Source organism: Enterococcus sp. CWB-B31, from assembly GCF_020567645.1.
Taxonomy (GTDB): Bacteria; Bacillota; Bacilli; order Lactobacillales; family Enterococcaceae; genus Enterococcus_L.
Map to the genome: position 1 here is coordinate 115,344 of NZ_JAJDJW010000008.1, position 45,744 is coordinate 161,087.

44 protein-coding genes and 2 pseudogenes are annotated in these 45,744 nt (G+C 38.4%); 38 read left to right on the forward strand and 8 right to left on the reverse strand.

What is annotated here, in order from left to right; all coding sequences use genetic code 11:
* Nucleotides 1-55 precede the first annotated feature (55 nt).
* The 6 genes and pseudogenes from LI954_RS09240 to LI954_RS09265 form a co-directional block, all read left to right on the forward strand.
* Nucleotides 56-394 (forward strand): annotated as a pseudogene (locus LI954_RS09240) (NADAR family protein); the annotation flags it as partial.
* Nucleotides 395-532: 138 nt separating this feature from the next.
* Nucleotides 533-982, forward strand: a complete 450-nt coding sequence (locus tag LI954_RS09245; protein WP_229444322.1) for a hypothetical protein — start codon at nucleotides 533-535, stop codon at nucleotides 980-982.
* 37 nt (nucleotides 983-1,019) lie between these two features.
* The gene (locus LI954_RS09250) at nucleotides 1,020-1,295 is read left to right on the forward strand and encodes a hypothetical protein (protein ID WP_229444323.1); all 276 of its coding nucleotides are present in this window, start codon (nucleotides 1,020-1,022) and stop codon (nucleotides 1,293-1,295) included.
* 23 nt (nucleotides 1,296-1,318) lie between these two features.
* Nucleotides 1,319-1,609: an immunity 53 family protein gene (locus tag LI954_RS09255; RefSeq protein WP_202068361.1), complete on the forward strand. Its 291-nt coding sequence runs from the start codon at nucleotides 1,319-1,321 to the stop codon at nucleotides 1,607-1,609.
* Between the two features lie 239 nt (nucleotides 1,610-1,848).
* The gene (locus tag LI954_RS09260; protein WP_229444324.1) at nucleotides 1,849-2,322 is read left to right on the forward strand and encodes a hypothetical protein; all 474 of its coding nucleotides are present in this window, start codon (nucleotides 1,849-1,851) and stop codon (nucleotides 2,320-2,322) included.
* A 2-nt stretch (nucleotides 2,323-2,324) separates the two neighbouring features.
* Nucleotides 2,325-2,723: a hypothetical protein gene (locus LI954_RS09265; RefSeq protein WP_229444325.1), complete on the forward strand. Its 399-nt coding sequence runs from the start codon at nucleotides 2,325-2,327 to the stop codon at nucleotides 2,721-2,723.
* A 189-nt stretch (nucleotides 2,724-2,912) separates the two neighbouring features.
* Here LI954_RS09265 and LI954_RS09270 read toward each other — a convergent pair whose 3' ends face one another.
* A complete protein-coding gene (locus LI954_RS09270) occupies nucleotides 2,913-3,731 on the reverse strand; it encodes a TIGR03915 family putative DNA repair protein (RefSeq protein WP_229444326.1) in 819 nt (272 codons plus the stop codon).
* Nucleotides 3,721-5,034, reverse strand: coding sequence for a putative DNA modification/repair radical SAM protein (locus LI954_RS09275; protein ID WP_229444327.1), 1,314 nt, complete (start codon nucleotides 5,032-5,034; stop codon nucleotides 3,721-3,723). Before LI954_RS09275 ends, LI954_RS09270 begins: the two co-directional genes overlap by 11 nt.
* Nucleotides 5,035-5,201: 167 nt before the next feature.
* On the opposite strand from LI954_RS09275, the gene LI954_RS09280 reads away from it, so the two are divergent.
* The 6 genes from LI954_RS09280 (at nucleotide 5,202) to LI954_RS09305 (ending at nucleotide 12,129) form a co-directional block, all read left to right on the forward strand.
* Complete coding sequence (locus LI954_RS09280) at nucleotides 5,202-5,798, forward strand: alpha/beta hydrolase (protein WP_229444328.1); 597 nt, start codon at nucleotides 5,202-5,204, stop codon at nucleotides 5,796-5,798.
* An 80-nt stretch (nucleotides 5,799-5,878) separates the two neighbouring features.
* Nucleotides 5,879-6,097 (forward strand): hypothetical protein, encoded by a 219-nt coding sequence (locus tag LI954_RS09285; protein ID WP_202068010.1) that lies wholly within the window; start codon nucleotides 5,879-5,881, stop codon nucleotides 6,095-6,097.
* Between the two features lie 249 nt (nucleotides 6,098-6,346).
* Entirely contained in the window at nucleotides 6,347-7,165 is an 819-nt protein-coding gene (locus LI954_RS09290) for a ZIP family metal transporter (RefSeq protein ID WP_202068011.1), read from the forward strand.
* A gap of 228 nt (nucleotides 7,166-7,393) precedes the next feature.
* Nucleotides 7,394-8,446, forward strand: coding sequence for an aspartate-semialdehyde dehydrogenase (locus LI954_RS09295; protein WP_202068012.1), 1,053 nt, complete (start codon nucleotides 7,394-7,396; stop codon nucleotides 8,444-8,446).
* Nucleotides 8,447-9,546: 1,100 nt separating this feature from the next.
* On the forward strand, nucleotides 9,547-10,419 hold the full coding sequence (gene dapA / locus LI954_RS09300; protein ID WP_229444329.1) for a 4-hydroxy-tetrahydrodipicolinate synthase: 873 nt from the start codon (nucleotides 9,547-9,549) through the stop codon (nucleotides 10,417-10,419).
* A gap of 27 nt (nucleotides 10,420-10,446) precedes the next feature.
* On the forward strand, nucleotides 10,447-12,129 hold the full coding sequence (locus tag LI954_RS09305) for a ribonuclease J (protein ID WP_202068014.1): 1,683 nt from the start codon (nucleotides 10,447-10,449) through the stop codon (nucleotides 12,127-12,129).
* Between the two features lie 208 nt (nucleotides 12,130-12,337).
* Here LI954_RS09305 and LI954_RS09310 read toward each other — a convergent pair whose 3' ends face one another.
* Complete coding sequence (locus LI954_RS09310) at nucleotides 12,338-13,009, reverse strand: GntR family transcriptional regulator (RefSeq protein ID WP_202068015.1); 672 nt, start codon at nucleotides 13,007-13,009, stop codon at nucleotides 12,338-12,340.
* Nucleotides 13,010-13,313: 304 nt separating this feature from the next.
* Here LI954_RS09310 and LI954_RS09315 point away from each other — a divergent pair, with 304 nt between their 5' ends.
* The 4 genes from LI954_RS09315 (at nucleotide 13,314) to LI954_RS09330 (ending at nucleotide 20,623) form a co-directional block, all read left to right on the forward strand.
* Nucleotides 13,314-14,912: a mannitol dehydrogenase family protein gene (locus LI954_RS09315; RefSeq protein ID WP_229444330.1), complete on the forward strand. Its 1,599-nt coding sequence runs from the start codon at nucleotides 13,314-13,316 to the stop codon at nucleotides 14,910-14,912.
* Nucleotides 14,913-14,927: 15 nt separating this feature from the next.
* A complete protein-coding gene (uxuA, locus tag LI954_RS09320; RefSeq protein ID WP_229444331.1) occupies nucleotides 14,928-16,004 on the forward strand; it encodes a mannonate dehydratase in 1,077 nt (358 codons plus the stop codon).
* Nucleotides 16,005-17,289: 1,285 nt separating this feature from the next.
* Nucleotides 17,290-19,674: a phosphoketolase gene (locus LI954_RS09325; RefSeq protein WP_229444332.1), complete on the forward strand. Its 2,385-nt coding sequence runs from the start codon at nucleotides 17,290-17,292 to the stop codon at nucleotides 19,672-19,674.
* Between the two features lie 304 nt (nucleotides 19,675-19,978).
* On the forward strand, nucleotides 19,979-20,623 hold the full coding sequence (locus tag LI954_RS09330; RefSeq protein ID WP_229444333.1) for a class I SAM-dependent methyltransferase: 645 nt from the start codon (nucleotides 19,979-19,981) through the stop codon (nucleotides 20,621-20,623).
* A 460-nt stretch (nucleotides 20,624-21,083) separates the two neighbouring features.
* Here LI954_RS09330 and LI954_RS09335 read toward each other — a convergent pair whose 3' ends face one another.
* Complete coding sequence (locus LI954_RS09335; protein WP_229444334.1) at nucleotides 21,084-21,539, reverse strand: methylated-DNA--[protein]-cysteine S-methyltransferase; 456 nt, start codon at nucleotides 21,537-21,539, stop codon at nucleotides 21,084-21,086.
* A 1,109-nt stretch (nucleotides 21,540-22,648) separates the two neighbouring features.
* Here LI954_RS09335 and LI954_RS09340 point away from each other — a divergent pair.
* The 22 genes from LI954_RS09340 to LI954_RS09445 all read left to right on the forward strand — a co-directional run bounded on the left by LI954_RS09340 (nucleotide 22,649) and on the right by LI954_RS09445 (nucleotide 43,529).
* Nucleotides 22,649-24,058 carry a bifunctional metallophosphatase/5'-nucleotidase gene (locus LI954_RS09340; RefSeq protein ID WP_202068022.1) on the forward strand — a complete coding sequence of 470 codons (1,410 nt, stop codon included), beginning with the start codon at nucleotides 22,649-22,651 and terminating at the stop codon, nucleotides 24,056-24,058.
* Between the two features lies 1 nt (nucleotide 24,059).
* Entirely contained in the window at nucleotides 24,060-24,710 is a 651-nt protein-coding gene (locus LI954_RS09345; protein ID WP_202068070.1) for a YutD family protein, read from the forward strand.
* Nucleotides 24,711-24,715: 5 nt separating this feature from the next.
* On the forward strand, nucleotides 24,716-25,483 hold the full coding sequence (locus LI954_RS09350) for a TIGR01457 family HAD-type hydrolase (RefSeq protein ID WP_202068023.1): 768 nt from the start codon (nucleotides 24,716-24,718) through the stop codon (nucleotides 25,481-25,483).
* Between the two features lies 1 nt (nucleotide 25,484).
* Nucleotides 25,485-26,126 (forward strand): TIGR01906 family membrane protein, encoded by a 642-nt coding sequence (locus LI954_RS09355; protein WP_202068024.1) that lies wholly within the window; start codon nucleotides 25,485-25,487, stop codon nucleotides 26,124-26,126.
* A 577-nt stretch (nucleotides 26,127-26,703) separates the two neighbouring features.
* Nucleotides 26,704-27,270 carry a DUF1836 domain-containing protein gene (locus LI954_RS09360; RefSeq protein WP_202068025.1) on the forward strand — a complete coding sequence of 189 codons (567 nt, stop codon included), beginning with the start codon at nucleotides 26,704-26,706 and terminating at the stop codon, nucleotides 27,268-27,270.
* The gene (locus LI954_RS09365) at nucleotides 27,263-28,120 is read left to right on the forward strand and encodes a DegV family protein (protein ID WP_202068026.1); all 858 of its coding nucleotides are present in this window, start codon (nucleotides 27,263-27,265) and stop codon (nucleotides 28,118-28,120) included. The genes LI954_RS09360 and LI954_RS09365 overlap by 8 nt, the downstream gene beginning before the upstream one ends.
* 182 nt (nucleotides 28,121-28,302) lie before the next feature.
* Nucleotides 28,303-28,971: an MIP family channel protein gene (locus tag LI954_RS09370; protein WP_202068027.1), complete on the forward strand. Its 669-nt coding sequence runs from the start codon at nucleotides 28,303-28,305 to the stop codon at nucleotides 28,969-28,971.
* A gap of 191 nt (nucleotides 28,972-29,162) precedes the next feature.
* Nucleotides 29,163-29,867 (forward strand): response regulator YycF, encoded by a 705-nt coding sequence (gene yycF, locus LI954_RS09375; protein ID WP_202068028.1) that lies wholly within the window; start codon nucleotides 29,163-29,165, stop codon nucleotides 29,865-29,867.
* Nucleotides 29,868-29,873: 6 nt separating this feature from the next.
* Entirely contained in the window at nucleotides 29,874-31,706 is a 1,833-nt protein-coding gene (walK, locus tag LI954_RS09380) for a cell wall metabolism sensor histidine kinase WalK (protein ID WP_202068029.1), read from the forward strand.
* On the forward strand, nucleotides 31,703-33,016 hold the full coding sequence (locus LI954_RS09385) for a YycH family regulatory protein (protein WP_229444335.1): 1,314 nt from the start codon (nucleotides 31,703-31,705) through the stop codon (nucleotides 33,014-33,016). The genes walK and LI954_RS09385 overlap by 4 nt, the downstream gene beginning before the upstream one ends.
* Nucleotides 33,016-33,879: a two-component system regulatory protein YycI gene (locus tag LI954_RS09390; protein ID WP_202068030.1), complete on the forward strand. Its 864-nt coding sequence runs from the start codon at nucleotides 33,016-33,018 to the stop codon at nucleotides 33,877-33,879. Before LI954_RS09385 ends, LI954_RS09390 begins: the two co-directional genes overlap by 1 nt.
* A gap of 58 nt (nucleotides 33,880-33,937) precedes the next feature.
* On the forward strand, nucleotides 33,938-34,744 hold the full coding sequence (locus LI954_RS09395) for an MBL fold metallo-hydrolase (protein ID WP_202068031.1): 807 nt from the start codon (nucleotides 33,938-33,940) through the stop codon (nucleotides 34,742-34,744).
* Between the two features lie 223 nt (nucleotides 34,745-34,967).
* Complete coding sequence (locus tag LI954_RS09400) at nucleotides 34,968-35,981, forward strand: lipid II:glycine glycyltransferase FemX (protein WP_229441182.1); 1,014 nt, start codon at nucleotides 34,968-34,970, stop codon at nucleotides 35,979-35,981.
* 133 nt (nucleotides 35,982-36,114) lie between these two features.
* Entirely contained in the window at nucleotides 36,115-36,813 is a 699-nt protein-coding gene (locus tag LI954_RS09405) for a DUF554 domain-containing protein (RefSeq protein WP_202068033.1), read from the forward strand.
* A 229-nt stretch (nucleotides 36,814-37,042) separates the two neighbouring features.
* Nucleotides 37,043-38,071: an N-acetyl-gamma-glutamyl-phosphate reductase gene (argC, locus tag LI954_RS09410; RefSeq protein ID WP_229444336.1), complete on the forward strand. Its 1,029-nt coding sequence runs from the start codon at nucleotides 37,043-37,045 to the stop codon at nucleotides 38,069-38,071.
* Between the two features lie 13 nt (nucleotides 38,072-38,084).
* Nucleotides 38,085-39,278 carry a bifunctional glutamate N-acetyltransferase/amino-acid acetyltransferase ArgJ gene (gene argJ, locus LI954_RS09415; RefSeq protein ID WP_229444337.1) on the forward strand — a complete coding sequence of 398 codons (1,194 nt, stop codon included), beginning with the start codon at nucleotides 38,085-38,087 and terminating at the stop codon, nucleotides 39,276-39,278.
* Nucleotides 39,279-39,300: 22 nt separating this feature from the next.
* A complete protein-coding gene (argB, locus tag LI954_RS09420; RefSeq protein ID WP_229444338.1) occupies nucleotides 39,301-40,053 on the forward strand; it encodes an acetylglutamate kinase in 753 nt (250 codons plus the stop codon).
* On the forward strand, nucleotides 40,050-41,204 hold the full coding sequence (locus tag LI954_RS09425) for an acetylornithine transaminase (RefSeq protein ID WP_229441178.1): 1,155 nt from the start codon (nucleotides 40,050-40,052) through the stop codon (nucleotides 41,202-41,204). Before argB ends, LI954_RS09425 begins: the two co-directional genes overlap by 4 nt.
* Entirely contained in the window at nucleotides 41,197-42,135 is a 939-nt protein-coding gene (argF, locus tag LI954_RS09430; RefSeq protein WP_229444339.1) for an ornithine carbamoyltransferase, read from the forward strand. The genes LI954_RS09425 and argF overlap by 8 nt, the downstream gene beginning before the upstream one ends.
* Before the next feature lie 361 nt (nucleotides 42,136-42,496).
* Complete coding sequence (locus tag LI954_RS09435; protein WP_202068039.1) at nucleotides 42,497-42,766, forward strand: IreB family regulatory phosphoprotein; 270 nt, start codon at nucleotides 42,497-42,499, stop codon at nucleotides 42,764-42,766.
* The gene (gene ruvX, locus LI954_RS09440; RefSeq protein WP_202068040.1) at nucleotides 42,763-43,191 is read left to right on the forward strand and encodes a Holliday junction resolvase RuvX; all 429 of its coding nucleotides are present in this window, start codon (nucleotides 42,763-42,765) and stop codon (nucleotides 43,189-43,191) included. Before LI954_RS09435 ends, ruvX begins: the two co-directional genes overlap by 4 nt.
* A 41-nt stretch (nucleotides 43,192-43,232) precedes the next feature.
* Nucleotides 43,233-43,529 (forward strand): DUF1292 domain-containing protein, encoded by a 297-nt coding sequence (locus LI954_RS09445; RefSeq protein ID WP_202068041.1) that lies wholly within the window; start codon nucleotides 43,233-43,235, stop codon nucleotides 43,527-43,529.
* Between the two features lie 166 nt (nucleotides 43,530-43,695).
* On the opposite strand, the pseudogene LI954_RS09450 reads toward LI954_RS09445, so the two are convergent.
* The 4 genes and pseudogenes from LI954_RS09450 to LI954_RS09465 form a co-directional block, all read right to left on the reverse strand.
* A pseudogene (locus tag LI954_RS09450) lies at nucleotides 43,696-43,920 on the reverse strand (transposase); the annotation flags it as partial.
* A 173-nt stretch (nucleotides 43,921-44,093) separates the two neighbouring features.
* On the reverse strand, nucleotides 44,094-44,552 hold the full coding sequence (locus LI954_RS09455; RefSeq protein WP_202068043.1) for a type II toxin-antitoxin system HicB family antitoxin: 459 nt from the start codon (nucleotides 44,550-44,552) through the stop codon (nucleotides 44,094-44,096).
* A gap of 35 nt (nucleotides 44,553-44,587) precedes the next feature.
* A complete protein-coding gene (locus LI954_RS09460; protein ID WP_202068044.1) occupies nucleotides 44,588-44,770 on the reverse strand; it encodes a type II toxin-antitoxin system HicA family toxin in 183 nt (60 codons plus the stop codon).
* A 370-nt stretch (nucleotides 44,771-45,140) separates the two neighbouring features.
* Nucleotides 45,141-45,473, reverse strand: coding sequence for a hypothetical protein (locus tag LI954_RS09465; protein ID WP_229444340.1), 333 nt, complete (start codon nucleotides 45,471-45,473; stop codon nucleotides 45,141-45,143).
* Nucleotides 45,474-45,744 lie beyond the last annotated feature (271 nt).

Below are 45,744 nucleotides of genomic sequence, written 5' to 3' on the forward strand. Positions count from 1 at the left end.
CTTTGCTCATTATGAGTTTGAGTTAGATGGAGAGCACTGACTTACAAGTGAGCATTATTTTCAAGCTGCAAAGTTTGCGGATGAGGAGTACCGAAAGAAGATACAGCAGGAAAAGAATCCCATGAAAGCAGCTGAGTTAGGTAGAAGCAGAGCATATCCTATACGTGAAGATTGGGAAGAAGTAAAAGATGAGATTATGAAACAGGCTTTGCTGGCAAAGTTTCAGCAAAACGCCGAAATCCGCCAACAGCTCTTGGATACGGGTGAAGAAGAGCTTGTAGAAAAAACAAGCAATGATTATTACTGGGGTTGTGGAACGGATGGCACGGGTAAAAATATGTTGGGTAAATTACTGATGGAAATTCGGGATTTTCTAGCAGAGGAAAAGAAATAGTCGTGTGAAAAATCAAGAAGCTCAGCTAGGAGTAATAATTATACTTTTAGTTGAGTTTCTTGAAATACATATAGTGTATTGAAGCCCCTTCGATAAAAACAGGAACACAACAACCAAAAGAGAACTTAGAGTAATATTTTGGGAAACCAAATAGTCAAGGTCAGTATTATATCCCATCACCGACAGGCACGTGAGTATGCGATTCAAGTTGCCCAAGAAACACATGTGAAAGTAGAAGCACGCATTCGTAAAATGTGTGAAGGCACGAGTACGTTGTGGAAAGGTGCAACCAAAGCCGTTGGCGATTTCGTGAAAGAAAATGAAGGTAAGATTAAAGTTGCTTTATCTGTTACAGCGGGTATTCTAACTATCATTCCTGCAACTTCTGTTATTGGTGTAGGGATGAATTTAGCACTGGGAGTAGGGAGTGCACCCAATGCTATAACAGGCGAAGACTGGCTGACAGGAAGAGAATTGAGTACCACTGAAAAAGTAGTAGAGGAAGCCGGCTCTCTTTTAACTTTAATACCTGGTGCATCTAGCGCTTTGAAGGGGGGCTGCAGAAGCTGGGAAAAGCACATTAGTTAATAGCATCAAACAAGGGGGACAAAACGTTACTAATAATATGAATGGTGGCAATCTGGCCATAGCTGGAGGTGGGATACTTGATGATGCAGTGACAGTTATTGCTAATGGAGCCAATTCTCAAGCTGGTGCTATTACATCTACAGGAGCCCAAACTGGTACGCAAATTGTTATGGCAGTGCGAGGAGAGGATGGCATTGGAAAGCCTCATACAGATAAAACTACTGGTGAGAAATTAATGGCACATGTACATGATAAAACAGTACAAGGAGGGGGGCGTGTCCCTAGACCGGATGAAATTCCAAAAACCTCATAAACTATTTAAAAGGAATGGTGATAATGGATATACTTCTATGGCTTCAAAAATGGTATCAAGATCAATGCGATGGTGACTGGGAACACCTATATGGTGTTAAAATTGATAATATAGACAATCCAGGATGGTCAGTGTCAATTGATTTAGTAGATACTTCTCTAATCAATAAAGAATTTGATAAAATCCGATATGACTATGGAGATGATAATTGGTTAATATGTCAGATTAAAAATAATAAATTTGAAGGGGCTGGAGATCCATCTAAACTAGTAGAAATTTTAACTATTTTCAAACAATGGGTTGAGAATAGCTGAAAACAGTTATTTAATGGGTGAATTTTTCAAGAACTTCGGATTGTCAATAATTATCCGAAGTTCTTGAAAGTATATATTATCGGTAAACATAGTTGGTAGTGTGAGTAATGCAGTGACAGGTGAAGACTGGTTGACGGGCGGGAACTAAGTACGACTGAACGAGTAGTAGAAGGTGTGTTTGATACGATTGGCGTTGCTTCAGGCTTAGGGTCAGTGCGAAACAAGCAGTAGGAACTGGCTTGGTAGACGATGTAGTGAAGCTAGTCACTCCAAGTGCTTCTGTAGCAGATGATGTTGTGAAAGCAGTTGTCGATAGTGGAAAAACCACTACAGGTACGAAACCGCCATTGAAGGTGGATCTGCAATTTTTTGCGGATAAGGGTGATGATGCTGCGAAAAGTATCAATACGAGTGATATACGATACACACAAGATAGTACTTCCAAGAATTTTAGTAATGGAGGAAATGCTGTGGATGATTTGGTTTCTGGATTGAAATCAGGAGATATAGATCCGAAGTCAATACAAGAAATACGAATATTTGAAAAAGATGGCATCATACACTCTTTGGATAATCGACAGCTATATGCTTTTAAAGAAGCAGGTATAGAAAATATTAATTATAGATGGGCAACTGAAAAAGAAATTCTTGAAGAGAGTTGGAAAATGACTACAAAAGATGGCGGATTAAGCATAATAGTACGGGGGAAATAGAAATGGAATTTGAAATTCTGAATAAAGACCTAATTATAAATACAATACCATTAGAAAAAATAGTGATAGAAGACAACTGTATTGCAATCTATTTTGATGATAATAATGGTGTCAGGTTTGTTTTTGAGTCTTTTTCTTATCAGGAGATTAAGGTAACTACTAGAGACTACATGAATGCAAGTGACTATATAAATGAACTAAATTTTTATGATGGAAGGTACCATAATTATATACTTGAAATACTAAATTCATCTTGGATAAATGAATTAAAGCAAATAAATGAAGGGAAACAGGTTGAATTTCTAAATGAATCTCATCACTATTTCTTACTGTTAGGAGACAATGTTGTTGAAATAATCGCATACGATAATTTTAACTTGAAACAGTTAGATAATAGTTGAATAAATGTTTATTCTAATATTATTATTTAGGAATAAACATTTGAGTTAGTTCAAGAGTGTGGGACAATAGTCAGAAAAAAATCTGATTATTGTCCCACACTCACTAAAAAGTTTTATTATATTTCACTGTCCTCTTGACGGGGAGCGCACCACCGTGTAAGTAACCCCTATCCTAGGAATGAGGTTGCTTTACAGTTTTTCTTTCGCATCCTTCCAAAAGAGAGCACTGCTATTTTTGGAAGATAGTTTATCAGTTTGATAAAATTCAACCATATTTTCCCGAAAGCGCAGAGGAAGGTGACTCATCTGCGTATTCTTATTTGCTCTTTCCTGAATGGTTACTGAGTTCAGAAATGCCGTCCATTGTTTCTGAATTGTGCCTTCTTTCGTTTGTGCATTGTTAAATTCAGGACAATCTGTATTTTCAATAAATGAAATAGTCCCCTTATCAATTAAAGCCAGCAGTCGGTGCGTTGTGTCATAGATCATGATACTTTCCAACGGGTATCGCTTCGCAAAATGTGGACAGATGTACGGAAGTGAAAAATGTTTGGGTGTTATTTTACTGAAAAGCAGCTCACCTGCGTATTCAAAACGAACAAATCCTGTGTAAAGATGTGCTTCACCAAACAGTGATTTTAACCCCTTGTCTATTGCCAGTACAGAAGGATGTCCAATGAAATTTTTTAATGAATCTCTTGTATCCAAAGCAATTGCCAAAGCTTCTAAAAGATGGAGTTCTTTATTATCCATCGTTGCGTAAAAACCATCGTGAATAAAACGAAAATTTTCAGAGGTTAAACGCTGCTGCAGTCTGTTGACTATTTTTTCAGCGAGTGTGACATTCGTATCGATCCAATCACTGATAAAAAGACTTTCCATAGCAGTTTCCGGCGTCAAGATGATTCCTGGAAACTGTTTTTTCCTGAATGCTCGATCTACAATTGTCAGAAATCCTGCGAAGCTGCCATCATATTCCCATGTCGCTGTTGTTCTTTCAATGGACATACAGAAGCTCCTTTTCTTTGGTATGATGAAACTTTTCAGCATCGAATAGAGAAAGCTGTTCATGGTCACTTTGCGTATTTGCCTGTTTCAATGCTTTGTACTGACGAGTAGAAACGAGCGAAGCAATGATCCATTCGGGTTCTTTGATTAATCCATCCATAATGGTACCGTTACAGCTTACAAAATACTTGGCGCGTTTGACAACTACCCCTAATTTCTTTAAGTCGGTTAAATGAAGGCGATAGTATTTTCTTGCTTTTACGATATTTTGTGCACTTTTAGGACCAATGCCCGGAATTCGCAGTAATACGTCATAACTGGCAGACTGCACATCCACTGGAAAACGATCATAATTTTGAACTGCCCAGTTGGCTTTTGGATCTAAATATAAATTGAAATTTGGCTTTTCAGGAGACAGAATTTCATCTGCAGTAAAGCTGTAAAAACGCATCAGCCAGTCAGCCTGATAGAGCCTGTGCTCTCTTAATAAGGGCGGATCAGTAGTTATTGCCGGCAAAAGACTATCCTGATTTACCGGGATATACGCTGAATAATACACACGCTTCAGTTCGTATTTATGATATAAATTTTCTGCAATTTTAACAATGGTACGGTCTGTCTCAGGTGAGGCGCCAATAATCATCTGGGTTGACTGCCCGCCAGGAACAAATGCAGGGCTGTGTCTCACAGCTGGTAACGCTGCCAGTTCCTTCTTTTTCTGAGTAATCTGCTTCATAGGCTTGTATAGCGCATAGGGATCTTTGTCCGGTGCGAGAAGCTTCAAGCTTTCTCTTGAGGGCAGTTCCACATTCACACTCATTCGATCTGCCAGATAACCTAATTCTTCGATTAATGCCTCATCTGCACCTGGAATTGCTTTTACGTGAATATATCCTTTAAAACCTTTTTCATGGCGAAGAATTTTCAATGTCTTTATTAAAAGTTCGGAAGTGTAATCAACGTTTTTAATAATTGCCGAGCTTAAAAAAAGTCCTTCAATATAATTTCTCATGTAAAAATCCATCGTTAAATCTGCTACTTCCTGAGGTGTGAACGTTGCCCGCGGAATTTGATTGGACTTGCGGTTAATGCAGTAATGGCAGTCAAAAATACAGGCATTTGTAAATAGAAGCTTCAATAAGGAGACACAACGGCCATCACTGGTAAAAGAATGGCAGATTCCGGCAGCTGCTGTGCTTCCCACTGTTCCTGTTCGTGTATTTTCAGTGACACCGCTGCTGGCACAAGATACATCGTATTTCGCGGATTCTGCTAAAATTTCTATTTTTCTGGTGAGATCCATAATAATGCCTCCTTTATCGAACGTACGTTCTTATTTTAACAAGAAGTGTATTCAATGTCAAAGAGTAAATCAGACAAATCATTTGTTGACTTGACGAAGCAGTGATAAAATAAGGTTGCTTACCAAAAGTAAGTCTGCGTGTTTTAAATTAAAGGAGGCTGATATAAATGAAGTATCTTTTTGAAAAAGGAACCGGTCGAAAGTTTATTTTGCTCCATGGAACAGGCGGAGATGAGTATTCAATGGTGGATATTGCACAGCACCTTGATCCACAGAGCACAATATTGTCTTTTCGTGGTGAAATTAATGAAAATGGAATGAATCGTTTTTTTAAGAGAAATGGGCTGAATCAGTTTGATATTCCAAGCTTAGAAAAGGAAACAGATCATCTGTTGGAACAGATTACAACAATCAGCGATGAGCAGGGAATTAACATGGATGAGTGGATTGTTTTGGGCTATTCTAATGGAGCAAATATAGCTGGGCATCTTTTTTTAGAAAGACAGACAGAGCTAAATAAGGCGATTCTGCTCCATCCAATGTCCCTGGGAGTGGATTCCAGAACAGAACCATTAAAAGATAAAAAAGTTTTTCTTTCCTATGGAGAGGAAGATCCAATTGTGTCTTTAGATGCTTTTAAAACACTGGAAAATCAGCTCGGAACGAGAGGGACTCAAATAACTGAAGCCCATACAGAAGCCGGGCACCAGATTACTGTAAAGGAATTGGAACAAGTAAAAAAATGGCTTTCAGATCTTGAATGAGCGGATTATTTGTGGCAAATTTTTAGGGATGTTATGCTGTTAATGTAAATAAAATTATATTTTATGGGAGGTTTTCAATTATGGCAGATTTAAATGGACGTATAAACGATGCAAAGGACAAAGTTGAAGGGAAAGGAAAAGAAGCAGAAGGGAAACTCCAAAGCGGTTTGGCCGATGTAAAAAGTAAAGTCCGTGATGCTGCGGATGATGTCAAAGAAGGTGCCGAATCATTTGGCGACAAAATCAAAGAAGGTTTTGAGGATATTAAGGAAAAATTCTCTAAACATGATGACAAATAGTTAAATAGTAAATAGCGAGTATCAGTTGTATAAAACTGTAACTTCTCATTATATTTTGAAAGAACTGCGGCAAATGAAAGCTGGGGTTCTTTTTTGTATGTTCAAAAAGTGGATAATGTATTCTTGAAAAATTAAAAAAATGAACTTTACTTTTATATTAAGGTTGTCCTAAAAATTAAATAAGCTAGACTGTAAAATAGGCCTATGGTAGAATGTAGGCAACAGTAACTGTAAAAAAGAGGGATGAAAATGATTGATTGGTTAGTGTCACTTGAACCATGGCAGCAGGCTTTGGGTGGAACTGGATTTACTTACTTTATGACTGCTTTGGGATCAGCGCTGGTATTTTTTTTCAAGGACATAAAAAAAGAGGTTTTAAACTTAATGCTGGGGTTCGCTTCAGGAGTGATGATTGCAGCCAGTTTCTGGTCCTTGTTGGCTCCGGCAATTGAGCGGGCTGAGGAAAACGGCAGTATTGCCTGGCTGGTGGTAAGCTTTGGCTTTGGTATGGGCGGAGTATTTTTATATATTGCAGACAAAACATTACCCCATATGCATTTTGGGCCAAATCACGAGAAAGAAGGACTTCCCAGTCACCTGAAACGGACCATTCTACTCGTTTTTTCAATTACACTTCATAATATTCCAGAGGGTCTGGCTGTAGGCGTTGCTTTTGGTGCCGCATCATCAGCTGATAATCCAAGAGCAGTAGTCTTAGCAGCCGTATCTGTTGCCTTGGGAATCGGCATTCAAAATTTTCCGGAAGGAGCTGCGGTTTCCATTCCGTTAAGGCAGGAAGGGCTTAGCCGTTCAAAAGCGTTTCTTTACGGACAGGCATCAGGAATCGTTGAACCCATCGCCGGAGTAGTTGGAGCTGTTCTTGTTACAAAAATGAGCTTGCTTCTCCCTTATGCACTTGCTTTTGCTGCGGGGGCAATGATCTATGTTGTCGTTGAGGAATTGATTCCCGAAGCACAGCAAACACTTAGCAGCAAGCGGCATTTCGCTGTATTTGGTGTAATGCTCGGTTTTATTATTATGATGATTCTTGATGTGGCACTGGGCTGACTATACCTAGACAAATAGATAGTGAGCAGTGACTGAATAGAAAACGGCAGTAGGTGAATTGTTTCGGGTAATCCCCGTGAGCCAGCTGTTGTTTTTCTTTAAATTCAGAAGAAACTAACCGAAAATATTATGAGAAATAGAATTACTTCCTATGTAGTAATTCGTTATCCTGTGGTAAAATAGAAAAAGCAACTTTCTTCAGTAAGATTGAGAGGGGATTAAGTAAGTATGGAAAAATCATATGTTGTTGCAGTGGTAGGTGCAACGGGAGCAGTTGGAACAAAAATGATTGAAATGCTGGAACAGACAAAATTACCGATTAAACGAGTTAAATTATTAGCTTCAAAGCGTTCTGCGGGTAAAGAACTGACTTTTAATAACAAAACGCTGGTCGTTGAGGAATTGGTTCCGGAATCATTTGAAGATGTTGATATTGCATTGTTTAGTGCAGGCGGGGGTATTTCTAAAGTATTTGCCCCAGAAGCGGTGAAACGAGGGGCAGTTGTTATCGATAATACCAGTCATTTTAGAATGGCTCAGGATGTTCCACTCGTTGTTCCGGAAGTGAATAAAGCTGCGTTGAAAAATCACAAAGGAATTATTGCTAATCCAAACTGTTCAACGATTCAGCTGATGGTGGCTCTTGAACCAATCAGACAGGCAGTGGGTCTAAATCGTGTTCTTGTTTCTACTTACCAGGCAGTCAGCGGTGCTGGAATCAGTGCAATGGAAGAACTGAAAAGTCAGGCGGTTGAGTATATTAACGGAGTTCCGGCTGATCAGCTGAAGGCTGATATTTTACCTTGCGGCGGAGATAAGAAACATTATCCGATTGCCTTTAATGCGTTGCCGCAGATTGATGTTTTTTCAGAGGATGACTACACGTATGAAGAGTGGAAAATGATCAACGAAACGAAAAAAATTATGGAAGATGATACGTTGAAAGTAACTGCTACGTGTGTGCGGATTCCTGTTTTATCAGGACATTCTGAGTCTGTTTATATAGAAGTAGATAAAGCTGCTTCTGTTAAAGAAATTAGAGATCTGCTGATTGATGCGCCGGGAGTTGTATTACAGGATGATCCGAGTCAACAGCTTTATCCTCAGGCATTGACAAGTATTGATAAAAAGGAAACGTTTGTCGGAAGAATTCGTAAAGATGTAGATGTAGAGAACGGCTTCCATTTATGGGTAGTTTCTGATAATCTCTTGAAGGGTGCAGCATGGAACTCCGTTCAGATTGCAGAAACACTGCATGATATGGATTTGGTTCGGGTATAAATTATGCTGTAGCTTGTTTTGAAGGTGAGGGCTGTGACATTAATATGTCTCAGAGTCAAAAAATGAATAAACAGTATTCCAAAAGCAGCTTATTTGACAATATGCCGAAATTATCGAGAGTCACTATTTTATATAAAATAGATGTTTCCTCGTGAGACACTCGTCACAGTTTAGGTTATATAAGTGATAAACAATACCTGCTTGGTTACCTCAAATTTGTGGAGCACCAAGTAGGAAGGTGTATAAGAACATGTTGCCTTTAACTGAGAGAGTAAATTGCAGGAGCATACGTATGCCCTTAACTGCGACGAGTAATCGCAGGAGCACTCGCACGTCCTTAACTGCGACGAGTAATCGCAGGAGCACTGAATTAGTTTTATTGTATCTACGGCTCCCATTGCGTTGAGATCCTCAATACAAAGCTTTTAGTGCTTAACAGCTTTCTTGTCATTTTCGTGAATTCCTTCTTATTGTTATAAATCACTGCGAATGACTTGTCAGAATAGATGATGCATGATATCTACCCTGTCTCTGCGATTAGTCAGCTCCTATTTAAGGATGAATGTTTACACATTCATCAGATGGTTGTTTCGCATACAGCTATCTCTTTGTACATGGAATAAATTCTGATAAATTTATCTTCATCAGAGCTGTGTATACCATTCTGCTAGCTGTTCCTGCAATAATGGGAAATCCTTGTATCTACGAGTCTCACTACACTTCGTTTCGATCTCATCAATTTCTAAATGGCAAAGCCACTAAGAATTGAAGGACTTCGTTTCGATCTCATCAATTTCTAAGTGGCAAAGCCATTAAGAAGTGAAGGAGCTTGTTCGATTCTCGATACAAATACGCCTGCTTGAGAAAGCATTGGTAACTGGAGATACGCAAAGAGCTGTCACAACCTTAACGCTTCAAACAGGAAATTTAAAGTGTAGAGTGATAAACTGAAAGATAGAGGGGATCGTGTCTGTTTGAAAGGACACCATTTTAAATTCTTGACGGCAGTTTTCTTTATTGTTTTAAATAATGAAGGAAGACGGATTTTTCTGAGATGCAATGTATATAAATACTTAAAAGAATGGTTGGAGGTTAAGTGTATGGAATTAACAAATGCGTCAATAATTACTGCAATGGTTACTCCCTTTAATGAGGCGGGAGAGATTGATTTTGGTAAGCTGCCTGCTTTGGTGGAGCATTTGCTGGGAACACATACAGAAGGATTGATATTGGCGGGGACAACGGGAGAGTCGCCAACATTGACACATGATGAAGAAATTGAATTGTTTAACGAAGTCATCCGATTGGTAAACGGTCGAGTACCGATTATTTGCGGTGTAGGTACAAATGATACACGGGATTCTGTTGAATTTGTAAAAGAGATTGCAGAAATGGATGGAATCGATGCTGGTTTGGCGGTAGTGCCGTATTATAATAAGCCTAATCAAGAAGGACTTTACCAACATTTTAAAATGATTGCTGAGGCCAGTGATTTACCGATTATTTTATATAATGTGCCGGGTAGAACTGTCGCCAGCTTGGATGTGGAAACGACATTGAGATTGGCAGAAATTGATAATATTATTGCGGTAAAAGAGTGCGCTGGTTTGGATGCGCTGACCGAACTGATTGAACGGGCACCAGAGGATTTTCTTGTATACACAGGAGAAGATTCACTGGCGTTTTCAACAAAAGCTTTGGGTGGCCAGGGAGTCATTTCTGTTGCCAGTCATATATTCGGAAATAAAATATATGAAATGTTTCATTCTCTGGAAAGCGGAGATATTAAGAATGCAGCAAGCATTCAGAGAAAACTGCTCCCGAAGATGGATGCATTGTTCTCTGTGCCTTCTCCGGCACCTGTAAAAATGATATTAAATCACTTGGGTGTTTCCGTTGGTGATTTGAGATTGCCTCTTGTATCATGTACTTCTGAAGAGAAAGAAAAAATTTTGAAAATACTTGATGTTTAATCAAGCAGAAATAGAGAGGTGAAAAGAGTGAGTACAATAAGAATCATTCCGCTGGGCGGCGTACGCGAAAATGGAAAAAACATGTATATCGCTGAAGTGGAAGATGAAATTTTTGTGCTGGATTGTGGATTGAAATATCCAGAAAATGAACTTTTGGGAATTGATGTGGTTATTCCGGATTTTACTTATTTGGAAGAAAACATTGAGCGAGTTTCAGGTGTGTTCCTGACTCATGGACATGCAGATGCAATCGGTGCATTGCCATACCTTTTATCAAAAGTTCAGGTACCAGTATTCGGTACAGAATTGACTGTTGAATTAGCAAAATTAAGTGTGGGAGATCATCCTTCATCAAAAGATTTCAAGGATTTTCATATTGTTGATCCTGATACTGAAATTGATTTTGCTCATGCGACAATCAGCTTCTTCAAAACGACGCATACGATTCCCGATTCTATCGGAATCAATGTGAAAACGTCTGAAGGAAATATTGTTTACACGGGAGATTTTAAATTTGATCAGACAGCTGAACCGATGTATCAATCTGATTTCAGCAGATTGGCGGAAATTGGTAAGGAGGGTGTTTTAGCATTGCTGAGTGATTCATCTAATGCTGAAAATGCCAGTCCGGTTGCTTCTGAGCTGCAGGTTGCAGAAGAAGTGTACGATACGATTCGTTACTGGGAAGGTCGAATTATCGTTGCTTCAGTTGCCAGTAACTTGAAACGTGTACAACAGGTTTTGGATGCTGCTTATCGTTCTAACCGAAAAGTGGTTTTAACTGGGATCGATTTAGAAAAGATCATTCGAACTGCAATGCGTTTGAATAAAGTGAAGCTGCCAAGTGATGAGCTGATTATCACATTGAAAGAAATGAAAAAGTACTCTGACGATGAGCTGCTGATTTTGGAAACCGGTCGTATGGGCGAGCCCATAAAATCACTTCAAAAGATGGCAAATGGCACACATCGTTCAATTAACATTAAAGAAGGAGATCTTGTTTATATTACAACAACTCCTACTACAGCGATGGAAACAATGGTAGCCAAGACGGAAGATATTATTTATCGGGCTGGCGGAATTGTAAAACAGATTTCTGATAATCTGAGAGTTTCCGGCCACGGCAATTCAAATGATTTACAGTTGATGCTGAACTTGATGAAACCTAAATTCTTTATTCCGGTTCAAGGTGAGTACAGACAGCTTGCTGCACATGCAGATTTAGCGCATGAAATCGGTATTCCTTATAAAAATATTTTTATTACCGGACGAGGGGATATTCTTGAGTATGCGAAGAAAAAAATGTCTGCTTCAGGATCAACAACTGCTGACAACATTATGATTGACGGACTGGGAGTTGGAGATATCGGAAATATTGTGTTAAGAGATCGCCGCATCCTTTCAGAAGATGGAATCTTTGTTGTCGTTGTAACCATTAATCGTCGTGAGAAGAAAATTGTTTCTCCTGCAAAAATAACGTCCAGAGGGTTTGTTTATGTGAAGACCAGCAAGGATTTAATACAGGAAAGCGGAAATATTGTGACAGAAATCGTTGAAAAGCATCTTGATAGTAAAGACTTTGAATGGAGCAAGCTGAAACAGGATATTCGCGAACAGCTGAGTCGCTATCTATTTGAACAGACAAAACGCAGACCAGTTATTCTTCCTGTTATTATGGAAGCTTCACAACGAAAAAAAGCAAATAATTAAGAATAGAAATGAGCCAAATGTGAGGAAGTATTCTCGAACATTTGGCTTGTTTTTTTATTTTTGCTAAGTAAATTTGCAAGTATCTCTTAAACACACAGCCATATTTTTGTACCCATCTTCTTTTTTAGTTTGTTTCTACATTTTTTCATAGGCAGCTAATCAAAGCGGAAGAGCACTCTCGTAGGTGTTTGGGTCTGCCGTTTGGAACTTAGAGGTTTCTGACAAAATAGTCAGGAAAAGCCTGGATTACAGCTGCAGCATCATCATTGACTTTATGGATATGGGCTTCTACAGTTTTGCGCAATTGTACCTTGTCTTTTCTTTTAATCAATTCCAGAATTTGCTGATGCTCCTCTAAAATATTATCCCAACTCAAGTCTTTAACCTCCAGACGTAAAAAGCGATAACGATTTAATGCCCCATTCAACATTTGTAACCACTGCCATACAAAATTTTTATTAGTAATTTGATAAAAGAAGCGATGGAACTCTTCATCTAAATGAAAATACTGGTCTACATTTTTTGATTCAAAATAAACTTGCTGAATTTTCAACATTTGTTCCAGCTGTTCGATTTGTTCAGGTGTTATGACGGCTGCTACTTCTTCCATGACAGTCGTTTCTATGTTTTCTCTCACAAACCGGGCTTCAGATACTTCTTGCAAGTCGATGTGTGAGACATAGGTTCCGCTTTGAGGAATGACCACAAAAAGCCCTTCTTTTTGTAAACGGAGAATTGCTTCTCGAACAGGTGTATCACCGATACCGATGCTTTTTACTAAAGCATTTTTCGAGATTTTTTTTCCGGGTTTCAGCTCAGCTTTCATCACCATCTCTTTAATCAGTTCGTATGCACGGGTTTGGCTATTGGCTTTTTCCATGAAATCACCTCATTTTTAGATTAATTGAAAATCATTCTATCTCATTTTACCGTAAATAATGTCAAAAGAAATACGAAGTTGCAAATTTATTTTTTGATTAAAGAAGGCGATCGGTTGATAAGTTAGATATTTTATAGTAAGATACTAATATATCAGTTTGAGTGCTGCAAGTATTTCTATTTATTTATAAAGCAGAATTTATGTTTATTAAGGAAAATTTCTTATTTTATATGGGTGGTTTCTATCACGTCAGTTAGTTGAACAGTCTTTTAGAACATGGAAAAACTACAAGGAGGTAGGAAAGGTGAAATTGAACAAAGCGAGTCTGACCAACAAGGAATTGATTGCTGCCGGGTATCAGATGCCTCAATATGATGTAGAAGTAATGGCTGCCAAAACCAAAGCAGCGCCTAAATGGGTACACTTAGGGGCCGGAAACATTTTCCGTGCCTTTTTAGCAGCTCACCATCAACACCTGTTGAATGAAGGAGTGACTGATACTGGAATCATCGTAGCGGAAGGTTATGATGATGAAATCGTGGATATTTTATCCAGCTATGACAATTTAACGATTAATGTGACTCTGAAAGAGAACGGGCAAGTTGAAAAGGAGATTTTGGCTAGTGTCTCTGATTATTTAAAAATGGATACAGATTCTGCTGATTTTGATACGTTAAAAGAAATATTCAGAAAATCTTCTCTTGAAATGGTTTCCATGACAATTACAGAAAAAGGATACAGCTTGGTGGATGGTTTAGGTAATCTCATTTCAGCAGTACAAACTGATTTTGATAACGGTCCGACAAAACCAGTCAGTTACTTAGGGAAATTAGTTGCCTTGTTATATGAGCGTTTTCAAGCAGGTGAATTACCGATAGCGCTCGTTTCAATGGATAATATGTCCCATAATGGTGAAAAACTGCAAGCTTCAGTATCGGCTTATGTGGATGCTTGGGTGGAAAAAGGATTGGTTCCAGCGACATTTAAAACATATGTTGAAGGCAGCAGCAACGTAACATTTCCTTGGTCTATGATTGACAAAATTACACCACGACCGGATGCTGCAGTGCAAGCCGTATTGGAAGAAGACGGATTAGAAAAAATGTTTCCATCTAAAACATTAAAAAATACCTTTGCAGCACCCTATGTCAATGGAGAAGAAACAGAGTATTTGATCATAGAAGACGAATTTCCAAATGGCAGACCTCATTTAGACAAAACCGGTGTCATTTTTACGGATAGAGATACTGTAAACAAAGTAGAAACGATGAAGGTGACGACTTGCTTGAATCCGTTGCATACTTGTCTTGCGATTTTTGGTTGTCTGCTGGATTACACATCCATTCATGAAGAAATGAATGATGAGGATTTGGTGAAATTGATAAAAATCCTTGGCTACAGAGAGGGGTTGCCAGTGGTAATAAACCCCGGCATTATTAATCCCAAACAATTTATTGATGAAGTTGTTGAAAAACGACTTCCCAATCCCTTTATCCCAGACACACCACAGCGGATTGCATCAGATACCTCTCAAAAGCTGTCTGTTCGTTTTGGTGAGACGATCAAGTCTTATTTAAACTCTGATGTGCTGGATGTTCAAGAGCTGCAGGTTATTCCTTTGGTTTTTGCTGGGTGGTTGCGCTATTTGACAGGTATTGATGATCAAGGAGAAAGGTTCGATGTCTCTTCAGATCCATTGCTGGACACGCTCCAACCAATGTTTGCTGACTTTGAGTTAGGAAAAGAGCAAGCGGATAGAAAGGTATATGCAGTGCTTTCTAATAGCAAGATATTCGGTGTTGATTTAGTGAAGATCGGTTTGGCCGAAAAAGTTTTGACCTTTTTTAATAAAATGTCAACGGCACCGGGAGCGATACGAGAAACAATTCAAACGATCAAATAAAAGGAGCAAATGAATATGAAGCTATCATTTAGATGGTATGGTCGAAACAATGATCCGATTTCATTGGATTACGTCCGTCAGATTCCAGCTATGGAGGAGATTGTGTGGGCGTTACATGATAAGCAGGCTGGAGTAGTGTGGTCAGAAGAAGAGATCAAAGATGAAATCGCTTATATTGAATCTCATGGCCTGAAGGCGACGATCGTGGAGTCTGTCAATATTCATGATGCGATCAAGTTAGGCTTGCCGGCGCGTGATGCGTATATCGAAACGTACAAAGAATGTTTGAAAAATTTAGGGAAGAACGGTGTTAAGGTTGTTTGCTATAACTTTATGCCTATCTTTGATTGGACTCGGACAGATATGTTCCATCCGCTGCCTGATGGCTCAACTTCATTGTTTTTTGAAAAAGAAAAAATTATGTCGCTGGACCCGCAGGAACTGGTCAATATGATGGAGAAAGAAAGTAACGGTCTGACTTTACCAGGTTGGGAGCCGGAGCGTTTGGCACATATCAAAGATTTATTTACAGCTTACGATGGGTTTACCGATGATAAATTACGAGAAAATTTCAAATACTTTATGGATGCGATCATTCCGACATGTGAGGAATACGACATTAAGATGGCGATCCATCCGGATGATCCGCCGTTTTCTATCTTTGGCTTGCCGCGTTTGGTGAATACACGAGATAATATTAGAAAATTATTGGCTGTTAATCCAAGTCCATACAATGGATTGACTTTTTGCACTGGTTCATTAGGTTCAGATCCAAATAATGAGGTTGTGACTATGCTGGATGAGTTTATTGATCGCACACATTTTATGCACGTACGGAATGTCTGTGTATATCCAAATGGTGATTTCTCTGAAGTATCTCATCGGACATCAGATGGGACTGTTGATATCACTGGTGTCATGAATGTTTTGGCAAAGTATAACTTTGACGGATATATCCGTCCCGATCATGGGCGGCATATCTTTGGCGAAAATTCAACAAATGTACGACCAGGCTATGGTCTGTATGACCGTGCGATGGGTGCCATGTATTTGACGGGGAATTGGGATATGGCACAACGCTTGCACCAATAATCGTGAGAATTGATAAAAAAATATTTTTAAATAGTTGATTTGCTGGCATTGACTATACGTAGAAAATGGTGTTGGGATGGGAAATTTTGGAATTTACTGAGCTTGGCTGGGATTTCCCGCTGCACGCTGTTCCTTATGAGCCTGCTGTTTGATTTTTGCAACTTAACTTTAGTGATTAGGATGTGTTGGAAGACCTTGCGGCGAATCGTTTCGAAGGAATAGAAAGGAACAAACACCATTTGAAAAAGGAAGGGGCTTCTATTCTTCGTATAAGTCATATGCTGCCATTCCAGTTAGAGATAGAGGAATCGGCAACTCATTATCATAACTACGTGAGGTCGGGTCAAAAGCAATCAGCTCTGAGAATTAAGAAGGAATATCCGAAAATAGTCAAGGAACACTAGCCATAAAATGAATAGCTGAGAATGGATACACTCCGCTGCGCTTCGATCATCTCAACTTCTGCGTATGAAACATACGAGAGTTGACAGGCTTCACTAGGATTGCTTTAGCAGAATAGATGAAGTCCTGTTACCTACTCGATGAAGGAACTGGAGCTCCTTATATTTTCAGGATAGTTCGTCTTATTTCCGAAGGAGCTGCTCCTGCGGGTACTCGTCGCAAAAAGAATTTTTGCTTTTGTACCGCTGTTTATTCGAGGGTAGATACGAAGAGAGCTTGGAACTTTATTTCTGTCCCATTCTCGATATTTCATTGTTGGATTTCTCTCAAAATTCCTGAAGAATTCGGATGTCACAATACGTTTTAGATACATCCTGATAAGATTCTTGTAAACAGTTATTTTTAGGGTATCAATATTTGAGAGGGCTCTTTATTTTTTTATTTCTTTTAGTGTACTTTCAAAAAATAGAGCGAAATGGTTCGGATATATTTTTTTAAAGCAGAGGTTTGTGAATTGTTTAACTAACGATCCAAATAGCTGTAAAGAGAATCAGAAGCAATTTACTCAGTAAAATGCTTCTGTACTTACATGAATTTTTCAGTACTTTTAGCTTGAAATTGGTTATCATCATTACAGCTGATTGATCAGAGGAATGAATCTTGTTTAACCTGACCTCGGTCAGCTAATTGAAAAAGGTATAAATAAAAACAGCCAATATAGAAGGTCAGATTTTTATACGCATTGGTTGATTGGAGGTCCATAATTCCTATTTTAAATATGTTGGAGAATAGGGCATCATTGCTCATCCCATATTTTTTAATAGGAACGATTACTGGTATTAAAGAGCTAGTCTCTTAAATAATAAATAAAGGAGTTTTATGTATGGAAACCAAATTTGATACGAAAGAATACTTAGAGAAGGTCGATGCCTGCTGGCGTGCTGCAGATTATATCTCTGTGGCTCAAATGTATTTGAAGGACAATCCTTTATTACGCCGACCTGTTCAAAAAGAAGATGTGAAAACCCATCCAATTGGTCACTGGGGAACGATTTCTGGACAAAATTTTCTTTATGCGCATTTAAATCGTGCCATCAATAAATTTGATTTAAACATGTTTTATATTGAAGGTCCTGGTCATGGCGGACAAGTCATGGTGTCAAACTCGTATATCGATGGCAGTTATACAGAAATTTATCCCGAGTACACTCAGGATGAAGCTGGATTAAAGAAATTATGCAAGATCTTTTCATTCCCAGGAGGTATTGCTTCGCATGCGGCACCAGAAACACCAGGCTCTATTCATGAGGGTGGGGAGTTAGGCTATTCGCTGGCACATGCAACTGGTGCGGTTTTGGATAATCCGGAAGTAATTGCGGCTACAGTTATCGGTGACGGTGAGGCTGAAACGGGTCCATTAGCAGCCAGCTGGTTTTCTAATGTTTTTATTAATCCGGTCAATGATGGAGCAGTTCTGCCAATTGTCTATTTGAATGGCGGAAAAATCTCCAATCCAACGATTCTTGCTCGTAAAAGCAATGAAGACTTAACTAAATACTTTGAAGGACTGGGCTGGAAACCTTATTTTGTTGAGGGAACAGATCCAACTTTGGTTCATCCTATAATGGCGGAGACACTAGATAAAGTAATTGAAGAAATCAAAGCGATTCAATCAGAAGCTCGGAAAGGAAATGCTGAAGATGCCGTAATGCCCCAATGGCCAGTTATCATTTTCCGGACACCAAAAGGCTGGACTGGTCCGAAAACATGGGATGATGAGCAGATAGAAGGGACTTTTCGTGCCCATCAGGTGCCAATTCCTGTTGATTCCGAACACATGGAGCATATTGATCAATTGGTAAACTGGTTGAACTCCTATCGTCCAGAAGAATTATTTGATGAAAATGGAAAAATCATTGATGAGCTAAAAGAAATGGCTCCAAAAGGAGATAAACGGATGGCGACAAATCCGATCACAAACGGCGGAATCGATCCAAAGCCGATGAACATGCCGGATTGGAAACGTTATGCTGTTGATACTTCTACACCAGGTGCTGTGATAGCACAAGATATGATTGTCTTTGGTGAACAGGCACGAGATATGATTACTGAAAACCCAACAAACTTCCGTATTTTTGGACCAGATGAAACCAAATCCAATCGATTGAACAAAGTCTTTGAAGTAACGAATCGACAATGGCTGGAACTAAAAGACAGCAGCGATGAATGGCAGTCTTCTGTTGGACGAGTGATTGATGGTCAACTATCTGAACATCAGGCAGAAGGATTGTTGGAGGGGTATGTGTTGACTGGACGTCATGGCTTCTTTGCCAGCTATGAATCATTTCTGCGTGTTGTTGATTCCATGATGACACAGCATTTTAAATGGATGCGAAAAGCCAGTGCCCATGCATGGCGTAAGCAATATCCATCCTTGAATTTGATTGCAACTTCAACTGTTTTCCAACAAGATCACAATGGCTATACCCACCAAGATCCTGGTGTGTTGACCCACTTGGCTGAGAAAAAACCAGAATTTATTCGTGAATATCTACCGGCAGATGCCAACAGTTTGATGGCAGTGATGGATAAAGCGATGCAGGAAAAACAAGTCATCAATCTAATTGTCTCCAGTAAACATCCACGACCGCAGTTCTACTCTGTAGAAGAAGCAGAGGAACTGGTGGAAAAAGGTTTTAAGGTGATTGACTGGGCAAGTACAACTGGTATAGAAGAGCCGGATCTGGTAGTCGCTGCAGCTGGGACGGAACCTAATTTGGAAGCATTAGCTGCAATAAGTATTTTGAATAAGCAATTTCCTGATATGAAGATTCGATTTATCAATGTTGTGGATATTTTGAAACTTCGTCATCCAGAAGTTGACCCTCGCGGGCTATCAGATGAAGAATTCGATACATTGTTTACAGCAGACAAACCAGTACTTTTTGCATTCCATGGTTATGAAGGAATGATTCGAGATATGTTCTTCAAACGTCACAATCATAATTTGTTAGTTCATGGATATCGTGAAAATGGGGATATCACTACGCCGTTCGATATGCGGGTCTTTAGTGAATTGGATCGCTTCCATTTGGCTCAAGATGCGGCCAATGCTGTATATGGTGATAAAGCAGCAGCATTCTCGAAAAAAATGGATGAAACAATCCAGTTCCATCATGATTTCATTAGACAAAATGGAACGGATATTCCAGAAGTTACTAATTGGAAATGGGAAATGCTGAAAGTAAAAGAATGTAACTTCAGCTAAAAAAGATAGAGTAATAGGAACTTTAAAAGCAGTAAGCAAAATAAGTTTTATTGGCTGGCATGAATTCGGACTTAAACCGAACCCATGCCGCCAATTTTTTAATGACTTTAGTTAATTTAATGACTAAAGTGAATAGAAAAAAGGCAACCATTAATAATATGAAATTTCTGAACCATTTAAACAAGTAAATTGTCGGTTTATAATCTTATTATTGATAGTCCACAACTTATAAACAAGGGTATTCATTGACCTTTCATACTTGCAATGAAATAATGATGGTATTCGTTCTGATGGAGGTATTCGTGTGAAAGACTTTGAAAAAGAGAATTATGCCGCTTATTATACAGAGGATATCGCATTGAAGTTGCCCGGATATTTTCTAATGTTTGACTTGATTTTCAAAGGTGTCTTACCTGTGGAAGCTCAAAAAAAGATTGATAATATCCTGCTTGTGGGTGGCGGAGAGATTGAAAGCGGCATGCTATTGAAGCAGTATCCGACAGCTAGTTATACATTTGTTGATCCCAGCAAGGAGATGTTGGAAAGAGTGAAGCGATCGCTGCCTAAAAATGAACGTTTGATCTATAAAAATCAGGCTTTTGAAGAATACCAGACGGAGCAGTGTTTTCAGCTTGTTTTATCGTTACTTGTTATCCACTTTATAGAGGATAAGGAAGCTTTCCTATATAAACTATATCGTCTTTTAGATCATAAGGGAATTTGTATTGTTAGTGCTTTTTCTAATCAACATTTGGAATGGTGGAAAGAGTATGCAATCAAAAATGGTGCAAACAAAGAGGAGGTAATGCGAACCTTTTTGAATCAGGAAGAAGTAATGCAAAGTGTTACGCCAAGAAAAATAGAAGAATTTGCAAGCAGTGCAGGTTTTGTAAAAGTAGAAAAAATTGCTCAAATCCTATCTATTGATTTGTGGTTATTAAAAAAATAGAAAATTGGATGTAGACTGGCTAAAGTTGCTGCTCAAAGAGAGAGCACGCCCATTATACAGTCCTGTAACTTTAGGAAGCTGTTTCTTGTGTCAGGGTGTTTGTTTTTATTTTTTGAAAATGATTGCGTTTCAGTTGCTGGTAAAAGGACAGCAGCTGAAACTGAGAGATGTTTCTGCAATTTTCCAATTTGATTGGTTGAGACTGTGAATGGTATAAGTTATAGTCTCTTAAAACCGAATAAACGGTATTCCAGTCTTTATATGCCTCTTCGATTAGCTATTTCCTATTTAAGAGCGAATGTCTGCATATTCATGAGATCGTCAAAGCAGCCTTATTCTCAGTATGCAGCAAGTCCTTTTGTGCTTCAAGTAATCACAGAAGCAGATGATGCATAGTATCTACTTGGTTTTGGCGGAAAAACCCTTCTGTTACCCTCTTAATTATTGGACCGATTATTCGTTACAGAGCATTTTCCAACTCAAGGAGATATGACTTTATTGAGAGTCCTTCATCATTTGTTTTGCCCAGATAGCCTGTCAGCTTCCCATTTTTTCCAATCACACGATGGCAGGGAACAATGATAGGGAATGGATTGTTCCGATTGGCCTGTCCAATGGCTCGAACTGCTTTTTCTGAATTTACTGCTTTGGCAATATCCAGATAAGAGCGAGTTTCCCCATAAGGAATACTGAGAAGAGCATCCCAGACTTTTTTTTGAAAAACTGTTCCCTTTTCAAATAATAGAGGAGTGGTGAACTCTTTTAATTTTCCTGAAAAATAAGTGTCTAATTCCAGTGCAGCCTGTTCTGTCCAGCAATTTGTCTGATGATCTGCTATTTGGAAAAAGGAAACTTCAGTCAATCCTTGTTCATTTGCATTTAGCCAAATAGGCCCTATTGGTGTAATTATTTTCATTATCTGATCCTCTGAAACTTTCGTTTTTTTCATTATACCCTAAAATTAAAGTGTAATATACTAGGAGAGAGCAGTATACTAATTTAAAGTAAAATAGGTGTCTCGGCTGTTAACCTGTCTAAAAACAGTTGAAACAAGAGGGTAAGTCCTTGGTCAGTGCTTTCTGTAAAGCTGCTTGAGTATATTTCAGCTTCGCATCAAGATATATCGTAAAATGCCTAGTTATCATTCATCATGTCCTTTGTCATTTGCTTAAAAAGTATTATTAAGGGTTTCCAAATAAAATAAGTTTTTTGTGGATATATCCTTATTTTTTATATGAATAATTGTTTTTTTATATAAGGATTATATTTCTTTATATTTGTTTTTTAAGGTTGATTATATAGAAGTACAAGCCAAATATATTTTACTGATTCCGGCAAAGAGTGGGGAAATTTTCAGAACTTGAAAACAGCAGCTGAGGATGAGCTGCTGTAAGAAGAAACAAACGACAGTTATGTCTTTTTCTATTTCTAGGATTTATTAGAATTGTCTAAAAGGAAAATCAGTTTATAGTGAAGATTTTTGACTACATGTATGTATCAAATATAGATAGTCTTTTAGCTGTTGGGAACCTGAGCGGCTAAATTTACTTAACATGTTAGAAAGACGGATGTTTTTGAAGTATGTTACTATAATTAGTGAACAGACGCTATGAGAGAATGGCGGCTAGAGCCTCTCAGAAATAGTATGTAAGAAGGAATCAGGTGGGGGAAATACTAATCTACAGTGTTTAATTCAATTCAGAATAACAATTGTATAAAAAGGAATAGTTGAGTAATTTTAATATAGCAACTCAAAAGAAGCTATGAAAAACTGATCGATTAAATATCTGGAGCACTTGACAAGGGGCCTCCATCATTGAGCATTCTGACGATACTGAGAGCAGTAGAGAAATCTACAATCATTGCAGCTCAATGCTGCTCAATATAAAGTGTTTGCTTAGACACCTAAGATAACATAATTAGATTGTTGCAAGGGAAGAGAATAAAAACAGGTTGTGAATCCTTGCCTATCAAGGATATGGAGATTTTAGGCAAAATTATTTTTAATAGACAAGGAGGGAATGTATGGAAGAAATTATTATACTGCATACTAATGATCTGCATTCTCATTTTGAAAACTGGCCGAAAATCAGGAGATTTCTTTTGGAGAAAAAGGCAGAAAACACCGAAGTCAGTCAAACAACAGTAACAGTTGATCTGGGAGATTTTGTAGACCGTTGGCATCCTTTGACTGAGGCAACAGATGGTCAGGCTAATATTGATTTGATGAATACGATTCACTACGATGGAGCAACCATCGGAAATAATGAAGGTGTGGGAAACTCCAAGCGTCAATTAAATAATTTATATAACGAAGCGAATTTTGATGTTCTTTTGGGTAATTTGTTTGATCCGGATACAGGTGAACGACCTGAATGGGCTGAACCCTATAAAATCATTGAAACTCCGTCTCATACGAAGATCGGCTTGATTGCATTAACTGCGCCTTTTCCTTTGACATATAAGCCGAATGGCTGGGATATTCGTCGGGTTGATGAGGTTCTTCCAGAGTTGGTTCAAGAAGTCAGACCAAAATGTGATTTGCTGATTTTACTCAGTCATTTGGGAATAGACAATGATATAAAAATTGCCACAAATTATCCAGAAATTGATGTTCTGCTGGGCTCACATACCCATCATTTGTTTAGATATGGTGAAAAAATCAACCGTACTCAGTTAGCTGCTGCCGGAAAATTCGGACAGTATGTTGGTGAGGTTCACGTATTTTTGGAAGATGGAAAAATTTTTAAAACAACTGCAGAAGCTCATCCAACTGATGAACTGCCTTTTTTTCCAAAAGACGAAGAAGAGATAATCGGGTATATGGAGCAGGGGCATGAGTTGTTAAAAAGGAAATCAGTTGCTGAACTGCCTTATGAGCTGTCTAATGAACTGGATGATAGATATCCTGTTATCTTTAAGACCCTTGATGCAGTAAAAAAGAGAGGTAGGACAGAGGCTGCTGTTTTAAATACAGGACTGTTCTTAGATGAGCTTTCAAAAGGAGTCGTTACGGAAGATGATCTTCATCGAATTTTGCCTCATCCCATGCATTTGATTCGGGTAACATTGGTTGGGGAGGATATGATTCGTCTAGTAAGAGAGATGGAAAAAAACAGGCAGTATCTGAGGAAGTTTCCGATTATGGGAATGGGCTTCCGAGGGAAAATATTTGGAGAGCTTTGCTATGACGGTATCTTCTATGACAAAGAGACAAAGAACGTTTTATGGAATGGGGAAAGGATTCAAAAAGATCGAAAATATACACTGACTACGGTAGATCATTTTTTATTTATTCCTTTTTTTCCAACAATAGAAATTGTTGGCGAGACAGAATTTTTATTCCCGGAGTTTATTCGAAATGTTTTAGGAGACTATTTGAGACGCCACTATCCAATCAATAAAAAACAAGGTATAATAAACGACAGGTGGTGAGATTGTGACGGAGAAAACTGAAGAAAAGAATGAATTAACTGCAGAAATTGCTGCTGTGATTGAAGAGATAAATGAAGAACCTGCTAAAACCAAACAGCGGGGTGAAGTAGTAACTGCTGTAGATGAAAGCCAGATTATGATTGGAGATCGTCAGTACATGCTGGTGAAAAATCATCGGGATGCTTTTGATGCAGAGAAAATAGGTGAACGTTTCAGTGATATTTTATCCAGATACGATTTCATCGTAGGGGATTGGGGATATGATCAGCTTAGATTGAAAGGCTTTTTTGAAGCAGGCAATCGAAAGGCTTCTCCTGATCAGCGGATTGACAGTTTGGAAGATTATCTTTATGAATTCTGTAATTTCGGCTGTGCTTATTTTGTACTTGAGCGAATAGGTGGAAAGCGGGAAAAACAGGGACTTAAAAGAAAGCGAAATAATAAACGAAGCAACTATCGAAATAATAATCAGGCTCATACAGAAGAAAAGAAAGGACCTGCAAAAAATCAAAAAGATTTTAAGAAAAATAAACCAGTTATTCGTAATAGAAAAGAAAACACTGGGGCAAATCAGCAGGCTGCTGAAAAGAAGCCGGAGAAAAAAGAGGCGAACAATAATCGATCATTTACGATTCGCCAACGTGAGGAGTAGAAACAGTGGGAAATTACAAGGGCTATTTGATTGATTTAGATGGAACGATCTATCTGGGTAAGGAAATTATACCGGCAGGAAAACGTTTTGTTGAAAGGCTTCAGAAAACGAATCAGCCCTTTCTCTTTGTAACAAATAACACAACAAAAACGCCTGAGGCAGTTGCAAACAGGCTGGAAAAAGAATTTGATTTGCACGTTCCGGCTTCTGTTGTTTACACCGCATCTCTGGCAACGATTGATTATATGAAAGAAATGAATCAGGGGAAAAAGGTTTATGTGATTGGCGAATCGGGTTTAGTCGACTTGATTCTGGCTGCAGGATTTGTCTGGGAGGAAGAGAGTCCTGATTATGTAATTGTAGGGCTGGATACAGGAATTACCTATGAAAAATTTGTGAAAGCGACACTGGCTATTCGCAGAGGTGCCGTTTTTATAGGTACAAATCCCGATAAAAATATTCCAACGGAAAGAGGCCTTCTTCCCGGAGCCGGCTCGATGATTGCTTTGGTACAGTCAGCTGTGCAGAAAGAGCCTGTTATAATCGGCAAACCGAATTCTGTGATTATGAATGAGGCAGTTAAACTTATGGGTTTGGAGAAAACAGATGTGTTAATGGTTGGCGACAATTATGAAACGGATATACAGTCCGGTATTCAAAACGGTATTGATACATTGCTGGTTTTGTCTGGTTTTACTCAGAAAGAAGAGGTGCCAAACTTGCCGACTGCAGCGACTTATACTCTTAACTCATTGGATGATTGGGAACTGTAGCATGACAAAACGCAAAGGAGCAATTATAGAATATCTGGGATTTACCTGTCTTTTTTTGGCAGTCATTTCCCTGTGCATCGCCATCACAATAAATTTTCGACCGTTGTATCGTTTTGACATTAACTACTTAAATATTCTTGATTATACAATGATCAGCCAAAAAGAGCTGCTGGAAAATTTCGATCAGCTGATGAGCTACCTGAATAATCCTTTTGTTACAACACTGAAAATGTCTGATTTTCCAGTTTCTGAAAGCGGAGCCTTCCATTTTTATGAAGTAAAACGTCTATTTTTACTGAACTACGGGGTGTTGCTGGTGACAATTATTCCAGCAGGCTTTTTTTTACGGTACTTGAAAAAGAATGGCTGGTTATGGCGTTTAATGCGTCCCTGTCAGATTGCTTTATTTATTCCTGTGGTTTTTCTGCTGTTAATGGCTGTAGGTTTTGATCAGTTTTTTGTTCAGTTCCATGGAATCTTTTTTAATAATGATGCATGGCTGTTTGATCCTGTAACTGATCCGGTGATTAATGTTCTGCCGGAAATGTTCTTTATGCACTGTTTCCTTCTATTTTTTATTTTGCTGGAAGGGACCCTGTTCGCTGGTTTTTTAGTTGGCAGGAGAAGTTTAAGAAAAAAATAATTAATTGAATAAATTACGCGAGGTCGGGACTGTGACAAAACTATGTCTGAGATCCCTAAAACCGAATAAACGGTGTTCCAAAGCCCCTCCATGCTTCGAGGATCGGAACGAAGTGAGAACCGTAGACGCAGAAAAACGGATACAGTGTAATGTTTTGTCTCGAGAATCGTTAGACTCGTAGAGACAGTAGTTCTGGAAATAAGTCGAACTATACTGAAAATATGAGTAGCTCCAGGGAGGTATCAATTCACAGCTAGTCATATTATGACTAGTGTTCCTTGACAATTTTCGTATATTCAGACTTATTGTCATAAATCACTACGATTGACTCGTCAGAGTAGATGATGCATGATACCTACCTGGTTCTTGAGACAGAACACTTCTGTCTCAACCTCGCTGTTTATTCGGGTTTAGATATGAAAAGAGTTTGGACCTTATTTCTGTCCTAAACTCTTTTTTATTTTATGCATAGTATCTCTTATAAGAAAAAAATTAAAGTTGATCTAGTTTCGGAAACTAGATTGAATCATTTTAATAAATATGTTATTATATTTTTATAAAAAGGTGGTGTGTTTTTTTGAACGATATAAGAGCTTCGCTGGAACAGTGGGGGAAAAATTTGAAGGGCATTCATTTACCCAGATGGCATGAACTGCCGGATATAGAGCTGTATATGGATCAAGTAATTACTCTTGTGGAAAAATACTTGTCACCATTGATTACTACTGACAAACATACTTTGCTGACATCTTCAATGGTTAATAACTATGTAAAGCTTGGTTTGATTCCGGCACCTGAAAAAAAGAGATACAATCAAAAACATTTAGCATTTCTTGTTGCTATTACGTTGTTGAAACAGGTTCTGACCATTCCCGAAATTAAACAGGGAATTTTGTTTCAGGGGGCTGCAGTTGGAATTAGGGAAGCTTATAATCAATTTTGCAATGAACAGGAAAAAGCCTTGAAAGTTGTTGTTGCCCAGGCATTAGGGGAAGAACCTGTTTCGTCGTTTAGTGAAAATATTCCTACAGAATCTCTGGCTGTAAAAGCAGCAACCTTATCTTTTGCAACAAAAATGTTCAGTGAAAAAGTGATCGAATTGGAGCAACTATATTTAGAGAAGATGGAGAAACGTGATGAATAAACAAAAAATAGCAATACTTGTAGATTCCGGTACTGATGTACCGCAAGAACTAATTGAAAAATACGGAATATATGTGATTCCTTTGCAAATCATTTATAAAGATCGAGTATACACGGATAAAGTGGACATCACTCCGGAAGAGGTATATAAGCGTTTGCCGGTTGAAATCCCGAGTACTTCATTACCTGACGGAGATACCATTACGAAAATTTTTGAAAAGATTAAAGCAGACGGCTTTGAAAAAATTTTGGCGATTACAATTTCCAGCGGTTTGAGCGGAACATTTAATATTGTTCGTTTGATCAGTGAGGAGTTTAAAGATGTGGAAACCTTCTGTCTCGATACGAAAAATATAGGGATCGGCAGCGGACTTCAAGTGATTGAGGCTGCTAAAATGGTCGAAGCTGAGATGCCATGGGCAGAAATGAAAGTACGTCTATCTGAAAACGTTGAAAAATCCACTGTCTATTTTAATGTGGCGACATTGGAATATCTGCAAAAGGGCGGCCGGATTGGTTTGGTAGCATCTATTTTGGGAAATGCCTTAAAATTGAATCCCATTATTTCCTGTAATGAAGAAGGGGTTTACTATACTGTAGCAAAAGCTCGAGGCAGAAAGAAAAGTCTGGAAAAAACGCTTAGTCTGATTAAAGAATTTATTGGGAACCACAAAAAAGTTGTTTTGGCTGTTGCGCATGGAGAAGCAGAAGAAGAAGCCAAAACTTTCTATCAAAAGTTGAAAGAAAATTTTCCCCAAGCTGAAGAGATTTATTTTGGCACTATCAGCCCGGCATTGGTTGTTCATACCGGACCTGGACTCCTTGGAATCGGTGTTCAAATCTTGGACTGATTTTGTTATGTAATCAATTGCAAGTTCAAATAATTGCGTTAAATTAACAATATGATAAAATGAAAACTGGAACTGCTGAATCAGTCTGTTTCGGTTTTTTTGATATGGAAATTTTATGAAAAGTATTTTAAAAAGACGGTTGTTATGTTAAACTCATTATTGTTGAAAGGAGATAATAAAAAATGAAAAAAGCAATTGCAGAAATTATTGGAACATTTATTTTAGTATTTTTCGGAACAGCAACCGCTGTTTTAGGAAACGGAATGGAAGGAATCGGAACAACAGGTATCGCATTAGCCTTTGGGCTGACGATTATTGCAGCAGCCTACAGTATTGGTACAATTTCAGGTGCTCACTTAAATCCTGCTGTATCACTGGGAATGTGGGTAAATAAACGAATCACGACAGTGGAATTGGCCTATTATATTGTTGGGCAAGTGATTGGTGCACTATTGGCATCCTTCTCATTACTGATGATTTTAGAAGCAGGAAGTCTGAACACTTCAAATCTTGGACAAAACGGCTTTGGTGATTTCACAGCTATGGGTGCGTTAGTTATTGAAATTATTTTAACATTTATTTTTGTTCTGGTTATTATGACTGTCACAAGTGCTAAAAAAGGAAATGCCAAACTTGCAGGAATCGTTATTGGTCTTACACTGACAATGGTTCACTTGGTTGGAATTCCGTTAACCGGTACATCAGTAAACCCTGCAAGAAGTTTGGGTCCTGCGATTTTTGCCGGCGGAGATGCATTGTCTCAGCTGTGGGTCTTTATTGTTGCACCGCTAATCGGCGGATTGCTTGCAGCGCTGGTTGCCAAATATGTTTTAGATACTGAAGAAGTATAACAAATTAAATCAACAGTTAATCAGAATCGGTCTTTAAGGACTGATTCTGATTTTTGTTTTTTGTTGATTTTCTTAAGAAAGGTGAATAGAAACAGCGAAATCAGTGAACAAAGATGAAAGACTTCAAAAAATGAGGTATAATGAAAAAAATACTGCAAAACTATGTAGGAAAGAAAAAGAGGTGTCTCTTTATGAAAAAGATTTTAGTCGTAGATGATGAAAAACCGATTTCCGAGATTGTAAAATACAATTTAGTAAAAGAAGGGTATGAAGTTTCAACTGCTTATGATGGTGAAGAAGCATTGGAAAAAGTGAAGGAAGAAGAGCCGGATTTGGTGATTCTTGATCTGATGCTCCCTAAAATTGACGGTTTGGAAGTTGCTCGGGAAATCAGAAAAACCTATGATATGCCGATCATTATGGTAACTGCCAAAGATTCTGAGATTGATAAGGTTCTAGGACTTGAATTAGGAGCAGATGATTATGTGACAAAACCATTTTCAAATAGAGAGTTGGTTGCTCGTGTTAAAGCCAACCTGCGTCGTGGAGCTGCCAGTGTTAAGGAAGCCGACGACAATACACCTTCTGAACTGTCAATTGGCGATTTAACCATTCATCCGGATGCCTATATGGTATCAAAACGCGGAGAAAAAATAGAGCTGACTCACAGAGAGTTTGAACTTCTTTTCTATCTGGCAAAACACATAGGTCAGGTAATGACAAGAGAACATTTGCTGCAGACAGTCTGGGGGTATGACTATTTTGGAGATGTCAGAACAGTGGATGTGACGGTTCGACGACTGCGTGAAAAAATTGAAGACAATCCGAGCCACCCTACATATTTGGTTACCCGAAGAGGTGTCGGCTATTACCTAAGAAATCCTGAACAGGAGTAGTGATCTATGAGGAAAAAGGTTAACTTTTTTCAATCAGTCAACTTCAAGATTGCGTTATCCTTTATCCTCCTTCTTTTGATCGCTATACAGATTATTGGAGGATATTTTATTCGTGAACTGGAGACGACGACAATCAGTGAATACAAAAAAAATATTGATTTGCAGGTGACTCAGCTCGTTAACTCATTGAGCAATCCGCTAAATAATGAGGACGATAATGTCAGCGCGGATGTTGATACAGATATAAAACGAGTCCTGAGCAGCTTTTCAAATTCAGAATTTCTTGAAGTCAGAGTGATTGACGATAAGGGAATTGTTCGTGCAACCAGTGATTTAAACCAACAGGGAGTGGTTGGTAAGAAAAATGAATACCGTAATCTGAATGAGTTTGTCGCAAAAAAATACCCTGCAGTTGAAAACGGGAAAAGGGTATATATTAATATCCAGCCAATTTATTCCCCGACCGGCGATACTGTCATCGGGGCTGTTTATGTTAAAAGCAACATTGAAAACAAATATAAGGAAGTTACGGATATCGCCCGGATATTTTTTACTGCATCATTGATGGCGGGAATTATTTCTGTCATTGTTACACTGTTGATTTCTCGTTCGATCACTCAGCCTATTGGAGAAATGAAAGAGCAGGCGCTGCGTATCGCAAGAGGCGATTACAGCGGGAAAGTAAAAATCTATGGAAAAGATGAGCTTGGACAGCTGGCGGAAACCTTTAACCAGTTGAGCGAACGAGTGGAAGAAGCGCAGGAAACGATGGAGTCGGAACGAAATCGACTGGATAGTGTGCTTACGCATATGACAGACGGAGTTATTGCAGCAGACCGGCGAGGAAAAGTCATTACTATTAACGAAATGGCTACGACTTTATTAAATGTTAAGGCAGAAGAAGCGATTGGAATGTCCTTGCTGGAGCTGCTGGATATTGATGGAGAATACACGCTGAGAAAGCTTTTAGAGGAGCCGGATGAATTACTGATTGACCGTTCCCTCTCTGATAATCCCGAGGATCAAATGATTTTGAAGGTTGATTTTGCGATGATTCGAAGAGAATCAGGTTTTATTACCGGGATTGTTTGTGTGATGCATGATGTAACAGAGCAGGAAAAAAATGAACAGGAACGCCGTGAGTTTGTTTCCAATGTTTCTCATGAACTGCGTACGCCTTTGACAAGTATGAGAAGCTATATAGAAGCGCTCAATGAAGGAGCTTGGGAAAATCCCGAAATCGCACCGCATTTTCTGAAGGTCACGTTGGAAGAGACAGACCGGATGATCCGCATGATTAACGATCTTCTGAATCTTTCCAGAATGGATTCCGGAAATTCTGAGTTGCAGATGGAGTATGTCAATTTTAATGAATTAATAAATTTTGTACTGGATCGTTTTGATATGATGGTTGAAAATGACGAGAAGAAATTTGTCATTCGCCGTGAGTTTACCAAGAGAGATCTTTGGGTTGAACTTGATATGGATAAAATTATACAAGTACTAGACAATATTATGAATAATGCCATTAAATATTCTCCAGATGGCGGAGAAATTGTCTGCCGTCTGTTGGAAACCCACAGTAGTGTTATTTTCAGCGTAACAGACAGAGGACTTGGTATTCCAAAGAAAGATTTACCGAAAGTGTTTGAACGCTTTTATCGAGTGGATAAGGCGCGAGCGAGAGCACAGGGCGGTACAGGACTGGGACTGGCAATCTCAAAAGAAGTAATGAAGGCTCATAATGGGGCGATCTGGGTTGAAAGCCGAGAAGGTCAGGGATCAACATTCTATATTTCTCTGCCTTATGAACCTTATGAGGAGGTTTGGTGGGAATGAAAATGACTATTACTGAGAAACTGATTCGGATCGGTCTGATTCTGATGGTTTTGCTAAGTCTCTATTTCAGCTATTCAATTTGGAGCAGTTCTTCAATTAAAGAAGATAGCTTGGAAAATGAGGGGCAGGTCACTTCTACAACGAAAGAAAGATCCAGCAGCGATGTTTTTCTCCCTCTAAGAATTGTCAGAATGGAGAATGACGAGATAACTGTAAGTACGAGCGAAAGTCTAATCAGCTCCATTCAAAAGGTGTTGAGCAGCAGTATAATTGACCAGCTTTCTTTGGTAAGCAGCGGAAGCGAAGAAGAATACGAAAATTACTATTCAGATAAAAGAGGATTTGAATTTCTTTATGAAGGACGTTTCCTGCTAAGTGAATATCTGTCCGTGTATAATCTTCCGATTGATCTTACTGATATCCCGTTGGCAGAAGAAGTCTATTTCAGCAGTATACAAGTCGATTTTGATGGAAAAAGAATCTATTTTTTTGATTTTGAGAATAAAAATGTTTACGCAGCATTTATCTCGATTGACCAGGAAAAGATAGAAAATTTATTGAAAAAAGACGGAATCAACTATTTTAAGGCTATTGAACGTTCGTCAATTGCAAATAAGCAATACTATATGATGAGCGACCTAAAACTTAAAAAATACAGCTATATTTTAGCATCTCAGCCTATAACACTTTTCAGAAATGCTTTTTTTGCCAATCCGGACAGTGTTCATACAAATGAGGACAGTAACGATCTTTCATATACAAGCGGGGTTGAAAAGCTGGTTATTGACGAAGAAACGAGTACAGTGTATTTTAGTGGAAATCTCCAGGTATCTTCTGAGGATCATAATGTGTATGCTGACAGTTTTGGCTATATGAAAAAATTGGGAACCAATATTGGGAATATACGCTATTTTGATTACTCAGATAATAAAGTGAATTACCGTACATTTGTGGAAGGTTTTCCTGTTTTCAGTGAAAATAATAAAGGGCAGGTCAAAGTCACCATTGATGGAGAAGAATCTGAGCAGCATAAAATCAGCATTGATACAAGTGTTGATATGATTCAGGTACCTATCCCTTCTGAAGAAGAAGTTACTTTACAGGACACTTCTGATTTGTTGGATGAGCTGCTTGCTTACGGTGCAGATATCGAAGGAATTGAATCGCTGATTATCGGCTATAGCTGGCAGACAATCGAGGGTATCACCCAAGTTGTTGATTTAACACCGGAATGGTATATTTTGTATCGTGGACAATGGTATCCGGAGCGCGAATTGCTGCAGAAAATCGTGAATTTGGAGGTGCAGTAATGGATTTTAAGCGGATTGAATGGATTTTTTTCCTGGTTTTCTTAGGGGTAAATATCTTTTTATTCAGTATCTATCGGGAAGGTCTGCAGGATGAAAGTTACGTCTCTTATTCCGAGAAAACAGAAAGCCTGGAAACGCGTCTGAAAAAAGATCAGATTACGCACAAAAAGGAATTGTCTACTAAACGCTCTGAAGGTTACTACCTAAGTGGAGAACAGACAAATTTTTATATGGCTATTCAGGAACAGCAAGCAGCTAAAAATGACTATTCCTATTTAAAAAATATTACTGTGACTGAAAATGGCGTCATTGATTATCCAAGCAATCACTACATTGATCCAGATGAAGTTAATGAGACGTTTTCCGGCTTTCTTAGGGATGAAAAAAGTGTCTTATACGGCAATGAATATACGTATTTACCTCAGTTTTCTAATTTAAACGGTGAATTTCCCGAACTCGTTGCAGCACAATCATATGGAGGTATTCCAATTCATGATGACACGGCTCAGATTACCCTGTCGCTTGAAAAAAGCGAGACAGATGATTTACTTAGAATCGTACAGTATTCGCAGTCTCATATTGGAAATCTGGAAGAGCTGAGAGAAAAAGCAGATCTTTATTCAGAACAGGATGCCATAGAAACACTTTACGTAAACAATAAGATCCCCAGCAACTCAACTATTACTTTTTCAAAGCTGGCTTATTCGCAGATATACAAGATCAGAGAAAAGAATGTTTATGTTCCTGTCTGGTTTATCGGGATATCTTCCAATTCAACGACTCTGCAGGTTGAGCAGGTGAACGCCATGAGCAATACAATTATTACCAGTAATGCGGTTATCAGGGTGGAAAAAGATAATTGATCGTTGTATACTATATACTGATTACATGAAAGATTAAAGGAAGGGAAGCGTAGGAAAAATGAAGCAGGAAAAGGCATTTAATGTCAGTGTGCTTGCCAGCGGAAGTACAGGCAATTCCCTTTTTATAGAATCAAAGGAAAAGAAAATTTTGGTAGATGCCGGGTTAAGCGGTAAGAAAATCACATCACTATTATCTGAAATAGACCGTAAACCGGAAGAGCTGGATGCTATTCTGGTCACTCATGAACACAGAGATCATATTCATGGGGTAGGAGTACTGGCGAGAAAGTATAATCTGGATGTTTATGCCAATGAAAAAACTTGGCAGGCCATGGATTCAATGATTGGCAATGTGAAACTGGAGCAAAAGCATATTTTCGAAATGGGAAAGGTACTGACGTTAGGTGATATGGACATTGAAAGCTTTGGTGTCTCTCATGATGCGGCAGCTCCTCAATTTTATAGATTTTATAAGGATAATAAATCCTTCGTTATTTTGACAGATACAGGCTACTGCAGTGATCATCTCCGGGGGACTGTGCGAGATGCAGATGCCTACCTGATTGAAAGCAATCACGATTTGGGAATGCTTCGTGCCGGTGCCTATCCATGGAGCCTGAAACAACGTATTTTAGGGGATCATGGGCATTTGTCAAATGATGATGGTGCGTTGGTTATGGCCGATGTGATCGGTGCTCATACAAAACGAGTTTATCTTGGACATTTGAGCAAGGAAAATAATATGAAGGAATTGGCGCAAATGGCAATGACTTCTATTTTGAAAGAGTATGGACTTGGTGTCGGTCACACGTTCAATGTTTATGATACTGACCCCGAATCAGCAACAGATTTGTTTTCGATTTAATAATTTAAACAGAATGCATAATGAAGGTGCGACATAAGTGACATGCTGCTCCTATCTAGGACAGAGAAATAATAAAATCCTAGATAGGAGTATTTTGTATGGGAAAAATTGATATCTACTTCTGTTGTCCGATTTTTAGAAGTTTGACAGTTTTAAGGTATGTCTAAGCTTGTTTTCGTATTATTTATTTGTAAATAATACGAAAAAAGGACGGAAAAAATATATGCCTATAATCAACAGTACAAATCATTCGGAAATGGAAACATATGATACATTTATTCGAAATGCAGCGTTCAGTTCTGTGACTCAGGAAACAGGATGGAGCTATGTGAAAAATAACTGGGAACCTCTATATGTTTATTTAGAAGAAGAAGGTGACATTGTTGCTGCGATGTCTGTGTTAATGGTTAAAAATATTGGAGAAAAGAAATTTGCCTACGTTTCAAAGGGACCGGTGATGAATGAATTTTCTTTAGAATATATAAACAGACTAGTCCGTGAAGCAGAAACAGAATTGAAAAAGCAGCAGGTTTTTCTATTAAGAATGGATCCTGAATTTCTTTACTGTGAGGAAATTAACAAGAGTTTGAGAGCAGCAGGATTTATTGTAAGGAATCGGGAATTAGGCGGGAAAGACACGATTCAGCCAAGATATAACATGGTTGTCAATTTAGAAGGAAAATCAGAAGAAGAGGTATTGGAAGGATTTTACAGTAAAACCAGATACCGTATTCGCTATGCCGAAAAAAAGGGATTGGAGAGTAAAGTCTCTTCTAACCGTAAGGATTTGGACATTTTTTATAAATTATATGCCATGACTAGTGAGCGGCACAAGATTTCTTATAGACCTCAAGACTATTTTGATCGATTGGCAGATGCATTTCTTGACTGCGGCAGAATGAAGATTATCCTTGTTTTTATTGATGGCGTACCTGATGCTGGCGGACTTTGCTTCATATCTGGAAGGAAGGTCTGGTATATGTATGCAGGAAGCACCCATGAAAATCAAGGTTTGATGGCACCCTATTTAGTGAACTGGGAAGGAATCAGATGGGCAATTAAAGAGAAGAAAGACGGCTATGATTTTGGCGGAGTATTCAGTTTAAACAATGAGGATGGCTTATATCAGTTTAAAAATGGGTTTGTACGTCCGGAGCCGCCGAAAGAATTTATTGGTGAAATTGACAAGATCTATGATCAAGAGGCTTATAAAGTGTTCTTGAATCAGGAAAAATAAATCAATATTTTTGTAATTTTCAGAAAAATTAGTGTTATAATGAGAGAGCGATTGATCAAAATGATGTTTACAGCTGAAATCAGTCAGGGGCGCCTGATTGATTTCATGCCTTTTTATTACAGGAGGGGACTAAATGATTTTGTTAGGATCAATTGTCAACGGACTGGCAATTGTTGTCGGGAGTTTGGCGGGTGCGGTTTTACGCAATTTAAGTGAGGCAACGAAGGATACAGTTACAAAAGGAGTTGGATTAGGCGGAATTCTTTTGGGTATTCAGATGTCAATCAAGTCGGAATCATTTATTCTCGTTTTAATCAGCATGTGTCTGGGAGCAATGGTCGGTGAGTCATTGAGAATTGAAGATCGAATGAATCAGTTTGGACTTTATCTTGAACGACGGTTTGCTAAGTCAGGAAGTAATTTTGCAGAGGGCTTTGTCACTGCTTCACTGATTTTTTTAATTGGCTCCATGGCAATTATAGGAGCTGTCGAAAGTGGTGTTTCAGGAAATCATCAAACGCTTTATACTAAAGCTGTAATGGATGGGTTCATGGCGATTATGCTGACAGCTTCTCTGGGAGTTGGCGTACTTTTTTCGTCGATTCCGGTATTTTTGTACCAGGGATTGATTACAATCTTTGCGAGCGTATTAATTAAATATGTTCCAGACCCTTTGATGGATGAATTGATGGCCGGCATCAGTGCAATCGGCGGCTTGATGTTTTTGGGGATTGGAATGAATATTGCTGGAATTACAAAAATCAGAGTATCAAATTATTTACCGGGTATTCTTATTTTAGCAGCAATTATAATCTGTCAATATTACATGTAAATAAAATGAAGCTACTTCAATATACAGCTGACTGGGGCGAACCTGATCAGCTTTTTTTGCATGAAAAAATACACATTCAGCATGAATATGCATTTGTATAGGGTTTTAATGTATATTTTCCCTTTTTATCTACATAAATTAATAAAAAACCATTGACGAATTCCCTGTATAAAACTATAATGTGAAAAACATGTCTTTTATTAAAACGAAAAGGAAAGGGTTAAAACAAATGAAAGTATCCATTATTGGAGCAACCGGATATGGCGGTTTGGAGCTCATTCGTTATTTAGTCAATCACCCTCATGTAGAGATAATATCGATTCATAGTCAAACTGAAACGCAGGCTGTTGATCAGCAGTATCCTCATTTGAAGGGAATACTGTCGATGAAGCTAACAGCGGTTGATCCCGAAGAAATAATGAATCAGAGCGACCTAGTCTTTTTAGCTTCACCATCTGGAATCTCAAAAAAACTTGCATTACCATTTATAGAAAATGATTTTCCTGTAATAGATCTTTCTGGTGATTTTCGTTTAAAAGAGGCTGGAGCTTATGAAAAATGGTATGGAACAGATGCTCAGCATTTTTCCTCAATTGAAAAATTTGATTATGGACTTGCAGAATTTAGAGAAAATCTAAACAGTAAGTTTATTGCAAATCCCGGATGCTATGCTACAGCCTCTGAGCTTTCACTTGCTCCGTTGTTGCAAAATCAGCTGGCAGAATTGGATTCAATTGTTATAGATGGAAAATCTGGTCTCTCTGGAGCAGGGAAAGGAATATCAGCTTCCAGTCATTTTTCACATGTAAATGAAAACATGAGTGTTTATAAAATGAATAAGCACCAGCATATCCCTGAAATTGTTCAGCAATTCCAACACTGGGCACCTGAACTAAAGGGAATTCAATTTACGACTTCCCTGATTCCGGTGACAAGAGGAATACTTGTGACTGCTTATGTTAAGTTGAAGGACGTGTTAAGTTGTGTACAATTGGTGAATCTATACAAATCATGTTATATGGAAAAACCGTTTATCCGAATTCAGGAAGAGGGATGCTTTCCCTGTATTAAGCAGGTTGCGGGCACAAATTTCTGTGACATCGGGCTTGCAGTAAATAAGGAAATGAAGATGGCAACAATTGTTACAGTTATTGATAATTTAGGAAAAGGGGCAGCCGGACAGGCGATTCAGAATATGAATCTTTTTGCAGGTTTTTCTGAAACAGATGGACTCATGCAAGTGCCGATATATCCATAGGGAGATAGTGAGTATGAAAAAAATAGATGGAACCATCGCTTCACCAAAGGGATTTTACGCTGACGGATACCATAGCGGATTGAAACGGAAGAAAAAAGATATTGGCTGGATTTATTCAGAATACCCTGCTCGAGCTGCTGCCGTTTTTACAACGAATGCTGTTCAGGCCGCACCAATTAAAATTACCAAAGAGGTACTTGCTTCAGATTCCTTGCAGGCAGTGGTTGTTAACTCAGGAAATGCCAATGCATGTACAGGAGCAGCCGGTTTGACTCATGCAAAAGAAATGCAGAAGATAGCAGCAAAACAACTCGGTCTTTCCAGCAGCCAAGTGGCTGTGGCTTCGACCGGAGTTATCGGACAGGAACTGCCCATGGATAAAATAGAAAATGGAATTGCTCATTTAAATAAAACAGGCGGAGAAGCACCCGCTTTTCATGAAGCGATTTTAACCACTGATACACAAACAAAAGAAATTGTTCTTGAAGCAGTTATTGAAAATAGAAGGGTAAAGATGTCCGGTGTGGCAAAAGGTTCTGGTATGATTCATCCAAACATGGCAACAATGCTTGCTTTCATCACTACGGATGCGGCAATGTCCAGAGAGCTGCTGCAGACTATGTTAAAGAAAATAACTGACGAAACTTTTAATCAAATTACTGTGGATGGAGACACCTCCACAAATGACATGGTTTTGCTCATGGCAAATGGAGCTTCTGGAATCTCAGAGATACAGGAGCATACTCAGGAATATGAAATTTTTCAGGAAATGCTTTATCAAGTGATGAAAACATTGGCAATGATGATTGCACAAGATGGAGAGGGTGCAACAAAGTTAATTGAAGCAACAGTAACGAATGGAAAAGATCCGTTGTCTGCGCGAATGATTGCCAAGAAAATTGTTGGCTCCTCTCTTGTGAAAACTGCGATGTTTGGTGCAGACCCTAACTGGGGCCGAATTATTTGCGCAATTGGTTATGCTGACCCATTCGTTAATCCGGAAAATATTGACATTTTTATAGAGGGTCAGCCAGTATTACTCCACAGCCAGCCGCAGCACTTTGACGAACGAGTCATGAAGGAAAAGCTGGGAAAGGAAACCATTACAATAACTGTTGATCTTCACGAAGGAGCGGCTGCCGGCAAAGCCTGGGGTTGTGATCTTACTTATAAGTATGTCGAAATAAATGCACTCTATCATACATGAGATAGAAGAAAGGAACAAAAAGATGAAGGCTTTAATAGTTATTAAAATCGGGGGAGCAGCTGGAGACACATTGACTCCAGGATTTTTCAGTCAGATTCATGCATGGCAGGCAGAAGGAAAAAAAATTATTATTGTCCATGGAGGCGGGCACTATATTTCTGAGATGATGGATTGCCTGAATATTCCCGTCTGCTATAAAAATGGGTTGCGGGTAACGACGGATGAAGTATTAAAAATCACTCAAATGGTATTGATTGGACAGGTACAGCCCATGATCACTGTCCGTTTTCAGCAGGAAAATCTTTCAGCTGTGGGCTTGAATGCATCAAGTAATAAAATTATTTTAGGTGAGTATCTGGATAAACAAACCTTGGGTCATGTAGGGAAAGTGATCGATATCCAAACAGATTTACTGCTTGATTTACTTGAAAAAGATTATATTCCGATTGTTGCCCCTTTAGGAATAACCGATTCTGGAGAGTGGCTGAACATTAATGCCGATGATTCCGCCTGCCAGATTGCTTCGGAATTAAAGGCAGAAACATTATTTTTGTTAACCGATGTTGCAGGAATCAAATACGGAAACGAATATATTAAAGAATTGCGGATTTCCGATATTGAGTCGCTGATTGAGGAACAAGTGATAACCGGGGGTATGATTCCCAAAATAAAAGGTACGGAAAAAGCTATCAAAGAAGGTGTGGGGACTGTACATATTACTAATGATATCTTAAGCAAAGGAACAGTCATAATAGGAAAGAAGGTAGCGATATGAGTTATTTGTTTCCAAACTATCTTAGAAAAAGCATTGAATTTGTTGAAGGAGATAAATGCAGCCTGATGGATGCTCAGGGAAAGCGTTATTTGGATTTAACCAGCGGGATTGGGGTTGTCAACCTTGGATATAATCATCCTGTGTTGAATCAGACACTTCAGGAGCAATCGCAAAAAGTCTGGCACATTCCAAATCTTTATAAGAATAGTTTGCAGGAAAGAGTTGCTGAGAAGCTTGCTGATGGAAAAGAGTATGTTGCTTATTTTTGTAACAGCGGAGCTGAAGCGAATGAAGCAGCTATTAAACTTGCTCGAAAAGCCACAGGTCGAACAAAAATTATTTCTTTTCTTCAATCATTTCATGGGAGAACATTTGGTGCAATGAGTGCCACAGGTCAGGATTCAATTCATGCAGACTATCATCCGCTAGTTCCAGGCTTTATTTATGTTCCTTACAATTCTCTTGAGGGTCTTAAAGAACATCTTGATAATGATACTGCTGCTGTAATTGTAGAGGTTATTCAAGGAGAGGGCGGTGTTATACCCGCAAAACAGGAATGGTTGAAAGAACTGAAAGCAGTCTGCCAAGACAATGGGAGTCTGCTGATTGTTGATGAAATACAAACAGGAATTGGTCGGACGGGGACCTTTTATGCGTCAGATGGTTATGATCTTGTACCTGACATTATTACATTGGCCAAAGGGTTGGGGAATGGTTTTCCAGTTGGTGCAATGCTTGGAAAAAAAGAACTCGCAGCTTCTTTCGGACCCGGCAGCCATGGCTCTACATTTGGCGGAAATCTTTTGGCAATGAGCATTGCAGAGAACGTAATCGATTTGATTAATCAGGAAGAATTTTTATCAGATGTAGCTGTAAAAGGCAAGAAGACAATTGACGAGCTTTCCACAAGATTAAAAGAAAATAGGGTAGTAAATGAGGTAAGAGGCACAGGATTGATGATCGGAATCGAACTGATAAACAGTCAGATTTTGGCGCAGGCCATTGATAAATTACAATTAGCTGGTGTACTGGTCTTGAAAGCAGGAAGTAATGTTCTGCGGCTTTTACCACCGCTGACAATCACAGAAAAGGATCTGGCAAAAGGAGTTGACAAAATCTGTCAAGTATTGGAGGAGATAGCAAATGACTGAAGGACTATATGGAAAAAGTCTGTTGGATTTAACTGAACTGACAGAGGAAAATTTTATTGAGATTATACAGCTGGGAATTGGTATGAAAAAAGATTCAGAAAAATACAAGACGGTATTATCAGGTAAAATCTTGGCTATGATTTTTGAAAAAAACAGTACACGTACCCGAGTTTCTTTTGAAGCAGGTATTATTCAGCTTGGCGGTCAGGCAATTATTCTGGATACTAAAAGTACGCAAATGGGGCGGGGAGAACCAGTTAAGGACACTGCAAAAGTCATTTCTTCTTATGTGGACGGAATCATGATTCGTACATTTTCAGATCAGATGATTCAGGAATTTTCAAAAGAGTCTTCCGTTCCTATTATTAATGGACTGACGGATCATCATCATCCTTGTCAGGTTCTTGCAGATTTTATGACTATTTTTGAGATAAAAAATAAGCTGAAAGGTATTAAACTTGCTTATGTTGGTGATGGAAATAATATGGCACACTCTTATCTTCTTGGCGGAAGCATCGTTGGTATGGACATTGCCATTGCATCACCAAAAGAGTATCAGCCTAACCCGGAATATGTCGAACAGGCACAGAAAATTGCAAACACCTCAGGGAGTCAGATTATTATAACTGATGATCCATATGAAGCTGTAAAAAATGCAGATGTTGTGGTAACAGATGTATGGGCAAGTATGGGAGATGAAGGAGAACAAGAGATGCGTACACAGATTTTTCACGACTATCAGGTTAACGACTCACTTGTTCAGCAGGCAAAATCCGATTATATATTTTTACATTGTTTGCCGGCTCATAGAGAAGAAGAGGTATCTTCAAAGGTGATAGATGGAGATCATTCTTACATTTATCAGGAAGCTGAAAACCGTCTTCATGCGCAGAAAGCTTTATTGGTTAAACTGATGGCAAAAGAGAAGTAGACGTGGAAAAATTAGATATTGTTAACCAGCAGAGGATTCGGAAGAAAACAGGACTTCCGAATTTTTTTTATTGTTTCCAGAAGTTTTGAGAATAGGTAATTTCTTTATTAATAATGGCTTGAAAGCGAATAAAAAGCTAGATAGCTCTGGTTATCTCAAAAAAAATGAACCGATTGAGGATATTGAGCAAAGAGAACTGAAGGATGAAATTTATAAGATATAATAGAAATGCAGATTTTTTAGCTGTTCTTTTAATAATTTTATCTATATTAGTTTATATTGGAAGAATTTTTGTTTGTAGTTTTAATTACTTTCTAGTAGAATGAAACTGTATGTAATGAAAGAAAAGAGGTGTAGATAAATGGGTTTTACAGATGAAACAGTACGTTTTGACTTTGATGAAAGTCGTAAGAAAGAAGTAAGCGAGACGTTGGCAACTGTCTACCGGGCTTTGGAAGAGAAGGGTTACAACCCAATTAATCAAATTGTGGGATATTTACTTTCTGGAGACCCGGCCTACATTCCTCGTTATCAGGATGCGCGGAATTTAATTCGCCGTCATGAACGGGATGAAATCATGGAGGAACTTGTAAAGCATTATCTATCAAGTTATGGTATCAATCTTCGATGAGAGTGATGGGGTTGGACGTTGGATCAAAAACTGTTGGAGTTGCTGTCAGCGACCTTTTGGGATGGACGGCACAAGGTATAGAGATTATTCGAATCGACGAAGAAAAACAGGAGTTTGGTTTTGATCGTTTAGGTGAACTGATCAAAGAGTACGAAGTGACCAAAATGGTGGTTGGTCTGCCTAAGAATATGAATAATTCTATCGGACCAAGAGCTGAGGCCTCCATGGCTTATGGAAAACAAATCGAGGAAAGATTTCACTTGCCGGTTGTTTTTCAGGATGAACGGTTAACTACTGTTCAGGCAGAACGTATGTTGGTTGAACAGGCAAATACTTCTCGTGCAAAACGAAAAAAAGTGATAGATAAGGTAGCAGCTGTAATGATTCTGCAAAATTATTTGGACGGTGCAGGAAAAAATGCGTAACAGTATGTTTCCAAATTATTTATAGAAGAGGGAGAACGACAATGACAGAGCATAATCATGAGGGACATGAACATATTACGTTAGTAGATGAACAGGGGAATGAAACTTTGTATGAAATTCTTCTAACTGTTGACGGACAGGAAGAATTTGGTAAGAATTACGTTCTTCTATATCCAGCCGGCGTACCTGAAGATGAAGATGTGGAATTACAGGCTTACGCATATATTGAAAATGAAGAAGGCACAGAAGGTGAACTGCAGCAGATCGAAACAGATGCTGAATGGGATATGATCGAAGAAGTGTTCAATACATTCATGAGTGAAGAAGAAGAAAAGTAAGAATATATGAGCTAAGCCCTTGATATATAAGGACTTAGCTTTTTCTATTATTCGTTTGAATATGATAACGAATATGATTCGTTTAGAAATTTAAGTGGCACTTTGTCAACGAATGTTGGTAAGAAAAATCGAGAGAAATAGAGTCGAGTCTAGAGAGAAATTTTCTCTAGGCTTTTTTGTTCAGTTTGAAATGCGCTTCGCCAAAGCAGAGATTGATCCTGAGTTTGACGTTATAAAAGCTTCTGAATCCATAAGTATTGCGTTTGAGTACCTTGATATGATTGTTTAAGCTTTCCAAAGGGCCGTTAGAATAAGGTTGTTCAAGGGATCGCTTAATCTTCTTTGACATTTTTTTGAAGGTTTGTATCGTTTTTTGATAGTTTTCTGGAAGAGACATCTTCCAGAAGCGATTGGTGGAAATAAGAAAAATTTTTCTCTCTAAAAAAGATGCCAGTGATTTCTCACCAACATCATAAAGTATAGAGCCCTTAGAAATGCTAAGATTGAAATTACTATAGTAGGGTACAAAAACCCCCAACATCTTAAGAAGCTGGGGACTAAATTCTATACATTGAGTTTTTTATCAGCAATGGCATCGGTGAGAGTTTTAGAGAAATTTAAGTGCATCTCCCGGCCTAGTTTATCAGCCCATTTTGGGATGGTAAGAGTTTTTTTAATAGGCTCTTGGCTATCTAAGTATTCAGAAACATCCACGCTGACCATTGATATAAATGATTTTTCCGGATCGTAAGTATAATTAAGCTCTTCATCATTTTTAAAAGGGTTATTCCCAACAAGTGATAGCTGGCTGATTTGTGACGGTGTAGGGACTTTCCGGCCGTTTTCTATATCATCAGCCAGAGTTATGCCTAACCAATCAGAAGCCATATACATTGCTTCTGTAACCGTATCGCCGCAAGTTCCGCCGAAGTTCTCAAAATCCGGGAAAAAGACGGAATACCCTTCGCTATAACCGTCTTTTTCTGGTTCAAAGTAAAATAATGCTGGAAAAGTTACTAACATTCTTATTCTCCTCCCATCGTTTTAGAACAAGCGGGCTATCTAAGCCCAGCTTGTTTCAATATCCCCATTTCTAACCCCTTCTTGATCTTTTGGGGGACAGTTATAGGTCGGTTAACTCCTGGATACCTCACCTTAACGTGTGAGCCTTTGCCGCCTTTGACTTCTACGCCTCCGTTGGCTACTAGAAGTTTAACCAGTTCTTTTTGTGTCATTGGCATTGTGCACGTATACCTCCTGACATCTATCATTGTATACGTGCTGCACGTGTTTGTCAATAGATTTACTGAAAATGTTGATTTTATCGTGTTGGACAAAAATGTCTGTCCTGTGTATTTTATGCCCTTTTCAACCGTGTTTACAATGTTGCTAGACTTTTATGGTAATTTCTATTGAAGGGGGTGTAAGACATCCGTATAGGCTAACATTCATATTCTTTAGAACCTCATATTCGTTCACGTATGGGACTTAATAAAACTTAACTTTTAAAATAAATAGTAAATTAAGCGGACTTAGCAAAACTTGGTTTTCAAATGGACAGGAATTTCATAACCCTGATAAAACCTGATATTTAAGTACTATAAGCGGTAGCTATTGCTCTTTGTTTCTCTTGATTTTCACTAGTTTTGGCAGTTTTAGCTTATTTTGGAATTCTGGGTTAAAGAATTTTCTCCATTTAGATTGATGCCAGTAAATGCGCATAAGTCTTGACTTATTGTATCTAGTTTCGTATTCAAAATTAAAACTAAAAGTTGTTAGCTTATTTACGAAAAGACCGTGTGATGTTTCGGTTTCTAAATAATAAGTGCTTTTGTTGTATATCGTCTCTGCGGATTCACCGCTTAAGAAAAAAGCGTAGAAACTGGAAGAATAAGAGTATGGAGCTATCGTAATTGGCAACAATGATGTAGATTCATCTGTCATAACGGAAATTCCAGTTCTGAAAAACGATGAAACAGCACGTTTCTCAAAGATTAATTGACCATCATTTCCTGCAAATATTTTTCCGTTTTCGTCTAATATATTTGTATCATAAATAGTTAAAGGCGTAGATGATTCATTGATAAAAGTATGGATAGGCTACACTAAACTAGACATAAAAAATAAGGTGTGTAAACTAAAAGAAAACACACTGGGAGGAACCACTTTATGTCAAGAAGAGCACGAAGAACCTATACCGAAGAATTTAAACAAC

Excerpts from the sequence above, each read along its gene's own strand:
- LI954_RS09390 (WP_202068030.1), top strand. The coding sequence starts at position 33,016 with ATGGATTTTAAGCGGATTGAATGGATTTTTTTCCTGGTTTTCTTAGGG.
- argJ (WP_229444337.1), top strand. The coding sequence starts at position 38,085 with ATGAAAAAAATAGATGGAACCATCGCTTCACCAAAGGGATTTTACGCT.
- LI954_RS09285 (WP_202068010.1), top strand. The coding sequence starts at position 5,879 with ATGGCAGATTTAAATGGACGTATAAACGATGCAAAGGACAAAGTTGAA.
- walK (WP_202068029.1), top strand. The coding sequence starts at position 29,874 with ATGAGGAAAAAGGTTAACTTTTTTCAATCAGTCAACTTCAAGATTGCG.
- LI954_RS09255 (WP_202068361.1), top strand. The coding sequence starts at position 1,319 with ATGGATATACTTCTATGGCTTCAAAAATGGTATCAAGATCAATGCGAT.
- LI954_RS09270 (WP_229444326.1), bottom strand. The coding sequence starts at position 3,731 with ATGTCCATTGAAAGAACAACAGCGACATGGGAATATGATGGCAGCTTC.
- LI954_RS09455 (WP_202068043.1), bottom strand. The coding sequence starts at position 44,552 with ATGTTAGTAACTTTTCCAGCATTATTTTACTTTGAACCAGAAAAAGAC.
- LI954_RS09325 (WP_229444332.1), top strand. The coding sequence starts at position 17,290 with ATGGAAACCAAATTTGATACGAAAGAATACTTAGAGAAGGTCGATGCC.
- LI954_RS09395 (WP_202068031.1), top strand. The coding sequence starts at position 33,938 with ATGAAGCAGGAAAAGGCATTTAATGTCAGTGTGCTTGCCAGCGGAAGT.
- LI954_RS09370 (WP_202068027.1), top strand. The coding sequence starts at position 28,303 with ATGAAAAAAGCAATTGCAGAAATTATTGGAACATTTATTTTAGTATTT.
- argB (WP_229444338.1), top strand. The coding sequence starts at position 39,301 with ATGAAGGCTTTAATAGTTATTAAAATCGGGGGAGCAGCTGGAGACACA.
- LI954_RS09435 (WP_202068039.1), top strand. The coding sequence starts at position 42,497 with ATGGGTTTTACAGATGAAACAGTACGTTTTGACTTTGATGAAAGTCGT.
- LI954_RS09290 (WP_202068011.1), top strand. The coding sequence starts at position 6,347 with ATGATTGATTGGTTAGTGTCACTTGAACCATGGCAGCAGGCTTTGGGT.
- LI954_RS09280 (WP_229444328.1), top strand. The coding sequence starts at position 5,202 with ATGAAGTATCTTTTTGAAAAAGGAACCGGTCGAAAGTTTATTTTGCTC.
- LI954_RS09465 (WP_229444340.1), bottom strand. The coding sequence starts at position 45,473 with ATGACAGATGAATCTACATCATTGTTGCCAATTACGATAGCTCCATAC.
- LI954_RS09355 (WP_202068024.1), top strand. The coding sequence starts at position 25,485 with ATGACAAAACGCAAAGGAGCAATTATAGAATATCTGGGATTTACCTGT.
- LI954_RS09365 (WP_202068026.1), top strand. The coding sequence starts at position 27,263 with ATGAATAAACAAAAAATAGCAATACTTGTAGATTCCGGTACTGATGTA.
- LI954_RS09310 (WP_202068015.1), bottom strand. The coding sequence starts at position 13,009 with ATGGAAAAAGCCAATAGCCAAACCCGTGCATACGAACTGATTAAAGAG.
- uxuA (WP_229444331.1), top strand. The coding sequence starts at position 14,928 with ATGAAGCTATCATTTAGATGGTATGGTCGAAACAATGATCCGATTTCA.
- LI954_RS09405 (WP_202068033.1), top strand. The coding sequence starts at position 36,115 with ATGATTTTGTTAGGATCAATTGTCAACGGACTGGCAATTGTTGTCGGG.
- ruvX (WP_202068040.1), top strand. The coding sequence starts at position 42,763 with ATGAGAGTGATGGGGTTGGACGTTGGATCAAAAACTGTTGGAGTTGCT.
- LI954_RS09250 (WP_229444323.1), top strand. The coding sequence starts at position 1,020 with ATGAATGGTGGCAATCTGGCCATAGCTGGAGGTGGGATACTTGATGAT.
- dapA (WP_229444329.1), top strand. The coding sequence starts at position 9,547 with ATGGAATTAACAAATGCGTCAATAATTACTGCAATGGTTACTCCCTTT.
- LI954_RS09425 (WP_229441178.1), top strand. The coding sequence starts at position 40,050 with ATGAGTTATTTGTTTCCAAACTATCTTAGAAAAAGCATTGAATTTGTT.
- LI954_RS09275 (WP_229444327.1), bottom strand. The coding sequence starts at position 5,034 with ATGGATCTCACCAGAAAAATAGAAATTTTAGCAGAATCCGCGAAATAC.
- argC (WP_229444336.1), top strand. The coding sequence starts at position 37,043 with ATGAAAGTATCCATTATTGGAGCAACCGGATATGGCGGTTTGGAGCTC.
- LI954_RS09385 (WP_229444335.1), top strand. The coding sequence starts at position 31,703 with ATGAAAATGACTATTACTGAGAAACTGATTCGGATCGGTCTGATTCTG.
- LI954_RS09400 (WP_229441182.1), top strand. The coding sequence starts at position 34,968 with ATGCCTATAATCAACAGTACAAATCATTCGGAAATGGAAACATATGAT.
- yycF (WP_202068028.1), top strand. The coding sequence starts at position 29,163 with ATGAAAAAGATTTTAGTCGTAGATGATGAAAAACCGATTTCCGAGATT.
- LI954_RS09445 (WP_202068041.1), top strand. The coding sequence starts at position 43,233 with ATGACAGAGCATAATCATGAGGGACATGAACATATTACGTTAGTAGAT.
- argF (WP_229444339.1), top strand. The coding sequence starts at position 41,197 with ATGACTGAAGGACTATATGGAAAAAGTCTGTTGGATTTAACTGAACTG.
- LI954_RS09295 (WP_202068012.1), top strand. The coding sequence starts at position 7,394 with ATGGAAAAATCATATGTTGTTGCAGTGGTAGGTGCAACGGGAGCAGTT.
- LI954_RS09265 (WP_229444325.1), top strand. The coding sequence starts at position 2,325 with ATGGAATTTGAAATTCTGAATAAAGACCTAATTATAAATACAATACCA.
- LI954_RS09460 (WP_202068044.1), bottom strand. The coding sequence starts at position 44,770 with ATGCCAATGACACAAAAAGAACTGGTTAAACTTCTAGTAGCCAACGGA.
- LI954_RS09335 (WP_229444334.1), bottom strand. The coding sequence starts at position 21,539 with ATGAAAATAATTACACCAATAGGGCCTATTTGGCTAAATGCAAATGAA.
- LI954_RS09340 (WP_202068022.1), top strand. The coding sequence starts at position 22,649 with ATGGAAGAAATTATTATACTGCATACTAATGATCTGCATTCTCATTTT.